This is a genomic window from Finegoldia sp. BIOML-A1 (assembly GCF_009678325.1).
GTDB classification, from domain to species: Bacteria; Bacillota; Clostridia; order Tissierellales; family Peptoniphilaceae; genus Finegoldia; species Finegoldia magna.
This window is the reverse complement of the sequence record NZ_WKZF01000002.1, coordinates 115,344-173,014: the sequence shown is the minus strand read 5'-3', so window position 1 is coordinate 173,014 and position 57,671 is coordinate 115,344. Positions and strand designations below refer to the sequence as shown.

At 28.6% G+C, this 57,671-nt stretch carries 57 protein-coding genes (2 of these 57 cut by a window edge); 32 read left to right on the top strand and 25 right to left on the bottom strand.

Annotated elements, in window-relative coordinates; genetic code table 11:
* The 31 genes from dnaJ to GKG00_RS03015 all read left to right on the top strand — a co-directional run.
* Positions 1–225, top strand: the final stretch of a protein-coding gene (dnaJ, locus tag GKG00_RS03165; RefSeq protein ID WP_094207141.1) for a molecular chaperone DnaJ. The gene continues 894 nt to the left of window position 1, outside the view; 225 of the gene's 1,119 nt are visible here — the last part of the coding sequence; the start codon falls outside the window, past its left edge; the stop codon is at positions 223–225.
* Positions 225–1,148 carry a 50S ribosomal protein L11 methyltransferase gene (gene prmA, locus GKG00_RS03160; protein ID WP_154254228.1) on the top strand — a complete coding sequence of 308 codons (924 nt, stop codon included), beginning with the start codon at positions 225–227 and terminating at the stop codon, positions 1,146–1,148. Before dnaJ ends, prmA begins: the two co-directional genes overlap by 1 nt.
* Complete coding sequence (locus GKG00_RS03155) at positions 1,141–1,866, top strand: RsmE family RNA methyltransferase (RefSeq protein WP_154254227.1); 726 nt, start codon at positions 1,141–1,143, stop codon at positions 1,864–1,866. The genes prmA and GKG00_RS03155 overlap by 8 nt, the downstream gene beginning before the upstream one ends.
* Positions 1,866–3,158 carry a tRNA (N(6)-L-threonylcarbamoyladenosine(37)-C(2))-methylthiotransferase MtaB gene (mtaB, locus tag GKG00_RS03150; protein WP_154254225.1) on the top strand — a complete coding sequence of 431 codons (1,293 nt, stop codon included), beginning with the start codon at positions 1,866–1,868 and terminating at the stop codon, positions 3,156–3,158. The genes GKG00_RS03155 and mtaB overlap by 1 nt, the downstream gene beginning before the upstream one ends.
* A gap of 46 nt (positions 3,159–3,204) precedes the next feature.
* A complete protein-coding gene (locus GKG00_RS03145) occupies positions 3,205–3,540 on the top strand; it encodes a histidine triad nucleotide-binding protein (protein WP_094203655.1) in 336 nt (111 codons plus the stop codon).
* A gap of 94 nt (positions 3,541–3,634) precedes the next feature.
* Complete coding sequence (gene rpsU / locus GKG00_RS03140) at positions 3,635–3,814, top strand: 30S ribosomal protein S21 (protein ID WP_002836438.1); 180 nt, start codon at positions 3,635–3,637, stop codon at positions 3,812–3,814.
* Between the two features lie 105 nt (positions 3,815–3,919).
* Complete coding sequence (locus GKG00_RS03135; RefSeq protein ID WP_154254223.1) at positions 3,920–4,537, top strand: NfeD family protein; 618 nt, start codon at positions 3,920–3,922, stop codon at positions 4,535–4,537.
* 1 nt (position 4,538) lies between these two features.
* Positions 4,539–5,522, top strand: a complete 984-nt coding sequence (floA, locus tag GKG00_RS03130; protein ID WP_094207136.1) for a flotillin-like protein FloA — start codon at positions 4,539–4,541, stop codon at positions 5,520–5,522.
* Positions 5,522–5,935, top strand: a complete 414-nt coding sequence (locus GKG00_RS03125; protein ID WP_154254222.1) for a hypothetical protein — start codon at positions 5,522–5,524, stop codon at positions 5,933–5,935. Before floA ends, GKG00_RS03125 begins: the two co-directional genes overlap by 1 nt.
* Before the next feature lie 106 nt (positions 5,936–6,041).
* Positions 6,042–6,506: a ribosome maturation factor RimP gene (rimP, locus tag GKG00_RS03120; protein ID WP_002836434.1), complete on the top strand. Its 465-nt coding sequence runs from the start codon at positions 6,042–6,044 to the stop codon at positions 6,504–6,506.
* 9 nt (positions 6,507–6,515) lie between these two features.
* Positions 6,516–7,790 carry a transcription termination factor NusA gene (gene nusA, locus GKG00_RS03115; RefSeq protein ID WP_154254220.1) on the top strand — a complete coding sequence of 425 codons (1,275 nt, stop codon included), beginning with the start codon at positions 6,516–6,518 and terminating at the stop codon, positions 7,788–7,790.
* A gap of 25 nt (positions 7,791–7,815) precedes the next feature.
* Positions 7,816–8,079 (top strand): YlxR family protein, encoded by a 264-nt coding sequence (locus GKG00_RS03110; protein WP_154254219.1) that lies wholly within the window; start codon positions 7,816–7,818, stop codon positions 8,077–8,079.
* An 18-nt stretch (positions 8,080–8,097) separates the two neighbouring features.
* Complete coding sequence (gene infB / locus GKG00_RS03105) at positions 8,098–10,389, top strand: translation initiation factor IF-2 (RefSeq protein ID WP_154254217.1); 2,292 nt, start codon at positions 8,098–8,100, stop codon at positions 10,387–10,389.
* A gap of 7 nt (positions 10,390–10,396) precedes the next feature.
* Positions 10,397–10,762, top strand: coding sequence for a 30S ribosome-binding factor RbfA (gene rbfA / locus GKG00_RS03100; protein WP_154254216.1), 366 nt, complete (start codon positions 10,397–10,399; stop codon positions 10,760–10,762).
* Positions 10,752–11,720, top strand: coding sequence for a bifunctional oligoribonuclease/PAP phosphatase NrnA (locus tag GKG00_RS03095; protein WP_154254215.1), 969 nt, complete (start codon positions 10,752–10,754; stop codon positions 11,718–11,720). Before rbfA ends, GKG00_RS03095 begins: the two co-directional genes overlap by 11 nt.
* On the top strand, positions 11,704–12,567 hold the full coding sequence (truB, locus tag GKG00_RS03090; protein WP_094224725.1) for a tRNA pseudouridine(55) synthase TruB: 864 nt from the start codon (positions 11,704–11,706) through the stop codon (positions 12,565–12,567). The genes GKG00_RS03095 and truB overlap by 17 nt, the downstream gene beginning before the upstream one ends.
* Positions 12,558–13,484, top strand: a complete 927-nt coding sequence (locus tag GKG00_RS03085) for a bifunctional riboflavin kinase/FAD synthetase (RefSeq protein WP_094224696.1) — start codon at positions 12,558–12,560, stop codon at positions 13,482–13,484. Before truB ends, GKG00_RS03085 begins: the two co-directional genes overlap by 10 nt.
* A gap of 81 nt (positions 13,485–13,565) precedes the next feature.
* Positions 13,566–13,832, top strand: coding sequence for a 30S ribosomal protein S15 (rpsO, locus tag GKG00_RS03080; RefSeq protein WP_002838220.1), 267 nt, complete (start codon positions 13,566–13,568; stop codon positions 13,830–13,832).
* 46 nt (positions 13,833–13,878) lie between these two features.
* Complete coding sequence (locus GKG00_RS03075; protein ID WP_154254213.1) at positions 13,879–16,023, top strand: polyribonucleotide nucleotidyltransferase; 2,145 nt, start codon at positions 13,879–13,881, stop codon at positions 16,021–16,023.
* A gap of 51 nt (positions 16,024–16,074) precedes the next feature.
* Complete coding sequence (gene dut, locus GKG00_RS03070) at positions 16,075–16,506, top strand: dUTP diphosphatase (RefSeq protein WP_094207129.1); 432 nt, start codon at positions 16,075–16,077, stop codon at positions 16,504–16,506.
* A 2-nt stretch (positions 16,507–16,508) separates the two neighbouring features.
* Positions 16,509–18,731, top strand: coding sequence for a DNA translocase FtsK (locus tag GKG00_RS03065; protein WP_154254212.1), 2,223 nt, complete (start codon positions 16,509–16,511; stop codon positions 18,729–18,731).
* Between the two features lies 1 nt (position 18,732).
* Complete coding sequence (gene pgsA, locus GKG00_RS03060) at positions 18,733–19,269, top strand: CDP-diacylglycerol--glycerol-3-phosphate 3-phosphatidyltransferase (protein ID WP_154254370.1); 537 nt, start codon at positions 18,733–18,735, stop codon at positions 19,267–19,269.
* A 67-nt stretch (positions 19,270–19,336) separates the two neighbouring features.
* Complete coding sequence (gene recA / locus GKG00_RS03055) at positions 19,337–20,428, top strand: recombinase RecA (RefSeq protein WP_154254210.1); 1,092 nt, start codon at positions 19,337–19,339, stop codon at positions 20,426–20,428.
* A gap of 30 nt (positions 20,429–20,458) precedes the next feature.
* The gene (locus GKG00_RS03050) at positions 20,459–21,409 is read left to right on the top strand and encodes a metallophosphoesterase (RefSeq protein ID WP_154254209.1); all 951 of its coding nucleotides are present in this window, start codon (positions 20,459–20,461) and stop codon (positions 21,407–21,409) included.
* The gene (locus GKG00_RS03045) at positions 21,409–22,992 is read left to right on the top strand and encodes an AAA family ATPase (RefSeq protein WP_154254208.1); all 1,584 of its coding nucleotides are present in this window, start codon (positions 21,409–21,411) and stop codon (positions 22,990–22,992) included. Before GKG00_RS03050 ends, GKG00_RS03045 begins: the two co-directional genes overlap by 1 nt.
* Entirely contained in the window at positions 22,992–23,231 is a 240-nt protein-coding gene (locus GKG00_RS03040) for a hypothetical protein (protein ID WP_094224690.1), read from the top strand. Before GKG00_RS03045 ends, GKG00_RS03040 begins: the two co-directional genes overlap by 1 nt.
* Positions 23,218–23,880 carry a chromosome partitioning protein ParA gene (locus GKG00_RS03035; protein WP_094224689.1) on the top strand — a complete coding sequence of 221 codons (663 nt, stop codon included), beginning with the start codon at positions 23,218–23,220 and terminating at the stop codon, positions 23,878–23,880. The genes GKG00_RS03040 and GKG00_RS03035 overlap by 14 nt, the downstream gene beginning before the upstream one ends.
* A 118-nt stretch (positions 23,881–23,998) precedes the next feature.
* Complete coding sequence (rny, locus tag GKG00_RS03030; RefSeq protein WP_154254206.1) at positions 23,999–25,540, top strand: ribonuclease Y; 1,542 nt, start codon at positions 23,999–24,001, stop codon at positions 25,538–25,540.
* 68 nt (positions 25,541–25,608) lie between these two features.
* The gene (locus GKG00_RS03025) at positions 25,609–26,430 is read left to right on the top strand and encodes a PHP domain-containing protein (RefSeq protein WP_154254204.1); all 822 of its coding nucleotides are present in this window, start codon (positions 25,609–25,611) and stop codon (positions 26,428–26,430) included.
* Positions 26,431–26,464: 34 nt separating this feature from the next.
* Complete coding sequence (locus GKG00_RS03020) at positions 26,465–27,583, top strand: pyridoxal phosphate-dependent aminotransferase (RefSeq protein WP_241673644.1); 1,119 nt, start codon at positions 26,465–26,467, stop codon at positions 27,581–27,583.
* Positions 27,584–27,692: 109 nt separating this feature from the next.
* Complete coding sequence (locus GKG00_RS03015) at positions 27,693–28,673, top strand: tyrosine recombinase XerC (RefSeq protein WP_154254202.1); 981 nt, start codon at positions 27,693–27,695, stop codon at positions 28,671–28,673.
* A gap of 75 nt (positions 28,674–28,748) precedes the next feature.
* Here GKG00_RS03015 and GKG00_RS03010 read toward each other — a convergent pair whose 3' ends face one another.
* Entirely contained in the window at positions 28,749–29,060 is a 312-nt protein-coding gene (locus GKG00_RS03010) for a LysM peptidoglycan-binding domain-containing protein (protein WP_154254201.1), read from the bottom strand.
* 174 nt (positions 29,061–29,234) lie between these two features.
* On the opposite strand from GKG00_RS03010, the gene lexA reads away from it, so the two are divergent.
* The gene (gene lexA / locus GKG00_RS03005; protein ID WP_002836400.1) at positions 29,235–29,861 is read left to right on the top strand and encodes a transcriptional repressor LexA; all 627 of its coding nucleotides are present in this window, start codon (positions 29,235–29,237) and stop codon (positions 29,859–29,861) included.
* 50 nt (positions 29,862–29,911) lie between these two features.
* Here the strand turns inward: lexA and GKG00_RS03000 are convergent, their stop codons facing one another.
* From GKG00_RS03000 to pyrF, 24 genes are all read right to left on the bottom strand, one after another.
* Positions 29,912–31,186: a methionine gamma-lyase family protein gene (locus GKG00_RS03000; RefSeq protein WP_154254200.1), complete on the bottom strand. Its 1,275-nt coding sequence runs from the start codon at positions 31,184–31,186 to the stop codon at positions 29,912–29,914.
* On the bottom strand, positions 31,173–32,117 hold the full coding sequence (gene miaA, locus GKG00_RS02995) for a tRNA (adenosine(37)-N6)-dimethylallyltransferase MiaA (RefSeq protein ID WP_154254199.1): 945 nt from the start codon (positions 32,115–32,117) through the stop codon (positions 31,173–31,175). The genes GKG00_RS03000 and miaA overlap by 14 nt, the downstream gene beginning before the upstream one ends.
* Positions 32,114–33,997: a DNA mismatch repair endonuclease MutL gene (gene mutL / locus GKG00_RS02990; RefSeq protein WP_154254198.1), complete on the bottom strand. Its 1,884-nt coding sequence runs from the start codon at positions 33,995–33,997 to the stop codon at positions 32,114–32,116. The genes miaA and mutL overlap by 4 nt, the downstream gene beginning before the upstream one ends.
* Positions 33,990–36,569, bottom strand: a complete 2,580-nt coding sequence (mutS, locus tag GKG00_RS02985; protein WP_154254197.1) for a DNA mismatch repair protein MutS — start codon at positions 36,567–36,569, stop codon at positions 33,990–33,992. Before mutS ends, mutL begins: the two co-directional genes overlap by 8 nt.
* Before the next feature lies 1 nt (position 36,570).
* The gene (gene miaB, locus GKG00_RS02980; protein WP_154254195.1) at positions 36,571–37,956 is read right to left on the bottom strand and encodes a tRNA (N6-isopentenyl adenosine(37)-C2)-methylthiotransferase MiaB; all 1,386 of its coding nucleotides are present in this window, start codon (positions 37,954–37,956) and stop codon (positions 36,571–36,573) included.
* Between the two features lie 56 nt (positions 37,957–38,012).
* Positions 38,013–38,687 carry a protein phosphatase 2C domain-containing protein gene (locus tag GKG00_RS02975; protein WP_154254193.1) on the bottom strand — a complete coding sequence of 225 codons (675 nt, stop codon included), beginning with the start codon at positions 38,685–38,687 and terminating at the stop codon, positions 38,013–38,015.
* Between the two features lies 1 nt (position 38,688).
* Entirely contained in the window at positions 38,689–40,122 is a 1,434-nt protein-coding gene (locus GKG00_RS02970; protein ID WP_316445239.1) for a PASTA domain-containing protein, read from the bottom strand.
* A 90-nt stretch (positions 40,123–40,212) separates the two neighbouring features.
* Positions 40,213–41,004, bottom strand: coding sequence for a pyruvate, water dikinase regulatory protein (locus GKG00_RS02965; protein WP_154254190.1), 792 nt, complete (start codon positions 41,002–41,004; stop codon positions 40,213–40,215).
* 10 nt (positions 41,005–41,014) lie between these two features.
* Positions 41,015–42,703, bottom strand: a complete 1,689-nt coding sequence (locus GKG00_RS02960) for a glycine--tRNA ligase subunit beta (RefSeq protein ID WP_154254189.1) — start codon at positions 42,701–42,703, stop codon at positions 41,015–41,017.
* Between the two features lie 9 nt (positions 42,704–42,712).
* Positions 42,713–43,417 (bottom strand): DNA repair protein RecO, encoded by a 705-nt coding sequence (gene recO / locus GKG00_RS02955; RefSeq protein ID WP_154254187.1) that lies wholly within the window; start codon positions 43,415–43,417, stop codon positions 42,713–42,715.
* The gene (era, locus tag GKG00_RS02950; RefSeq protein WP_154254185.1) at positions 43,417–44,301 is read right to left on the bottom strand and encodes a GTPase Era; all 885 of its coding nucleotides are present in this window, start codon (positions 44,299–44,301) and stop codon (positions 43,417–43,419) included. Before era ends, recO begins: the two co-directional genes overlap by 1 nt.
* Complete coding sequence (gene cdd, locus GKG00_RS02945) at positions 44,294–44,689, bottom strand: cytidine deaminase (RefSeq protein WP_094208578.1); 396 nt, start codon at positions 44,687–44,689, stop codon at positions 44,294–44,296. The genes era and cdd overlap by 8 nt, the downstream gene beginning before the upstream one ends.
* Before the next feature lie 7 nt (positions 44,690–44,696).
* Complete coding sequence (locus GKG00_RS02940; protein WP_154254183.1) at positions 44,697–45,440, bottom strand: diacylglycerol kinase; 744 nt, start codon at positions 45,438–45,440, stop codon at positions 44,697–44,699.
* Complete coding sequence (gene ybeY, locus GKG00_RS02935; RefSeq protein ID WP_094224673.1) at positions 45,424–45,885, bottom strand: rRNA maturation RNase YbeY; 462 nt, start codon at positions 45,883–45,885, stop codon at positions 45,424–45,426. Before ybeY ends, GKG00_RS02940 begins: the two co-directional genes overlap by 17 nt.
* Entirely contained in the window at positions 45,866–46,849 is a 984-nt protein-coding gene (locus GKG00_RS02930) for a PhoH family protein (RefSeq protein WP_154254181.1), read from the bottom strand. Before GKG00_RS02930 ends, ybeY begins: the two co-directional genes overlap by 20 nt.
* Positions 46,850–46,881: 32 nt before the next feature.
* On the bottom strand, positions 46,882–51,147 hold the full coding sequence (locus GKG00_RS02925; protein ID WP_154254179.1) for a PolC-type DNA polymerase III: 4,266 nt from the start codon (positions 51,145–51,147) through the stop codon (positions 46,882–46,884).
* Positions 51,148–52,197: a flavodoxin-dependent (E)-4-hydroxy-3-methylbut-2-enyl-diphosphate synthase gene (gene ispG / locus GKG00_RS02920; protein WP_154254177.1), complete on the bottom strand. Its 1,050-nt coding sequence runs from the start codon at positions 52,195–52,197 to the stop codon at positions 51,148–51,150. It lies immediately after the preceding gene.
* A 50-nt stretch (positions 52,198–52,247) separates the two neighbouring features.
* The gene (rseP, locus tag GKG00_RS02915; RefSeq protein ID WP_316523543.1) at positions 52,248–53,252 is read right to left on the bottom strand and encodes an RIP metalloprotease RseP; all 1,005 of its coding nucleotides are present in this window, start codon (positions 53,250–53,252) and stop codon (positions 52,248–52,250) included.
* A 12-nt stretch (positions 53,253–53,264) separates the two neighbouring features.
* Positions 53,265–54,044, bottom strand: a complete 780-nt coding sequence (locus tag GKG00_RS02910; protein WP_154254175.1) for a phosphatidate cytidylyltransferase — start codon at positions 54,042–54,044, stop codon at positions 53,265–53,267.
* Entirely contained in the window at positions 54,041–54,745 is a 705-nt protein-coding gene (locus GKG00_RS02905) for an isoprenyl transferase (RefSeq protein ID WP_154254173.1), read from the bottom strand. Before GKG00_RS02905 ends, GKG00_RS02910 begins: the two co-directional genes overlap by 4 nt.
* Positions 54,746–54,872: 127 nt before the next feature.
* On the bottom strand, positions 54,873–55,445 hold the full coding sequence (pyrE, locus tag GKG00_RS02900) for an orotate phosphoribosyltransferase (protein WP_154254172.1): 573 nt from the start codon (positions 55,443–55,445) through the stop codon (positions 54,873–54,875).
* Positions 55,446–55,455: 10 nt separating this feature from the next.
* Positions 55,456–56,352 carry a dihydroorotate dehydrogenase gene (locus GKG00_RS02895; protein WP_154254170.1) on the bottom strand — a complete coding sequence of 299 codons (897 nt, stop codon included), beginning with the start codon at positions 56,350–56,352 and terminating at the stop codon, positions 55,456–55,458.
* Positions 56,345–57,061, bottom strand: a complete 717-nt coding sequence (locus GKG00_RS02890; RefSeq protein WP_278735788.1) for a dihydroorotate dehydrogenase electron transfer subunit — start codon at positions 57,059–57,061, stop codon at positions 56,345–56,347. The genes GKG00_RS02895 and GKG00_RS02890 overlap by 8 nt, the downstream gene beginning before the upstream one ends.
* On the bottom strand, positions 57,054–57,671 hold the 3' portion of the coding sequence (pyrF, locus tag GKG00_RS02885; protein WP_094207104.1) for an orotidine-5'-phosphate decarboxylase. 234 nt of this gene lie beyond the right edge of the window; 618 of the gene's 852 nt are visible here — the last part of the coding sequence; its start codon lies beyond the right edge, outside the window; it ends in the stop codon at positions 57,054–57,056. Before pyrF ends, GKG00_RS02890 begins: the two co-directional genes overlap by 8 nt.

The following is a 57,671-nucleotide window of genomic DNA, read 5'->3' as shown; positions in this document are numbered from 1 at the left end:
GGAACTCAACCAAATACAACATTTAAACTTAAATCAAAGGGTGTTCCATATTTAAATTCTAATACAAGAGGAGACATATTATTTACTGTTAAGATCATTGTTCCTAAAAAAATAAATAAAGATCAAAAAGAAAAATTGATTGAATTTTCAGAAAGTATGAATCAAGAATTAAATGTAAATGAAAAGAAATCAATATTTGATAAAATAAAGGATATGTTTGAATAATGGAAAAATGGCTAAGCTTTGATATTAAATGTCCAAAAGGATATGACGAAATCATAAGTTCTATACTATACGATTTAGGAATAGAAAATTTACAAATAGATGATTATCAAGATGTTTTAGATTTTAAGAAAGATCAACCTTACTGGGTGGTAATAGACGACGAAGATTTTACACCACATGATAATGTCATCATTAAAGCTTTTTACGAAGATGATAAAGTAAATTATGAAGAAATTGAAGCAAAAATTAATGAATTCTCTATCAATAACAAGATAGATGTTCAAATTAGTAAAAACAAAGAAATTGAAGATATGGACTGGGCTAATGAATGGAAAAAGTATTACGAACCATTTTATATCGGCAATATTCTTATAAAACCCAGCTGGATTGAAATAGATGAAACAGATTACACCGTGTTAGAAATTAATCCGGGAATGGCATTTGGTACAGGACTCCACGAAACAACAAACTTATGTATTGAACAACTTCAACAGCTACAGCTTGATAATAAGAGTGTTTTAGATATTGGTTGTGGATCAGGAATACTTTCTGTAGCTTCTTCAAAATTAGGTGCTAAAGATGTTTTTGCTACAGATATTGACCCATTAGCTGTAGAAGCAACATTAGATAATGCAGAACTGAATAAAATATCTAATATCAAAGCTGTAGAAGGCTCTCTACTAGATAAAGTTGATAAAAAATACGATGTAGTAATAGCTAATATTTTATTGAACGTATTAGATATTTTAATTCCAGATTTACCAAAAGCATTAGAAAAAGATGGCATTTTCATTTGCTCAGGATTGATCAATTCTCAAAGAGATAACATTGTAAATATTTTAGAAAAAAACAACTTTGAAATTGTAGAAATATCTAAAAAAGGTGAGTGGATTAGCGTAATAAGTAGGTTCAAAAATGTATAGAACTTTTCGAAATCCCAAAGATAAGATAGATGATAAAATTATAATAAAAGATGAAGATTATAATCATATCAAAAATTCTTTAAGACTTTCTAAAGGTGATTTGATTCATCAAGTAATTGGAGATACAACTTTTGTAACTAAAATTGAAGATATTACTCCCGATGAAATAATTTGTAAAATAATAGATGAAGATGACGTTCAATATGAATCTCCTTTGAACATTACTTTATATCAATGTATCCTTAAATCAGATAAAAATGAGTATATCATTCAAAAAGCCACTGAATTGGGTGTAAATAGAATTGTATTTGTAGAAACTGAAAGAACTGTTGTCAAATTAGACGAAAAAAAGTGGATTAAAAAACAGAATAGATTTGAAAAAATTGCACTAGAATCATCGAAACAGTCAAAGAGAACATCTATCCCTGAAATAGAAGGACTACTTAATATCCATGAAATTTCAAATCAAGATAATAGTTTAAGTTTAGTATTCTATGAAAATGAAACAGAAAGCATTCAATCTTTGTTGACTAATTCAAATTATAAAGATATAAATATTTTCATTGGCCCAGAAGGCGGCTTATCTGAAGAAAATTTAAATGTTTTAAAGTCAAAAGGATTTAAATCAGTTTCATTGGGAAACAGAATTTTACGCGCAGATACAGCTCCAATTTGTGCTTTGAGTATTATTCAATATGAATTAGGAGATATAAAATAATGAAAAAAGTAAAATTTTCAACATTAGGTTGTAAAGTTAATCAATACGAAACAGAAGCAATGGCCGAATTATTTGTGAAAAATGGTTATGAAATTACTGAAGATTATAATTGCGATGTTTTTGTGCTTAATACATGTACCGTTACAAATTTGTCCGATAGAAAAAGTCGACAACAAATATCTAAGATTAGATCTGAAAACAGTGATGCAATAATTGCTGTTGTAGGTTGTTACTCTCAAGTTAGTCCTGATGAAATAGAAAACATTGAAGGTGTAAATGTAATTCTCGGAACAAAATATCGAAAAGAAATTGTTGAATTATGCGAACTAGCAAAATCATCTAATAAAATTATAAACAAGGTCGAAAATATAGGTAAGAATAGAGAATTTGAAGAATTAACTATAAATACAGAGCATTCTATGACAAGAGCTTATATTAAAATTCAAGAAGGTTGTAGTCAATTTTGTTCGTACTGTATAATTCCTTATGCGAGAGGACCTATACGTTCTAGAAATATTAGAGATATTGTTTTAGAAGCAAAAAGACTCGCAGATAATGGTTTCAAAGAAATTGTACTGACAGGTATCCATGTAGCATCATACGGAAAAGACTTAGAAAATGAAGATATTGGTTTAATAGATGTAATAGAAGATATCGGACAAATAGATAAAATAAAGAGAATTAGATTGAGTTCATTAGAGCCAAGAATTGTCGACAAGCAATTTTTAGATAGATTAAGTAAAGTGGAACAATTTTGTGATCATTTTCATTTATCTTTGCAAAGCGGTTCTGATTCAATACTTCAATCTATGAATAGAAAATACGATACGGATTTATATGAAAAAACTATCAATTTAATAAGAGAATATTACCCAAATGCTGCAATTACTACAGATATAATAGTTGGTTTTCCTGGAGAAACTGATGAAGACTTTGAAAAAACATTAAACTTTGTTGATAAGATTCAATTTTCAAAAATACATGTTTTTAAATATTCTAACAGAAAAGGCACTGTAGCAAGTAAAATGAAAAATCAAGTATCTGGAGTTGTAAAAAAAGAGAGAAGTAAACTACTAATAGAAAAATCAAAATACTATACAGATAAATTTTTAGATAATATGTTAAATCAACCAATAAAAGTATTGTTCGAATCGAAAAATGATGATGGCTACATTAAAGGATATACAACAAATTATATAAGAGTAAAAAGAGAATATAATCCAAATCTTTCAAATAAAATAATAGACGTCATATGTAATAGAAGAGAAAATGAAGAACTTGTGTGTGAATAATTGAAAATTTAAATATTTTTTGGTATAATATCACCGGAGGCGAGTCATGGACTGTGTATTTTGTAAAATAGTTAATGGAGAAATACCTTCTAAAAAAATATATGAGGATGATTTGGTATACGCTTTTCACGACATCAATCCTGTTACTCCAGTACATTTTTTAGTTATACCTAAAGAACATATTTCTGGTGCTAATGATATTGATGAATCAAATTCACAAATTGTTGCTCATATATTTGAAGTAATTGCAAAACTAGCAAAAGAGTTCGATATTGATAAGTCTGGCTATAGAATAGTAAATAACTGTGGAGAAGATGGTGGACAAACAGTACATCACATGCATTTTCACGTGTTAGGTAAGAAAAAACTTAGCTGGCCATAAAAATATTGTTATTTTATTAGAATTGTGTTATACTATTTTGGTATAAATTCTGCTCTTTTGTGAGCATTCTTGCAATAAAGAGGGGAGGGAAACCATGTCAGAAATTAAAGTAGGAGAAAACGAATCATTAGATAATGCTATAAAAAGATTTAAAAGACAATGTGCTAGATCTGGAGTTTTATCTGAATATAGAAAAAGAGAACATTATGAAAAGCCTAGCGTAAAGAAAAAGAAAAAATCTGAAGCAGCTAAAAGAAAAAAAAGAAATTTCTAATGAAATTGATATTTAATGAAAGATTCCTTATAGGAATCTTTTTTTATTGCTTTTTTTAGTGTATAATTATGTTATAAAGATATTTAGGAGGTGTTATCGTTTTCTATGAATATATTTTCTAATCATATTTTAAGTATGATTTTTCTAGCAGTAACATTTATTTGTATAACACTGCTTATGTTATCAAACAAGAAGATTAAATACGGTGTACTGACTGCTGTTTTTTCTGTTCTATTTATTTTGTCTTATTATAATCACGGTGATATCAACATAGTGGGGATATTAGTATTTTTAATAGGGCTCTTATTCGTTGGATTAGAACTAATAGTTCCAGGTGGTTTTATTGCTGGAATTGTGGGTGTCTTATCAATGATTGTAGGAATAAGCATGATTATTAATAATCTGTACCTAGCATTTTTAACAGTAGTTATTGCTATAACAATTGATGTTTTGTTTATATTAGTATTTTTAAGTAAAGATTTTGACTCAAGTAAATTCAATAAATTTGTTTTAAAGGAAACTAATTCAAAATCATTTACTCAGTCATCAAAAAAATACTTGAACAAAAAGGGAATTACTATAACACCTTTAAGACCGAGCGGGAAAATCGAAATAGATGGCGATTATATTGACGCTATTACTAGGGGAGATTTTATTCCGAAAGGGTGCGAAGTTGTTGTTAGTGAAATAAAAGATTTTAAAATTATAGTAAGGAGAGTGTAAAATGCCATTTGAAATTCCATTTTTATTACCTATATTAATAGTTATATTGCTATTAGTATTCTTTTCGTTAGTTCCTGTAGGTTTATGGGTTACTGCTCAGTTTTCAGGAGTCCACGTTAAAATCTCACAATTAATTGGTATGAGATTACGTAGAGTTATACCTAAAAACATTATAAATCCACTTATAAAAGCAACAAAAGCAGGATTAAATCTAACTACTAATCAACTTGAAGCGCATTATCTAGCAGGTGGTAATGTAAATACTTTAGTAAATGCATTAATCGCTGCACAAAGAGCAGATATTGAGTTAGAATTTGAAAGAGCAGCAGCTATTGATTTAGCTGGTAGAAATGTATTAGAAGCAGTACAAGTTTCTGTTAACCCAAAAGTAATTGAAACTCCGAACATTGCAGCAGTTGCAATGAACGGTATTGAAGTTATAGTTAAGGCCAAAGTTACTGTTAGAGCAAACATTGAAAGATTAATTGGTGGTGCAGGAGAAGAAACTATAATAGCTAGAGTTGGTGAAGGTATTGTAACTACTGTAGGTTCATCAGAATCTCATACATCTGTTCTTGAAAATCCAGATTCAATCTCAAAAACTGTATTGAACAAAGGATTGGATTCAGGAACTGCATTTGAAATACTTTCGATTGATATTGCAGATGTCGATGTAGGAAGAAATATTGGAGCGAAACTACAAACAGATCAAGCAGAGGCGGACAAACGAATTGCTCAAGCAAAAGCAGAAGAAAGAAGAGCTATGGCTGTTGCAAAAGAACAAGAAATGATAGCAGAAGTTCGTTCAATGAGAGCGAAAGTAGTTGAAAGTGAATCAAAGGTTCCACTAGCTATCGCTAAAGCTTTAGAATCTGGTAATTTGGGAGTCTTGGATTATTATAATATGAAAAATATTATAAGTGATACTGAGATGAGGCAAGCTATCTCAGGAAATAGCGAAAAAATTAAAGAGGATGATAAGTAATGTTTTCTTTTCTATCTCTTGTAATTACGATAATAGTTGTAAAGTTTTTTGCTAATTATTTTATTCACATGAATAGTTCAAGACGTTACCAAAAAAACTTTAACCGTAAGAATTATCGCGAGAAAAAGACATTAGAAGATTTAAGAAAAGATAAATCAAATGCCAAATTATCTTATAATAAATCAAACAATTCTCAATACAATCAAAATAATATCAATAATTTTGAGCAAACACATATTAGAAAAGAAAATCAAAAATTAATTGATAAAAATTTTTTCGAAGAAAAAAACGACGAATTAGAATTGATTAGAGTTGAGATTAATGATGAATTTAAACATAAAGATGAATTAAAAAAAGCTATCATTATGAAAGAAATAATTGATAAGCCTTTGTCTTTAAGAAATAGAAGATAGTTTGATTATTATGATTAATTATGATACAATTAGATTAGAATAAATTGTGGCTAAGAGTGGGAAATCCCACTCTTATTTATTTAAATAATTTACGAAAAGGAGATATATGAATAAGAAATATCTTAGAGAACTTATGAATAATGACCTCAGCCCTTTAATTGAAGATACTGGAATCGACTTTTATGATGTAGAATATTCAAATCAAAATGGAAAAAATATTTTGACTTTTTACATTGAAAAGGATGAGGGTCTAATATCAATTGATGATTGTGAGTTAATAAATAATAGAATAACTGACAAACTTGACGAAATAGATCCTATTTCAGATCCCTATTATTTAGAAATTGCATCAGTAGATATAACTACACCATTCACTAGAGATAAAGATTTCAAAAAAAATTTAGGGAATGTTGTAATAGTAAATTTATATCAAAAATTAGATAGTAAGAAAGAGTTCAAAGGTATTTTAAAAGATTTCAATGATCAAGAAATATCTTTGGAATTAGAAAAAAATCAAATTAAAATTGAAAGGAGTAATATATCATCGATTAAGCTTTCTTTATTCGATTGATAGTAATATATGAACAATGATTTTATAAAGGCTCTTGATGAATTAGAAAAATCAAAAAAAATACCAAGAGAAGTTGTTTTCGATGCTTTAGAAAAAGCATTGATTAAAAGCTATGAGAAAAATTTTGATTATCAAGACCATGAAAACGAAGAAAGTTCTGTAGAAGTTAACATAAATAGAGACAACGGTAAGGTGAATTTATATGCAATAAAAACAGTTGTTGAAAATGTTGAAGATAAAAATACTGAAATAAGTTTAGAAGAAGCTAAGACTATTAAACGTAAATACGATTTAGGTGATAAAGTGAAAATTGAAATAACACCTAAAAACTTCGGAAGAATAGCTGCTCAAACTGCTAGAAATATTGTTATCCAAAAACTAAAAGATGCAGAACGTGATAATATTTATAACGAATTTATTGACAGAGAAAAAGAAATAATCACTGGAACAGTTCAACGTGTTGAACGTGGAATTGTCTATATAGATTTGGGTAGAGTAGAAGGTATAATACCAGTTTCAGAACAAATAAAATCTGAAGAATATACTCCTAATAAGAGATTAAAACTTTTCATCAAAGAGGTCAAAAACACTACAAAAGGAGCTCAAATAATACTATCGAGAACAGATAATTCTCTAATAAAAAGATTATTTGAATTAGAAGTTCCAGAAATAAATGATGGAACTGTTGAGATTTTTAGTGTTGCAAGAGAACCTGGCTCAAGAACTAAGATCGCGGTATTCAGTAATGATGAAAATGTTGATCCAGTTGGCTCATGTGTAGGTTTCAGTGGAACCAGAGTTAAGTCTATTGTGGATGAGTTGAATGGAGAAAAACTTGATATTGTTATATGGTCAAAAGATATTAAGACTTTCATATCTAATAGTTTAAGTCCATCTGAAGTAATAGCGACATTCATTGACGAAGCTCAAAAAATATGCCGTGTAATTGTTTCAGAAGATCAATTGTCTCTAGCTATAGGAAAAGAAGGACAAAACGCTAGACTTGCAGCTAAGTTAACGAACTGGAAAATAGACATCAAAGGACTTAACCAATACTTAGAATCTTATGAAGATGGTAGCTTGTCTGTTGAATTCGATGGAGAAGTAGATTTTCTAGAATCTAATGGTATTGAAGTTAGAGATGAAGATAAAGACAAAGTATTTGATAAAATTAAATATCATGAATCAGATGATATAGAAGAAATTGAAGATATTGAGGATACTGAAGAAGATAATTCTTTAGAATCCGAAAACACTGAAATTGCAGAAGATTCTGAAAATTAAATGTATTTAAGTTTTGGAGTATTAAATGAAAACTAAAAAAATTCCTTTAAGAAAATGTGTTGTTTGTGGTGAAAATAAACCAAAGCAAGAACTAATAAGAGTTGTTTTTAATAAAGAAGACGGAGTTTCTGTAGATTTGACAAACAAGAAAAATGGCAGAGGGGCTTATTTATGCAAGGATATAAAATGTATAAACAAGGCAAAGAAAAACAGAAGACTAAATCAGGTTTTAAAAACAGATGTAGACGCACTTATATATGAGGAGTTAATTAACCATGTAGAAGATTAATCAAAAGGAGGTCTTTGTATGGAAAAGATAAGAGTATACGAATTGGCAAAACAATTGAATGTTTCAACAAAAGACTTAATGAACAAATTAAAAGAAAACAAAATAGAAGTTAAAAGTCACATGTCAACATTAGATAAAGACCAAATATCAAAAGTTAAATCTTTTTATGAAAAACCAAAAAAAGTTCAAAATAATCAAAAGAACAGTAATTCAAAAAAAGAAAATAGACAAGATGTAAATAAAATTTCAAAAGAAAACGTGGAAAGTAAATCGCATACTGAAGCTAATAAACAAGATGATAATTCTAAAAAAAGATTTAAACCAAAACATCCAAGAAATAATGATGATGAATCTGTATCTCATTTCGATAAGATAAAACATAAAAACAAATCCGAAATGAATGAAAAGCATGATTCTAAAGATAAGAAAAAGAATAAGAATTTTAAAAATAACAAAAATAAAAATTCTAACAAAAATAAAAATAATACAAATAACAAGAATAATAGAAATAATAAAAATAAAAAAGAAGAAATCATCAAGAATGAGCCAAAAGAACCTAAGAAATTTATTATTCAACCTACAATTACAGTAAAAGATTTATCTGAGAAAATAAGTGTATCTATTAGTGAATTAATAATGAAACTAATGGAATTAGGTATAATGGCAAATCAAAACCAAGAAATTGATTTTGATACTGCTAGTTTAGTAGCTGGTGAATTCAATGTTATCGTTGAACAAGATGAAGTCGAAGATTTTGATGACGATGATGTATTTAACCTAGATTTTGAAGATAAGGATGAGGATTTAAAAGAAAGACCACCTGTCATCACTGTAATGGGACACGTTGACCATGGTAAAACATCTATACTTGACAGAATTAGAAATTCTAGAGTAGCTGGTAGAGAAGCCGGAGGAATTACACAACATATTGGTGCGTATACTATTAGAGTTAACGACAAAAAAATAGTATTTTTAGATACACCAGGTCACGAAGCTTTTACAGCAATGAGAAGTAGAGGAGCACAAGTAACAGATGTTTCAATATTGGTAGTTGCTGCAGATGATGGTGTAATGCCTCAAACGGTGGAAGCTATAAATCACTCAAAAGCTGCAGGCGTTCCAATAATTGTCGCTGTTAATAAAATAGATAAAGAAAATGCTAATATAGAAAGAGTAAAAACTGAATTAGCTGAAAATGGATTGGTACCTGAAGACTGGGGTGGAGATACAGTTTTAGTTCCAGTTTCTGCTAGAACAGGTGAAGGTATTGATGAATTACTTGAAATGATTTTAATGATCGCAGAAATGGAAGAACTAAAAGCTAATCCAAATAGACTTGCTGTAGGTACTGTAATTGAAGCTCAGTTAGACAAGGGAAGAGGTCCAACTGCTACAATTTTGGTGCAAAAAGGTACTCTAAAACATTCAGATATGGTATTTAGTGGACAAGCAAGTGGTCGTATCAGAGCTATGTTTAATGATCAAGGAAAGCAAGTTAAAAAAGCAGGTCCTTCAACACCAGTATTGATTCTAGGTTTAAACGAAGTACCTGAAGCTGGCGATATGATATACGCTGTCAAAGATGAAAAAGAAGCTAGAAATTATGCTCAAAAAATAAAAGACCATAACCGTGAAGAACAAATCAAGTCTTCTTCAAACGTGAACTTAGACGAGTTATTTGGAAAAATTTCAGACGGAGAAACTAAAGATCTTAATATTATAATAAAAACTGATGTTAAAGGTACAATTGACGCTATTAAACAATCATTAATAAAATTAAGCAATGATGAAGTAAAAGTTAATATAATTCACGGTGCTGTCGGTGGTATTACTGAATCTGATGTTAACTTAGCATCTGCATCAAGTGCTATAATCATTGGTTTTAACGTAAGACCAACTCAAGTGGCTTTGGATATGGCAAAAAATGAATCTATAGAAATAAGAACTTATAGAGTTATATATGATGCTATAGAGGATGTAAAAAATGCAATTACTGGTATGTTAAAACCACAATATCAAGAAGAAGTTTTAGGTAGAGCTACAGTTAGAGATACGTTCAAAGTTCCTGGAGTAGGTACTGTTGCGGGCGTATATGTAAACACAGGAAAAGTAACTAGAAATGCTGTTGTTCGTTTGTTGAGAGATGAAATATTAATTTTTGAAGGTCCTATTTCTTCATTGAAGAGATATAAAGACGATGTTAAAGAATTAACTCAAGGCTATGAGGGCGGTATGGGCTTAGAAAATTATAATGACATTAAACCAGGAGATGTACTGGAAGCATATGTACTAAACGAAGTACAAAGATAGGAGAATTATGAATATTAAAAGAGTAAGAAGAATTTCATCAGAAATCAAAAAAGTTATTTCAAGTTCTATAATTAATTCACTAAAAGATCCTAGGATTGACAAACTAAATGTTTCTGTTACAGACGTAAAAGTAACAAATGATTTGAGTTTTGCTACAGTATATATAGCGGTAATAGGCGATGATGAAAAGAAAAAACAAACTCTTGAAGGATTGAATAAAGCAAAAGGATTCTTAAAAAAACAAATTGGTGAAAATGTAGATTTAAGACATGTACCACAACTGATTTTCAAAATTGATGAAACTAGTGAGCAAAGTATGCATATTGAAAATCTAATAAAATCAATTCACGAGGAAAATTATAATGAAGATTAATGATGAAATCTTGAAATTTAAAGAGCAATTGAATGAAGCAAGTTCAATTGCTCTAATTTCTCACTTAGACCCAGATGGTGATAACTTAGGTTCATTAACTGCTTTATCAAAAAGTTTACTCAATTTAGGAAAAAAGGTTTATCCTATTGAGTTTGACAAAATTCCTGAAAATCTAAAATTTCTACCTAATCTAGATTTGCTATCAGATAATACAGATATTAATATTGATATGATAATTTGCCTAGATTGTGCTAATTATAAGAGATTAGGTCAGATTGATGAATTATTTAACAAATCAAAATTCAGAATAAATATAGACCATCATCAAAGTAATGAGTTTTACGGTGACGTCAACATAGTTAAAAAAGGATATAGCTCAACTTGCGAATTAGTATTTGATGTAATAAACGAAGTAAATCTACCAATTGATGAAGAAATTTCGATGTCACTTTTAACAGGAATTTCAACTGATACTGGAAGATTTTTATATTCTGCTACAACTGCAGATACATTAGCTAAAGCTTCTAAATTAGTTGAAAATGGTGCAGACATGATGAAAATCAATGAATTAATTTATCAATCAAAAAAATTTGAAGCACAACTTTTAGAAAATGAAATCTTATCTAAAACTGAAATTTATAATGATTATGTTGCAATTGGTTTTGTAATGACAGATCAATTAAATAAGTATAATGTTGAAATTTCAGATATTGATAGTGTAATTAATACTTTCAGAGATACTGACAAAATCAAAATATCAGTATTAATTAAACAACAAACTGAAAATGAGTACAAGGTAAGTTTCAGAAGCAAGGGAAATATTGATGTAGGATTAATTGCCAAAAATCTTGGTGGAGGTGGTCATAAGAATGCTGCTGCTACAAGAATTACAGGGGATTTTGAGACAGTTTCAAATAAAATAAAAGAAGAAATTGATAGATATGGATTGTGTAATTAATGTTTTTAAGGAAAAGGGATATACATCTCAAGATGTTGTTTCTATATGTAAAGGAATTTTAAAAACTAAGAAGATCGGACACGCTGGTACTCTAGATCCTGACGCTACCGGAGTTTTGTTATTAGGCGTTGGAAAAGGAACTAAAATAACAGAATATCTAATGGAATATGGTAAAACATATATATTTGAAATGTGTTTTGGTACAAGTACAGATACTCTTGATTTATCTGGTAATGTCACAGGTTTTTCTGAGAAAACATACGATAAAGAAAAATTAAAGGAAATTTTAGATGATTTAAATGGTAAAACTATTGAACAAGTACCTCCAATGTATTCCGCAGTTAAGGTAAATGGAAAAAAACTTTACGAATATGCAAGAGAAAACATGGAAATTAAGAGGAAATCCAGAAAAATTACAATTTATAATATTGAACCATTACATCTTCTAGAAAATTCATGTATAATCAAAGTTAGATGCTCTAAGGGAACGTATATTAGAGTTTTAATAGAAGATATTGCCAAAAAATTAGATAGATTAGCATACATGAAATCACTTATTAGAGTAAATTCTGGTGGTTTTGATATAAAAGATTCAATAAAAATAGAATCGCTTAGAAAATGTAATATTGACGATGTATCATTTTCAGTCTACGAAAGTTTGACAGAAATGAAATCTATCGAACTTGATGATAATTTATATAAAAAAATTACCAATGGTGTTAAAGTGAACATCAACCACAAAAACATTGATAATATCAAAGTAGTTTGTAAGAATAAATTTATTGGAATCGGCAGTATTGAAGATAATATTTTAAAAATGAATAAGGTATTTGACATATGCAAATAATTGATTTAGACAAAGATAACGTAAAAATTAATATTGATGCTATTACTTTAGGAAATTTTGACGGATTACATTTAGCACATCAAAAACTTATAAATAAATGTGTTAGCTTAGGTAAATCAGGGGTTATTATATTCAAGTCACATACTTCAGAAGTTTTAGAATATGCTAATTTTAAAAATATATTAACAACGGATGATAAAATAAATATATTAAAAAGAATGAATGTAGATTACTGCTTAATCAAGTCATTTGATAAAGCTTTTTTATCCTTAAAGCCTGTAGAGTTTTTAACTTATGTGAAAGAGCATACTAATTTCAAAAATTTAGTTGTGGGCAAAGATTTCAAATTCGGAATTAATGCATCTGGTAATGTATCTACTTTAGAAGATTTTCAAAAAGTTTTTAATTATAAACTCTACACTATAGATGACCAATTTATTAAAAATGTCCCTATTAGATCGACAACAATTCGCAAATTTTTAATGAGTGGAGACGTTGAGAATGCTAATTCAATGCTCTACAGACCATTTAGTATTAAGGGAGTTGTCGTCGATGGTAAACATAGAGGAAGAAATTTAGGTTACCCTACTGCTAATTTGGAATGTAAACAATATATTATACCAGCAGCTGGCGTTTATTATACTAATGTTATTTATGATAACAAACTATACAAAGGTATAACTTCTGTAGGAGAAAATCTAACCTACGATGAACATGATGTTAAAATTGAAACTCATATATTAGATTTTAAAGGTGATTTGTATGGAAAAAATTTAACGTTAGTATTCATAAAAAAAATAAGAGATAATGTAAAATTTAATTCTGAGATTGAACTTATCAATAAATTAAAAAGCGATTATAATTTTGCAAAAAACCAAGATTTAGATTTACAATTACAAGATTATATGATAATATAAATAAGTACTACTTTTACATTGATATTCGAAACCTCAACGATATCGCTGTAATGGTGAATATTAAATTTTATGGAGGAAATTATGTACAACAAAGAAATCAAAGAAGAAATAATCAAAGAATACCAAACAAAAGAAGGAGACACTGGTTCTCCAGAAGTTCAAGTAGCTTTATTGACTTACAGAATAAACTACTTAACTGAACATTTAAAGTCTCATAAGAATGATCACCATTCAAGAAGAGGTCTTTTCAAAATGATCGGTAAAAGAAGAAATCTTCTTAACTATCTTAGCAATAAAGACATTGAAAGATACCGTGATTTAATTAAAAGATTAAACATTAGAAGATAATTTAAAGAGCGGGTTTTTCCGCTCTTTTTATTTATAAGGAGAATATATGATAAAAAAATACGAATATGATTTATGCGGTAAAAAAATAGAAGTTACGATTGGAAAAGTTGCTGAACAAGCTAATGGAGCATGTTTAATTCAATCTGGAGAAACTGTACTTCTAGTTACTGCTGTAGGATCAAAAGAGCCACGTGAGGGAGTTGATTTCTTCCCATTAACATGCGATTTTGAAGAAAAACTTTATTCTGTCGGAAAAATTCCAGGAGGATTTATAAAACGTGAAGGTAGACCTAGTGAAAAGGCTACATTAACTGCTAGATTAATAGATAGACCACTAAGACCATTATTCCCAGAAGGATATCATAACGATGTGCAAGTTATAGCTACAGCACTTTCTGTGGATCAAGACAATACTCCTGATATTTTAGCTATGATAGGTTCATCTATAGCATTGAGCATTTCAGATATTCCTTTCTTAGGACCTACTGGTTCTGTAGCCGTAGGAATGATCGATGGTGAATTTATTATTAATCCTACACAAGAACAAAGAGATAAATCAGATCTTGAATTAACTGTTGCTGGTACTAAAGATGCTATAATGATGGTTGAAGCTGGATGCAATAATATTACTGAACAACAAGTATTAAAAGCTATACTTAGAGCACATGAAGAAATTAAAAAAATATGTGAATTTATTGAATCAATTCAAAAAGAATGTGGTAAGCCAAAACAAGAATTCATTCAGCCAGAAAAAAATATAGAGTTAGATGAAGAAGTTAAATCATTCTGCATTGAAGATTTGAAGAAAATTACAGTTAATGAAGATAAATTAGATAGAGAAGATCACATTAATACTCTAAAAAGAAGCGTAGTGGATCATTTTGTTGAAAAATATGATGAAAGTATAGCTTCAAAAGTTTCTACTATATACGATGATTTAGAAAAGTCAGAAGTAAGACGTTTAATATTAGAAGATCATATCAGACCCGATAATAGAAAACTTGATCAAATTAGAGAAATAACTTGTGATGTAGATATCTTACCTAGACCACATGGTTCAGGTTTGTTTAAAAGAGGTCAAACTCAAGTTTTATCTGTTACAACTTTGGGAACTCCTTCTGATGCACAAGTACTAGATGGACTAATTGAACAAGAAGATAAAAGATATATGCATCAATACAACTTCCCACCTTACTCTGTTGGGGATGCAAGACCTTTAAGAAGTCCAGGTAGACGTGAAATTGGTCACGGTGCTTTAGCTGAAAGAGCTCTATTACCTGTAATTCCATCAGAAGAAGAATTCCCTTACACAATAAGAGTAGTATCTGAAGTATTAAGTTCAAACGGTTCTAGTTCTCAAGCATCTGTATGCGGTTCAACTCTTAGTTTACTAGATGCAGGTGTTCCAATAAAAGAACCTGTTGCAGGTATTGCCATGGGATTGATTAAGGAAGATGATAATGTTGTAATTCTTTCCGATATTCAAGGTTTGGAAGATCACTTAGGAGATATGGATTTTAAAGTTGCAGGTACAAAAGATGGTATAACTGCATTGCAAATGGATATTAAAATTACAGGAATTTCTGAAGAAATATTAACTGAAGCTCTAGAAAGAGCTAGAGTTGGTAGACTTCATATATTATCGTTAATGAACGAATGTATAAGTGAACCAAATAAAGAAATTTCAAAGTATGCTCCTAGAATTATGGTAATTAATATTGCACCTGAAAAAGTAAGAGAAGTTATTGGACCAGGTGGAAAAGTCATAAACAAAATTATTGATGAAACTGGCGTTAAAATAGATACTGAAGATGATGGTAAAATTACAGTAGCTGGTGAAAACACTGAAAGTGCACAAAGAGCTATAGATATGATTAAAGAAATAGTTAGAGAACCAGAAATTGGTGAAAAATATTTAGGAAGAGTTACTAAGATTATGAATTTTGGTGCTTTTGTTGAAATATTACCTGGAAAAGAAGGTCTTCTTCACATTTCTAATATAGCTCATGAAAGAACTAATAAAGTTGAAGATGTTTTAAAAGAAAACGATGAAATTATGGTAAAACTTATGGATATAGATGACCAAGGTAAGATGACATTATCCAGAAAAGCGCTTTTACCAAAACCAGAAAGAAAAGAAAAAAAGAATTTTGATAAAAAATCTGAAGATCAAAATACAGAAGATAAATAATTAATAGTTGAGTAATTCTATTACTCAACTATATTTTTGAAAGGGGACATTATGAAAGTTAAAATAATTAATAAATCTAATAACCCTCTACCAAAATATTCAACAATTGGGTCTAGTGGTATGGATTTGAGAGCTTATACTGAAAATGATATAACTTTAAAACCACTTGAAAGAACTCTTGTACCTACCGGAATATATATTGCAATTCCAGAAGGTTATGAGGTTCAAATCAGACCAAGAAGTGGTTTGAGTATTAAGCATGGAATAACTCTGATAAATTGCGTTGGCACTATAGACAGTGATTATAGAGGAGAATTAAGAATTCCTGTAGTCAATTTGTCGAATGAAGAATATACAATTTCATCGGGGGATAGAATTTGTCAAATGATACTACAAAAATTCGAAAATATTGAATTCGAAGAAGTTGAAGTATTAGATGCTACAGATAGAAATGATGGCGGATTTGGCCATACAGGCTACTAATTATGGCTAGAAATACTAAATCACGAAACAAAACTCAATCAAAATCTAATAGCAAAAAAAATGCTAAGTCTTCGAAAAAATTAATAATTATATTAGTGTTAATTATTTCACTTATATTCATGGCTAGTAGTAGAGTTGGTGTTTTGGGAATTATTGTAAAAAATATATACTTCAATACTTTCGGCATCTTTTCATACGTTTTTATATCATTAGGTATACTGTATACAATATCGACGATATCTGATATAAACCATGGAAATAAACTAAGAAAAATTACTTATATATTGGCTGTTTCTTCAATTTTCGTAATGAGTTTAATTAATATATCAAACTATCCAAATCTTAATATTAATCAAAGGATTGATTTGAATTTAAATTTAGCAAATGACTACAGTGGTATTGGAGTAATTGGAGCTATTATAGCATCAATATTAAACATTGCTATAGGCTACATAGGTTTATATGTTGCACTCGTTTTTTGTTCTTTATTTTTTATATCTGCAATAATGAATTTAACTTTAAAAGAGTTATTTCAAGAATTTTTTACTTTTGTTAAAAAGACATTTATAGATATAAAAACAAAAAATAAAAAGAACAAAAAAAATAAAAGTATCGAAAAATCACACGAGATTAAGCAAAATAAACCTATAAAAGAAAGAATTTCTAAAACTCCTATTAAAGAAAAGTCTGATTTAAATAAATCTACAGAATATGAACCTCCAAAACCAAAACTCAACGATTATAAATCGAATGAAAAAGAATCCGGAGAACAACTATCTGTTATAGACTTTGGTGAATTCTCTGGACAAAGTAATTATACTTTTCCACCATTAGAACTTTTGAAAAATGCTGAATATGCGGAAGATAATGATGATTCTGTTTTACAGAAAGCAAAAATGATTGAAGAAACTTTAAAAAACTTTTCAATAGATGCGACTGTTGTTCAAATCGATAGAGGTCCTACGGTTACTTGCTATGAATTAGAGCCTAAGGCAGGTGTGAAAGTCTCAAGAATAGTCAATCTAGCAGATGACCTATCACTTTCTTTAGCTACAAGTGGAATTAGAATACAAGCTCCAATTCCCGGTAAATCTGTAGTGGGAATTGAAGTAGAAAATGACGTTAAAAATTCTGTAATGTTAAAAGAGATTTTAATGTCTGATAATTTTGTAAAAGAAAAATCATTGATGCCAATAGCTTTAGGAAAAGATATTTCTGGGAAATGTATTGTAACTTCTGTTGATAAGATGCCACACCTACTTATAGCAGGAGCTACTGGTAGTGGTAAATCTGTTTGCATCAATACCATAATAATGAGTATTTTGTATAAGTCAAATCCAAATGATGTAAAACTTATATTGATTGATCCAAAAGTTGTAGAATTGAGCATATATAACAATATCCCACATCTTGCTATTCCAGTTGTTACGGATCCAAAAAAAGCAAGTGCCGCTTTAAATTGGGCTGTAAGAGAGATGGAAAGAAGATACCAAATATTTTCAGAGAATCACGTTCGAGATATCAAAGCTTACAATAAGAAAAATAAAAATGATGAACTTGAAAAACTACCTTATATTGTTATTATAATAGATGAGTTAAGTGATTTAATGATGGTCTCAGCAAATGATGTTGAAGATGCTATTTGTAGACTAGCTCAAATGGCAAGGGCATGTGGTATCCATTTAATCATTGCAACTCAAAGACCAACAGTGGATGTAATTACTGGTACAATAAAAGCAAATGTACCGTCTAGAATTTCTTTTGCTGTTAGTAGCCAAATAGATTCTAGGACTATTTTAGATCAATCCGGTGCCGAAAAGCTTATAGGAAGAGGAGATATGTTATTTTTCCCATCATCAATGGCAAAACCTAGTAGAGTTCAAGGCGCTTTTATTTCTGATGAAGAAGTAGACAATGTGGTTAAATTTTTAATAAATAAAAATGAAACTAATTATAAAGAAGAAATCATAGAAGACATAGATAAATCAGAAAGTATAGATCTTGAAGATGACGATACAGATATTCTATTTACAGATGCTGTAGAAATTATTTTGAATGAAGATTCTGCATCAATTTCTCTATTGCAAAGAAAATTAAAAATAGGATATGCTAGAGCGGGAAGAATTATAGATCAAATGGAAGAAAAAGGTATTGTTGGTCCTAGTGAGGGAAGCAAACCTAGAAAAATTTTAATACCTAAAGATTATTTAGAAAGACGTGATTGATATGAATATTGCAAATAAGTTTACAACATTAAGAGTTATTTTAATACCATTTTTTGTGGCATCATTACTAGTATTCAAAACAGACAATTATATACCTGCGTTAATATTTATAATCTCTGCAATAACAGATTTTATTGATGGTCAACTCGCTAGAAGGAAAAATTTAGTTACTACATTTGGAAAGTTTATGGATCCATTAGCAGACAAAATGTTGAGTTGCAGTGCATTAATTGTCCTAGTACAACTAGGAAAAGTTCCTGCATGGAGCGTGGTTATAGTTGTATTAAGAGAACTTACTATTAGCGGTTTCAGAATATTAGCTGCATCTAATGGAGTTACATTAGCAGCAAGTTATTGGGGAAAATCAAAAACTATGACACAATTTATCGCTATTGTTTTAATTTTGATTAATACTGGGGATAAATTAGGGTTTGCTTTAGATATGTACCTATATTATATATCGATTGTATTAACTGTAATCAGCTTATGTGATTATATTTTTAAGAATGTTAATGTATTAGATTTAAAAAATATATAATTATTTTTTGGTTTGTGGTATAATAAACACAAGAACTTATGTTCTGTTTAAATTTTAGGAGGTAGTCATGGATTTTTCTAATGGATCTGAAAAAGATCAAGCTTTAAGAGAAGCTTTTGCAAGCATTGAAAAACAATTTGGAAAAGGCTCTATAATGAAACTTGGAGATCATGTTCAAAAAGATATCGAAGCTATTCCTACTGGAGCTATAAATTTGGATGTTGCTTTAGGAATAGGTGGCTTACCAAGAGGTAGAGTTATTGAAATTTATGGACCTGAATCTTCTGGTAAAACAACTTTGGCACTCCATGTAGTTGCTGAAGCACAAAAGATGGGTGGTACTGCAGCTTTTATCGATGCTGAACACGCATTAGACGCAATTTATGCTAAAAACTTAGGTGTAGATACAGACAATCTTATCATTTCACAACCAGATACAGGTGAACAAGCTTTAGGAATATGTGATTCTCTTGTTAGAAGTTCTGCTGTAGATATTATTATCATTGACTCTGTTGCAGCACTAGTTCCAAGAGCTGAAATAGAAGGAAATATGGGAGACAGCCATGTTGGTCTACAAGCAAGACTAATGTCTCAAGCTTTACGTAAATTAACAGGTGTTATTTCCAAGAGCAATTGTACAGTTATTTTCATTAACCAACTTAGAGAAAAAGTTGGAATAATGTTTGGTAATCCAGAAGTTACAACGGGTGGCAGAGCTTTAAAATTCTATTCTTCAGTTAGAATTGAAATTAGAAGAGGAGAAGCTATTAGAAAAGGTGACGATATTGTAGGAAATCGTACTAAAGTTAAAATCGTCAAAAACAAAGTAGCACCTCCATTTAAACAAGTAGAATTCGACATTATGTACGGAGAAGGTATTTCTAAAATAGGTACAATATTAGACTTAGCCACTGACTGCAAAGTTGTAAAAAAAGCAGGTGCTTGGTACAGTTATGAAGATGAAAAATTAGGACAAGGTCGAGAAAACTCTAAAGTATTTTTAGAAGAAAATCCAAAAATACTAGAAGAAATTATCGATAAAACATATGAATTTTATGGATTAAGATCAAAAGAGGATTCAGAGGCTATCAAAACAGAAAATAACGATGATATAAAAGACGAATCGAATAACGAAATAAGTGAGGATGAATTAGACTAGGGCAAGTATTACTTGCCCACTATTTCTATTATGAAGATATTATTTTTTACAGATACACATATAAAATCTAGAAATCCTAGATCTAGAATTGACGATTACGAAGATTCTATTTATAAAAAAATTGAAGAAATAAGAGAAATATCAATAAATGAAAATGTTGACATGATACTTCACGGTGGAGATTTGTTTGATAAAGCAGATGTTGGAATAAAAACAGCATCTAAATTTGGTAAATTGTTTCAAACTTTTCCGAAGAAAATTCACATAATAAGTGGGAATCATGATATATATGGTTATAATCCAAAATCTATAGATAGAGCTATGATGGGACTATACAATTCATTAGATGTATTAGAACTAGTTGAAGAAGATAAGCCTATTATAATGGAAAGGGATGGTTTGAGGGTTCAAATATCTGGCCAACCATATACTCATGATATTGATTCATCTGATAAATCTTACTATTATCCTAAAAGATTAGATAATGTAGACTATCATATACTAATGATACACAGCTTTTTATTGTATAAGAAATTTATTGAACAAATTGAGTATACTTTAATCGATCAAATTATGGATACTGATTGTGATATTGTTTTAAGTGGTCACTATCATACTGGATTTAAAACTGTAAAGGTAAATGAAAAGTTTTTTGCAAATCCAGGAAGTATTGCTAGAATGACTAATACTGAATCAGAAAGAAAAAGAATACCTAAGGTCTTGATAATTGAACTTACAAAAGATGATATCAAAATTGAAGAAATTTTTCTAAAAAGTGCAAAAAATAGTAGTGAAATTTTTTCTAATGATAAATTAAACCCGTATTCTATTAAAAACAAAAGTCTCTTGGATATAAAAGAAAGACTTTCAAAGTTATCAAGCAATCCGATTATAGACATCAATAACAACTTAAAATCCATAGGAAGAGAAATGAAAATAGATGAAGAAATTATTGATGAAGCCATAAGGAGAATAGAATAATGTATATTACCGATATATATTTAACTAATTTTCAGTCATACGAACAAGGTCATTTTGAGCTTTCAGAAAAAGTGAACTTAATTACAGGTGCTTCTGATAGTGGAAAAACTGCCTTAATTAGAGCTCTATCATGGGTCTTATTCAATGATTACACAACTGATTTATTAATCAGAAATGGATACAATAATGTTGAAGTCAAAATTGTATTTAACAATGGTAATTTTATTTTAAGAGGTAGAAAAGGTAATACTAATTATTACTACATTAAAAATAATCCTGATAATGAAGAGATAAAGAAATATGAAAATTTCGGTAGAGAAATACCATCAGAAATTCAAGATGATTTTCTTTTTAAAAAAGTTAATCTCTTGAACGAGAAATACAATATTTTAATCGCTTCACAATTAGAAAATTCATTTTTGCTGTCAGAAACAGATTCTACAAAAGCAAATGCTATCGGGAAACTAGTAAATATTGATATACTAGACAATGCATCCAGAAATGTCTCAAGAGAAATAAAAAGCACAAAAGGAGAATTAAATTTTAAAAAAAGTTTTATCAACGAAAAAGAAGAATCTCTAAATAAATATGATTATTTAAATGAAGAAAAAATAAAAATTGACAACCTAAGAGTTCTATACAATAATTTAGCCAAAAATTCTGAAAAATTAAATATATTGAAAACATTATCCATTAAACTTTCTGAATTAAATGTCAGGATTAAAAATGGTTATAAATACTTAGATAACTACAAAGGACTAGATATTTGTTCAGAAACTTTGCAGAATACAGAAGATAATATGTCTTCCTTTACAAAACTTAATCAACTATATGAGTATTCTCAGGAAATAATAAAAGGTATCGAATCTAGTAATGTAAAATTGAATAATTTAAGATATACGGATTTGATATCAGAAATTATTGATAACATCGATAAAAATCTTACTTTATTGAAGTTTTTGAAACCATTATATGATAGATTAACTTACGTAAAAAGTAGTTATACCAACTATAAAACTATATTAGAGAAATTTAAACAAGTGCCTAAATCCTATAATATCTTATTAAATACTCAAAATGATATCCAAATTTTAAATCAGTTATCTAATTTAAATAAAAATTACTATAGAATTAACCAATCAATAAGCAATAATAGTCAGGTATTAACAAGTATTAATACATCTAAAGTATCTGATTTAATAAATAGAATTGATAAAAACAAAGAAAAATATATACAACTATATAAACTTAACATTTCATATCTAAAAATTAATAAAATCATTTTAGACCAATATGATAAATTAGATAAATTGAATTCTATCAATAATTTACAAATTATATTATTAAATATTAACAAAGCTTTCGAATTGTTAACCAAACTAAAAATAATAAAAAACACCTTAGATGAAAAACAAGAGATTTATCAACAGAATACTAAAGTATTAGCTGAATGTAATTTTTTAATAGATGACTTGATAAATAAATACAAAGAAAATCTTTACAAAGAAAAAATATGTCCATTTTGTCTAAGTGAAATAGATGAAAATCATGTTACTCAAATAGTAAAGGAGTTAAGGAAATAATGAATACTAATGAACGTTTTAACAACATAAAAGAAAGACTTGATAAAGCTAAAGAAGAAAAAAATAGAGCCGAAATTGCGTTAGAGAATTTAGAGAAGCAAAAAGAAGATATACTTAACCAGTTGAAAGAATTAAATATAGATCCTGAAAATCTTGAATCAGAAATTACTAGACTACAAAATCAAATCGAACAAGATTTACAAAAAGCTGAGGAGCTTCTTCCTGATGCAAAAAATTGATTTAACTCAAATTCGATCCAAAATCACTTCTATGGAAATTAAGTATCAAAGTGAATTAGCGGTAAAAAAATCAATAGAAGAAGAAATATTAGCTACAAAAAAAAGTATTGATACTCTTGAAAAGCAAATAGAAAAACTTGAAATCATAAAAATGCTTTATGATAAGACTTCAGAATATTCAAGAGAACAAGCCAAAATTCAAATAGAAAACCTTGTAAGTAGATGTTTAAGTTATATCTTTGAAAAAGAAATGAATTTTAAAATCGAAATAAAAATTAAAAATAACAATCCTTCTGCCAAGTTTTTTATAGAAGAAAGCTTAGATATTGATGGTGAGATTAAAACTTTTACCTACGATATTGTCGATGCTAGAGGTGGTGGAGTAGTAGATATAGTTTCTTTGGCACTAAGAATTTCTTTTATCATGCTATATGAAAATAATCTTGCCAATATTATTGTACTTGATGAACCTTGTAAGCATGTTAGTGAAGACTATATACACAATGTAGCAAATTTTATCAATGAGATCAGTGAGGAATACAATAAACAAATTATAATGATTTCCCATAACGCTCACTTATCAGCTATTGGAGATATTAACTATAGAATTACAAATAGAAATAATACATCTGAAATAGATGTTATATAATTTTCTATTATATATCTAAATATTGACAATCAACGGTATTTGTACTACACTAAAAGAGTAAATTTATCCAAAAGATTTATTTAATGAATATTGAAAATTGAATAAAGGGGGTGTATTTATGAGCACCGCGACATCTTTAATAATTGCTATAATTGCTGCAATTTTAGGTATTGTAATAGGTTTCTTTTTGAGAAAAAGCATGGCCGAGAAAAAAATCAGAAGTGCTGAAGATTATGCTGTTAAAATAATTGAAGATGCAAACAAAGATGCTGAAACTAAGAAGAAAGAACTATTAGTAGAAGCAAAAGATGAAATTTTTAAGATGAAAAGTGATTTGGATCGAGAAAACAAATCTCGATTGAAAGAAATCAGTCGTCAAGAAGATAGACTTAATTCTAAAGAAGAAAATTTAGAACGAAAAAATGCATCATTAGAAAAGAAGCACAAAAAGCTAGATTCAGAATTAAAGAAAGCTGACGATATGCAACAAAAAATTCAATCCATAATAGATGAAAAGGAATTAGAATTGGAAAAAGTTGCAGGATTAACAAGCGATGAAGCCAAGGACATTATTCTTGATAGAGTTAAATCTGAAACAATACGTGAGCAAGCTGCTATTATTAAAGAAATCGAATCCAAAACTAAGGAAGAATCTGAAAAATTTGCAAGAGAAATCATTAGTACATCAATTCAAAGATATGCCGCAGATCAAGTAGCGGAATCTACTGTGTCTGTTGTTAATTTACCAAATGACGATATGAAAGGTAGAATCATTGGTCGTGAAGGTAGAAACATAAGAGCATTTGAAACTTTAACAGGTGTAGATTTAATAATTGATGATACTCCAGAAGCTGTTGTATTATCAGCTTTTGATCCTGTAAGACGTGAAATTGCAAGAATCGCTTTGGAAAAACTTATAGTTGATGGAAGAATTCATCCTACTAGAATTGAAGAAATGGTTGAAAAAGCCAAGAAAGAAGTAGATAATACTATAAGAGAAAAAGGCGAAGAAGCTTGTGATGAAACTAATGTACATGGTTTACATCCAGAATTGATTAAAATTCTTGGTAAACTACATTACAGAACAAGTTATGGACAAAATGTTCTTAAACATTCTATTGAGGTATCTAATATTGCTGGAATGCTTGCAAGTGAATTAGGAGTAAATGTGAAATTAGCTAAAAGAGGTGGATTACTTCACGATTTAGGAAAAGCAATTGACCACGAAATCGAAGGACCACACGTTGAACTAGGCGTTAACGCTGCTAAAAGATTCAAAGAGCCTAAAGATGTTATCAATTGTATTGAGGCTCATCATGGAGATGTTGAACCGACATGTATCGAATCTATATTAGTTCAATCTGCTGATGCAATATCAGCAGCAAGACCTGGAGCTAGACGTGAATCTATGGAAAACTATATCCAAAGATTAGAAAATCTAGAACAAATAGCTAATTCATTTGATGGTATTGAAAGTTCTTATGCTATACAAGCCGGTAGAGAAATCAGAATTATGGTTAAACCAGAAGTTATTGATGAAAGCGCTATGGTTATATTAGCAAAAGATGTAGCTCATAAAATTGAAAGTGAATTAGAATATCCTGGACAAATTAAAGTAAATGTCATAAGAGAAAATAGGGTATCTGATTACGCAAAATAAGAATTAATTTAGAAGGTCAACATTTGTTGACCTTCTTCTAATATGAAAAACTTTAAAAGGATTTAAAAATGATTGATATGCACGTACATTCTACAGAAAGTGATGGAAGATTAAGTATTGAAGAAATTCAAAAAACTGCAAATAAAAATCATATAGATGAAATTGCAATTACTGATCATGATATTTTAATGTCTGCTGATCCAGAACTTTATAATACTAACATCATTAAAGCTGTAGAATTTGGTATAACTTACAAAAACAAAGAAGTACATATTCTTGGGTACTATGTAGATAGTTCCAATGAAAACTTACGAAAAATTTCTGAATTAGCCATAAATGATAGAGCAAATAGAATTGATATTTTTGAGAAAAATTTTGCTAAATTTGGAATCGAAATTGACAAAGAAAAAGTCCTAAATTATAGTAAGGATAAAGTTTTTTCTAGAAGTAATTTAGCTCAATATTTAGTAGATATTAATATATGCAAAAATAAAAACGAAGCGTTTAACGAATATTTATCTCCAAAAGGTAAATGTTATGTCGCAAAAAACTTCACATCACTAAAAAACATTATTGATTCTATAAAATCAGCTAATGGAGTATGTGTTTTAGCACATCCTATAACATTGAATGATGATAATATTGTAGATGAAATAATAGAAATGGGTATTGATGGAATTGAAGTAATTAATTCAAAGCATTCATTTACTGATATCAAAAAATATTTAAATATAGCGATAAAAAACAAACTAATATATACAGCAGGAAGCGACTGTCATGGAAAGCAGTTTGATGGTAACTATTTAATGGGAAATTTTGCATTAAATTATACAACACTTAAATCTATAAAAAAACTACACGAATTAAGGAGCAATTATGTTATCAAATAAAATTAACAGTATAAATCCATCTTTAACACTTGAGTTGAGTGCTAAAATTAATAAATTAAAAAAAGAAGGAATAAAAGTCTATAACTTTACAGTTGGAGAACCAGACTTCAAGACTCCAAGATATATAATTGATAAAACTTTAGAGTACTTGGATAACGGAATTGTTAGATATACTGATACTAGCGGAATACCTGATTTACGAGAAGAAATAAGTTTAAAACTTAACAAATGTAATCATATAAAATGCGATAAAGATTCTATAGTTGTATCCACTGGTGCTAAACAAGCAATAGTTAATAGCTTATTTGCATTAACAAATCCTAATGATGAAGTTCTTATACCATCTCCATATTGGTTAAGTTATCCTGAAATGTGTAAATTAACAGATTGTAAGCCTGTCATTTTACCATATAACGAAAACTTCAAAGTCGATGTCGATATATTAAACCAATATAAAAACTCAAACACTAAATGTCTTATATTAAATAATCCTTCTAATCCTACAGGAGTTATCTATTCAGAAGAAGAATTACTTAGTATTGGTAATTGGGCAGTCGAAAATAATGTATATATTATATCTGATGAAATTTACGAAAGATTATCATATGATAAAGATTTTATAAGTATAGCCTCCTTATCTGATGAAATTAATCAGATAACAATAACAATAAATGGTTTTTCAAAGGCTTATGCAATGACTGGATTCAGGTTGGGTTATTCTTGTAGCTCTAAGGAGGTCTCTAAGCTCATAAAAAGACTTCAAGGACATATTACATCCAATGCTAATACATTGAGCCAAATAGCCGGTTTAACAGCGTTAAAAGACGAATCTGATGAAGTAGAGCAAATGATTGGTGAATTTAAGTCCAGAAGAGACTATATAGTATCCAAACTAGATGAATTTGACATAGAATATATTTATCCAGCAGGAGCCTTCTATATATTCATTAAAATAGATCAATTTTATAATAGTACAATTAATAATTCTTTAGAATTATGTAATGAATTGCTTTCTAAATATAACGTTGCATTCGTACCAGGTATTGTTTTTGGAGATGACAAATATATTAGAATGAGCTATGCAACAAGTATTGAAGACATTAAACAAGGATTAGAAAACTTAAAAAATTTTATAGTAGATCAAAAAATATAGCAATTAAAATTTGCTATATTTTTTTGACAATAGAGGAGGTTTTTGATAAAATTACAATGTCACAAAATAATAATTTTGTGACATTAAGGTTATTGATTTTGGAGGTACTATGAATAGCTATCCTATGATACTTATGGACTTTTTAGACTACTTAGAAACTATTAAAGGACGTTCGTCAAACACAGTTAAAGAATATGCTTACGATATCAATTTAATGATTAAATACATTCTAGCGCGTAAGCAAAATATAAAATTAAAATCATTTGATGATATTGTTAAGATTGATTCTTCTGATGTAGATTTGAATTTTTTCAAAAATATCGATGTTATTGATTTGCACTCTTTCATGGGATTTTTAGACCATAACAGATCCAATGGTTCATCTACACGTAGCCGTAAAACTTCTAGTATAAGAACTTTTTATAAGTATCTTATCAATATAAGAAAATTAGATATAATAAACCCTGCAGAACTTTTAGATTCGCCGAAAAAAAATATTAGACAACCAGTATATCTCACGCTTGATGAATCATTAAATTTACTTAAAGTTATATTACGTGAAAAAGATGAAGAAATAAAAGCTCGTGATTATTGTATTACAGTATTATTCTTAAACTGTGGAATGAGACTATCTGAGCTTAGCAGCATAAATATTGATCATATAAAAACAAATACATTGAGAGTTATCGGTAAAGGAAACAAAGAAAGAACTGTTTATCTAAATGATATGTGTTTAGATGCTTTAGACAATTATCTTAAAATAAGACCAGAAATAGATAATGACGCTCTTTTTATTAGTAAAAAAAGAAATCGAATGAGTAATCGTGCTATACAGTACAGAATTGAACATTATTTAAAAGCTGGTGGATTTGACACAAGTATATACAGTGTTCATAAATTACGTCACACAGCAGCGACATTAATGTATCAATATGGTAATGTCGATATAAAAGTACTGCAAGAGATTTTAGGACATGAATCAGTGTCAACCACACAAATATACACCCATGTAGATAATAACAGTTTAAGAAGTGCAGTAAATAAGAACCCACTTAATACCTTAAACAACGATTTAAAAAACAATAACTAAGAAAAACAAAAAGATCAAGACATGTGCTTGATCTTCATTACTGTTATTAGATAGTATTAGGAGTATAACAGTATCTTATTTATTTATTAAAGGTATGTTCAAATGTTCGCCTACTTTAATTGAGCTACCTTCTATAAATCGATTATATTGTTTTATTATTGATATGAATTGTCTTGTACTCATATTATCTGGTTTGAATTTTGTAGAAATTTTCCATAATGAATCTGATGGTTCTACGATATAATACTCAGTGTTATATTCTTGATTTTCATAATTACCGTAACTAAGATTAGATGTTAATACTAGAGTTATCAAACACAATGCTACAAAACAAATCGATATAAATCTAAAAAATTTGAACTTATTTGTAATTTTATATTTTTTCATATTTCCTCCCGTTCAGAAACTATTTTCTGTACATATGTTCTATGGTTTTATTCTACAACATATGTTCTTATATGTCAACAAAAATTTTTATGTTCTATAAAAAAAGAAAACAAATGTTTCATTTCTTGAAGAAATATGATATAATCAAGAAAAGAATAGAAAAGGAGTATATTAATGTACGATGATTTAACCTCTAAGCAAATAGAAATATTAAAATTTATAAAAAGATATATAGATTACAAAGGATATCCCCCTGCTATTCGTGAAATTGGTGATAGTTTGAATATCAACTCTACATCAACTGTTCATAATAATATTTTGAAATTAGAAATGAAGGGTTATTTAAGAAGAGATCCTTTAAAAAATAGAGCCTTAGAAATTATAGATAGCGTTTATGAAGAACAAGAAAACGAAATAAAAAAAGAGACTATAGATGTTCCTATTGTTGGAAAAGTTCAAGCTGGAATGCCAATTTTGGCCATAGAAAATGTCGAAGATACATTTCCTCTTCCTATAGAATATACATCACAAGGTGTAGTTTTTATTTTGAAAGTCCAAGGAGAATCTATGATTGAAGACGGAATATTAAACGGCGATAAAATAATTGTTCGCAAACAAAATACTGCAAACAATGGTGATATTGTCGTTGCGTTAATGGACGAATCAGCAACAGTTAAAAGATTTTACAGACATTCAGATCATATTGAATTAAGACCTTCAAATTCAACTATGTATCCTATTATTGTAAAAGATGTAGAAATTTTAGGAAAAGTTATTGGTTTATACAGAACAATTTATTAAATAAAACTATGCCCTCTAATTAACACAATAATTAGAGGGCTTTTGTCATTTTAAATTAAATTTTTATTTTTTAAATTCTTAACAACTTTCATACAAGCAAGTAATGCTTGATTATAACTCAGTGATCCTTGAAAATAAGCGACATAAGGTTCTCTTAATGGACCATCAGCTGAAATCTCTATGCTAGAACCATCTATAAAGCTTCCTGATGCCATTATAACTTTATCATCATATCCTGGCATATCCCAAGGATAAGGAACTACGTGTGAATCTACGACAGATGACTCTTGAATTGATCTACAAAATTCTACAACTCTTTCTTCGTTTTTTAGAATAATCGCACAAATTATATCACTTCTTTTATCTTCCACATCAGGTATTGTTTTAAATCCCAATTTTTTAAATACATGAGAAAATAATAATGCTGATTTCATAGCTTCTATTGTAATCTTGGGAGCCATAAATAACCCTTGCAGTGTGTTTCTAGTAGTGCCAAAAGTTATTCCTACTTCCTTCCCTATTCCTGGTGCTGTTAATGTATTCGCTACCCTATCGATGATGGATTTTTTACCAGCAATATATCCACCAGAAAGCGCTATTCCACCACCTGGATTTTTTATCAAAGATCCAGCAATAACATCACATCCAACCTCAATAGGTTCTTTGTATTCAGTGAACTCTCCGTAACAGTTGTCAACCATGATGATAATTTCAGGAAACTTATCTTTGATAAATTTAGCTGCTTTTTCAATTTGTTCAATATTTATAGCATTTCTCAAGCTATATCCTGTTGACCTTTGAATAGCAATCATTTTTACTGAAGAGTCTATTTTAGATTCTACAGATTCTAAATCTATATTATTATCGACCAAATCAACATAGTCAAAGTCAATACCATACTCTTTTAAATTACATGGTGAATTACCTTCAATGCCTATCACTTCTTGTAATGTATCGTAAGGCAAACCCGTAATATATAATAACTTATCTCCAGGTAATAATACGCCCTTCATCAATAAGCTTAAAGCGTGGGTTCCAGAAGCAATTGAAGGTCTAACAAGACAGTCTTCTGCCTTAAAAATATCCCTAAAAATCGCTTCACATTTATCTCTTCCAACGTCTCCATATCCGTATCCAGTTGTTGATGCAAAATCTGTAGCTTGTAACTTATTATCTTGGAAAGCTTTCAAAACCTTAAGTTGATTAACAAACTCCAAATTCTCCAATTCTTTAAATTTATCTGATAGTTGATTATTACTTTTTATTACTGTATCGTAGCTATAATTATCTACATCATACCATTCTTTTATTTTATCTTTTATCATATAACCATTCTTTCACATTTTCCAAACAAATTTGTTCAATATCTTCAAATTTTTTAAAATCTTTCAAATTCATCCAATGAATTCTTTCATCTTGTCTGAACCAAGTTAATTGTCTCTTGGCATATTTTCTGCTATTTTTTTTCATTAAACTAACCATATCTTTAAAAGAGATCTCATTATTCAAATACATAAAAGCTTCTCTGTAACCTATAGCTTGTATTGATTGGGAATTTTCATCTGTCATTTCATAAATGTACTTACATTCGGCCATAAAGCCTTCATCGATCATCTCATCCACTCTTTGATTAATCCTTTCATAAAGGATATGTCTGTCATCATTTAACCCAATTATATAAAAATCATAATCATCATTATAGTGATCAAATTTATCGTTTATTTCACTAAACTTATGTCCAGTAAGCTTATACACTTCAATTGCTCTAATAACACGTCTCACATTATTCATATGAATTTTACTTGCCGACTCAGGGTCTATATCTTCTAAGATTTCGTGAAGTTTTTGATTACCTTGTGATTCTGCAATATTTTCCAATTCATATCTTAATTTTTCATCAGACTTAACAGTGTTAAACTCTAATTTATGTGTTATAGAATTGATATATAATCCTGTTCCTCCAACAATAATTGGAATTTTGTTTTTAGCTGAAATGTCTTCAATTTTTTCTATGCAAAGACTTTGAAATTCCTCTACATTAAAATTCTCATCTGGTTTAACTATATCTATCAAATGATGTTTTATTTCTTTCTGATATTTTGGTTCGACTTTTGCAGTACCAATATCCATATACTTATAGATTTGCATAGAATCTGCAGAAATAATCTGACTGTTTAATCTTTTTGCTAAAAAAATACTTAACCTAGTCTTCCCTACTCCAGTAGGTCCGACGATTACAATACATTTTTTTTTCATTTTATCCTCATAAACATTTTTTCTAAATCTTTTTCATTCATTTCAATAAAAGTTGGCCTTCCATGAGGACAAGTTAATGGATATTCACATTTAAATAAATCTTCTAAAAGTTTAATTATTTCAAAGTTACTTAATGTATCGCCTGATTTTACGCTCATTTTACAAGATCTCTTTATTACTTTAGACTCTATTACATCAAAAGGATCATTTGAATTCTTAGCAATAGTATCCAAAATATCAGTAAATAAAAACTCAGCATTTGAATTTCCAAATAAATAAGGAACAGCACGAATAACAACGGAATCATCTGAAAAAACATCACTTTCATATCCCAATTCTTCAAATATATTCTTGTTATTTGCATATATTTCCATTAATTCATCAGTTAAAGATATATTAATTGGAAAAGCTAAATTTTGAGATATTACTTCTTTATCTTGCATTTGTTTTGTTAATTTTTCATAATTAATTCTTTCATGACATGCGTGTTGGTCAAATAAATAAATTTTACTGTCGAAATTATCCTTAGCCAAAATATAAGTTTTGAATAAAACTGTTAATATATCGAATTTTTCATATTTTTTTAAAGAAGGTTCAACTTTAATTTGTTCGTTAAAGTTAGTAATTAAAGTATTTTGAGTTTCTATTTTATTGTCTACAACAAAATCTTCGGTAGTTTCTGGATTTCTGATAATATCTTCTGACTCATCTTTGTATTTTATATTTCTTAAATTACCTAATTTTGAATTATCATTAAAAAGATTATAAGAATAAGTAGGTTCTGACACCTTATCATACTTATAGTTTATTAAGTTTGAATCAGATTCAAAGTAATTTTTTCTTAAATCTTTGTACTTGTCATCATCAGGAATTGACTGGCTAATATTTGCAATTCGTGAATTATTTTCTAATAAAAATCTAACTTTTTTATTAAGTTCTTCTAATACTTCATCTAAAATAGAAATTTTAACTTTTTGTTTATTTGGATGAACATTAACATCTACAAGCTTTGGATTTATTTCAAAAAACAACCAAAATAATGGAAATCTTCCATTAGGTATTACAGATTTATAATTAGATTCTACAGTATTTCTTATGTCTTCACATTTAACAAATCTTCCATTTAGAAATATATATTGCATTTGTCTATTAGCTCTATACAAATTATTATTTGAAATATAGCCATGGATTTTGTAATCTCGTGAATTTATATCTATATCAATTAAATTATTCGACATCGAAGTACCAAATAAGTTAATAATATTCTCCCTAATTGAGGAATTCTTTTTAGTCTCAAACAGAGTTTTGTTATCCTTAATGTATTTAATTGAAACTTCTGTATTGCAAATAGCAAATTTGTACATTGTAGTTGTTATTAGATTTGCTTCTGTCTGGTCTGACTTCATAAATTTTTTTCTTACAGGCACATTGTAAAATAGATCCTTGATTATTATCTTAGTTCCTACATTCATTGCAACATCAGATTCACTTATAACCTTTGAATTTCTAAACTCAACTTTCTTCCCTATTTTTTCTGATTTTGTTCTCGTACTAACAGAAAGTTTACTCACAGCAAGAATACTAGCTAACGCTTCTCCTCTAAAACCTAATGTACTTATATTATACAAATCATCAAATTTTTCAAGCTTACTAGTTGAGTGTCTTTTAAACGCTAATTCTATTTCATTTTTTTCAATTCCAGAACCATTATCGCTAACAGATATAAAATCTTTCCCACCATTTTTAATTTCTACAACAATGGTATCACTTCCAGCATCTATAGAGTTTTCAACCAACTCTTTTATAACTGAAACAGGTCTTTCAATAACTTCACCTGCTGCGATTTTTTGTATTGTATCTTCTGACAATAACTTAATCATCTTTATCACCTAATTTCGAAGCCTTAATAACAAGCTCATTTAACAGTTGTAGAGACTGAAGAGGAGTAATCTCATTTATATTAATATTTTTAATTTCATCCTTGAAATTTTCCAATTCATTAATATTTTTTTCATCGTCATCATCGTTATTAACTGTAAAATCTGCAATTGGTAAATCAATTTTAGTATCTTCCTTGTCAATTTCTTTTAAAATTGATTTAGCACGTTTTATAAGAGTCTTTGGCATTCCAGCTAATTCAGCTACTTCAATACCATAGCTTTTATCAGTCGAACCTCTAGTAATTTTTCTTAAAAATATAATAGAGTCATTAGTTTCTTTTATATCGACTTTCATATTGATGAGATTATCCAACTTTTTTTCTAATTCTGTAAGTTCATGATAATGAGTTGCAAACAAAGTTTTTGCTTTTATATTCTTTGAAATATACTCAACGATAGCCCAAGCAAGACTTAGTCCATCAAATGTTGATGTGCCACGGCCAATTTCATCTAAAACTAATAAACTATTTGATGTTGCATATTTAATAATGTTGCTCATTTCTTTCATTTCCACCATGAAAGTAGATTCACCTTTAAATAAGTTATCACTTGAACCAATTCTTGTAAAAATCTTGTCCACAATTGAAATATTAGCCTTAGTAGCAGGTACGAATGAACCAATTTGATTCAATATACAAATCAAGGCAACTTGTCTTAGGTACGTAGATTTACCACTCATATTAGGTCCAGTAATTAACTGTATATCATTTTTGCCTGATCCTATTAAAATATCATTTGTTATGAACTCAGATTGGCCCACACTCAACTCCACTATAGGATGTCTGGATTCTAATACATCAATTAATCCATAAGTATTGATATCAGGCTTAATATAATTATTCAAGTAAGCACATTTAGCAAGTGAATTTGATACATCAATGATTGCAATCAAATCAGCTGATTTTTTTATTCTAGATAAACTTTTTAGAATTATTTTTCTAATGTCCTCAAATATTTTATACTCAAGTTCAAATATCTCATCCTCAGAATCTAATATTTTTGATTCTATATCTTCTAATTGTTTAGTTTTAAATCTCGAAGAATTTGTTAATGTTTGTCTTTTTTCGTAATCATCTCCAACTTTATTTAAGTTAGATTTGGTTACATCAATGAAGTAACCAAGTTTTTTATTGAAAACAATTTTTAAGTTTTTAATTCCTAACCTATCTTTTTCAGACATTTCATATTCTACTAATTCATTTTTTCCGTTAACTCTGTTGTATCTCAATTGATCTAATTCATTAGAAAAATTAGATTTTATTAAATTTCCTTCTGTCAAAGTTACTGGAGGATCATCAACTATTGATTTGTCTATCAAATCGTATATGTCTCCTAAATCATCTAATTTTTCTCCTATTAATTGTATGTTTTTCTTGTTGCAATTTAAGAGAGTTTTTAAATACGGAATCTTTTCAATAGAAACTTTTAAAGCGATTAAATCCTTGGCATTGGCACTTTTATATGATAATTTAGCTATCAGTCTATCCAAATCGTATATACCATCAAGACTATATTCTAAATTAACTAATAACTCATAATCTTCAAAAATTTCTTCAACCCTACTTTGTCTAGTTAGAATTTCTTCTTTATCCATCAATGGTCTTTCTAGATAACTATGCAATAGTCTAGATCCCATAGATGTTTTTGTATGATTCAATACTCCGAACAAACTACCATTTTTAGAATTTGTATATAAGTTTTTTTGAATTTCTAGATTAATAACGCTATTAGAATCAATCTCCATAAATTCATTAATATAATATTTACTGGAGCTATTGATATGAACTAAATCCTCTTGATATCTGAACACATATTTTAATAAATTCGCAACACAAATATTAGTTGTTTCACTGTTGCTATTATCGTATTCTATCTTACTATTAATGAAATCTAAAGAATTAGTGCTATTATTAACAGTTGTTAATACAATAGAAAACTTAGTTGCTATCGTTTCTAATGATTTGGCTGAAAACTCATGATCATTAAATATAACTTCCTTCGGAGTAATTTTTGAAATCTCATTTTCAATTATTTTATAAATATCATCAGATGTAGTATTAGTATATGAAACATCACCCGTTGAGATGTCTATATACGAAATAGCTACTTCATTTGATTTTTTTGAAATACTCATCAAATAATTAAAATTTCCAGTATCAGAATTTTCATTTTCTATAACTGTGGCAGGGGTATAGATTTTAATAATTCCTCTTTTCACTAAACCTTTTACTAATTTTGGATCTTCTAGTTGCTCACATATAGCAACTTTATATCCTTTTGATACCAATTTATTAATATAAACATCACTAACATGGTAAGGAATACCACACATTGGACATTTTTGATTTTCTCCACAGTCTCTTTGTGTCAAAACAATTTCAAGTTCTTTGGAAGCTAGTAAAGCATCTTCAAAGAACATTTCATAAAAATCTCCTAATCTAAAAAATAATATACAATCTTTGTTTTGTTCTTTTATTTCTTTGTATTGTTTGATCATAGGAGTATAACTCATATTATTCCACCATTTCCCCTGTTAATGCAAAAGAATTAAAATCTACAATTTTCGTATTTACTAATTTCCCTATATAAGATTTATCGCATTTAACATTTACTAATTTAAATGTCCTAGTTCTTCCTGTCATTACTTCAGGATTATTCTTACTTTCTCCTTCAATTAATACTTCTTGTATGGTTCCAAGATAAGATTTGTTTTTCTCGTAAAAAATCGGATAAGCAACATCCAAAAGTCTTTCTAATCTATCTTGTTTTACATCTTCATCAACTTGATCTTCGAATAAATCAGCTTTTGTTCCCGGTCTTCTGTTGTATTTAAATGTAAAAGCTTGTTCGTATCCAACTTTTCTAACCACATCTAAAGTGTCTTGAAAATCCTCTTCTGTTTCTCCTGGAAATCCTACTATAATATCAGTTGAAAAAGTAATTCCTTTTACGCTTTTCTTTAATTTTTCTACCTTCTCTAAATAAGATTCCTTAGTATATCTCCTATGCATTCTTTCTAGAACCGAATTTGATCCTGCTTGAAATGGTAGATGAATGTTTTCGCAAACTTTATCTAATTTACCCATAGCATCGATTAGTTCATCAGAAATATCTTTAGGATGACTTGTCAAAAATCTTAATCTTTCAAGTCCTTCAACGTCATTAACCTTAGTTAACAATTCCGTAAACGTAACCGGTTTTTCAAGAGTTTTTCCGTAAGAATTTACATTTTGCCCAAGTAAAGTTATATCTTTATAGCCTTGATCTACCATTCTTTTCACTTCAGATAAAATACTTTCAACAGATCTACTTTGTTCTCTTCCTCTTGCATAAGGAACTATACAATAAGTGCAAAAATTATTGCATCCTGTCATTATATTTACATATCCAACATATTCATTGTCCCTTTTGATAGCAATATCTTCGTCAATATCATCTTTTCTTTCAATATCTACAACTAATTTTCCACTGCTTAGGTGTCTATCTATAAGATATGGTAATGAATTAATGTTATTCACTCCAAATACTATATCTACTTGTGGATATTTTTCTCTAATTATATCTCTCGCTGGACCAGTTTGCATCATACATCCACAAATTGCAATAAGCATATCGGGATTGTCTCTTTTTAAGTTTTTCAATGCTCCCAATTGCCCATAGACTTTCATTTCTGCATTTTCTCTTACCAAACAGGTATTAAAAATAATAAAGTCTGCATCTAATTTTTCATCAGATTGTTCAAATCCCATGTTTTCTAGTAATGTTTTGATTTTTTCGGAATCATGTTCGTTCATTTGACAACCATGTGTAATTATCGAATAAGTCGGAGCATGTCCGTGTCTATTTATAAATAAATTAACATAAGAATTTGAAGCTAATTTATTATTGTTTTCTTCCATTTAAATCTCCTTTATAAAATATAAGCCATCGATATTCGATAGCTTATAAATAATTTTTATATTTTAATTAATGTAATTGTTATATTATCATCGGATTTATTAATTACATTTTCTAATAATGTATTGCATTTTTCGTTTACGGTTAAGTTTGATTTCAAAATATATTCAATACTACTATTATCAATGAATTTGTAAAAACCATCGGTAGCCATGAGTATCTGATCATCAGAGTTTAATTCCTTAATAATATAATCAGGTTTATCCATACTCAAAAAGCCAAGTCCTCTTGTTATAGCATTTTTAAGATTTTCATTATTTTTTACAACATGGTCTTTTGATATTTGATAAAAACCATATTCATTTTGCAAATAAGCTCTGCTATCTCCAACATTGAATAAATACATTGTATTTTCTTTAATAATAGTAGCTAAGAATGTTGTTCCTATATTATTTAGGCAATTATTTGATTTTGAGAAATCCAAAATTTTATAACCTGCATGATGAATTGATCCATAAATCAAATCTTTCATGCTAAGTTTTTCATCGTAATGATTTTTAAAACAAATCAAAAACTCTTCAACAGCAATTTCAGAAGCTTTTTCCCCGTATTTGCATCCTCCCATACCATCTGCTATTAAAAAAATTTGGGAATCTTTGAAAGTTTCATTTTTATAGTAGTCTTCATTTTTTTCTCTGATATCACCCTTATATGAAATCGAAAAATACTCCATATTATTCCCCACTGTTATTATCGTTTTTCCTAGTATTTTCATTATCAGATTCTTGATTATTATCTGAATTAGAATCATTATTATCTACACTAGAATTATCAGTTTCATCTTCATTAGGTCTTTCATTTTCTTCAGGTGGAGTATATTCATCTTCAACCGTTTCTGTTTTTCTTGCTTTACCAGAACTTACAGTTATAGTAATGAAATCTCCATTTTTAATATTTCTACCAGCTTCAATGCTTTGGTCAATTACTACACCTTCATCATATACTGAACTTTTTTTGTATCTAACTTTCTTAACATTTAAACCAAGATTAGATAGCTCTTTTTTAGCTTTTTTCAAATTTAAACCTATTAAATTAATCATAGTATCTTCTTTTTCTAATCCAAGTTCTACCTTAATTTTTTTCTTAAATAAAAGCTTATCGCCAACTTTTGGGCTCTGGCCAATAACTACATATTTATTAAAATCTGACTTATCCACGCTTACTGATTTGTCCACAACTAATTCAATGTCATTCGCTGTAGCTTGATCAACAGCAAGTCTTAGGTTTTTTCCAACATAGTCAGGTGCTTTTGGCCTCAAATTATAGTAAAAAATTATTGCTGCAGCAGCAATAAAAGCTAATAATACAGATGTAAAATACACTAAGAAAGATTTAAGATAATTATGAGATTTCTTTTTGTTCTTAATTTCTTCTTCAAATAAATTTTCATCTATTTTATAGGACATATTTTTCTCATGCTCATTTTTTAAATCTAATTTAATTGTATTATCTATAGATTCATTATTTGAACCTGTCATTTTATAATTATCGATTTTATTTAAATCTTTCATAATACCTTGTGTATCATCATATGAGTTATTTCTTAAATTTTGATAAAAACTATTTAAATTACTATTTTCAATATCTATATTAGAATTTTCTAAAATTTCTAATAATAGGTTAATATTATGATTTAACTGAGCTTCACTATTACCAAAGTTTTCTCCATCAAAGTTTTTGAAAATATCAATCTTAAAATTATTATTTTCATCTACTAACATATTATAAATTCGTAAATTCCCAAAAAATATCCCATTATTTTCTGAATAAATTAATGAAAGTAAAATTTTTCTCAAAATATCAAATAAAAAAGATTCTGAAACATTCTTTCTTTTAAACAAATTATCCAATGATATTCCATCAAAAAACTCATAAGTTAAAAAACACTTATTATTAGAACTAATCATTAAGTCATACATTTCAAGAATATTAGGATGATGTAAGTTTGATAAAGATTTTAAATTATTTGCTAATGTATCAAAATATCTCTTGTCGTTATATTCCTTGAAACTAAGGTATCTATTTAATTTTTTATCATATGCTTTAAATGTCGTAGAAAATTTGTCTTCATTTATTTTTCTTTGAATTTCGTATCTACTATTTTCCACATTTACCTCCAGTATTCTCTTAATATTTTATCATAATTCAATAGCTAAAACAAAAAAAGCTCTCAAAAAATGAGAACTTAAATTTTACTGTTATTTATCAATATATGAAATTATTTCATTAGAGGTTTCGTCAATTGTTTTATCCGTAACATTAATTATTTTACAGCCTATCTTGTTCATAATTTCTTTTGCATAATCAAGCTCTTTTTCTATCCTTGAATCATCCGAGTAGCCTAATTGCAAACCAATTTTAGCCATTCGATTTTCTCTGATATTATTAAGTTTATCAGAGTCAATAATCAAACCAATAATTTTTTTCTTATCAACTTTGAATAATTCAAATGGGACTTCGACTTCTGGTAAAATTGGAATATTACATACTTTATAATTTTTGAATGCTAAATTTAAACTCAATGGCGTTTTTGAAGTTCTTGAAACTCCTATTAATATAATATCAGCTTTTAAAATACCAAACTTATCCTTACAATCATCATATTTTACTGCAAATTCTAAAGCTTCCATCTTTTCAATATATTCTTGGTCAACTTTTCTATTTAATCCAATATCGAATTTAGGTTGTTGCTTAAAAAACTTACTTGAAACTAAGATAGGATATGATAGAACATCTACTAAATAAATCGATTCATTCATTTCTGTTTTCTCAATCAAATAATTCAGCAAATCACGATCTACGATTGTTGAAAATATTAGGATTTCTCCATTAATTTTGTTTAATATTTCATCAATCTGTTCTCTTCTAATAATTTTTGAGAATTTTTTTATTCTAACATTTTTAATATCAAAATGAACTTTAACAGCATCCAAAACTTGATTCGCTGTTTCACCCGTGGAATCAGAAATAACTACCATGGTTTTATTCATAACATTCTCCTTAATTTATTTTCTTAAATACACCTTTGAAAATTAATTTATAGTAAGATAAATCTTCATCAGAACAGTTTGCTAATTTTTCTAATAAATTGCACAAATTATTGTTATCTAATTCCATCGGAGTATACTTGCACTCACTAGAGTTTACCTCCAACATCTTTAGAATTTGAATCATTAACTTGCCATTGTTTTTTGTGTTTATGTCATGAAGATTAGTCAATAAACGATTTAACTTAAAAATATTTAAATTGTTATAATTTATCACATCAACTTCATCAAAATCATACCCTAATTTTACACACTCATCTCTGTAAACATCAAGAATAATTTCTTTTATACTTTTTTCAAAATACTCATAATCTACTATTCCCTTGTCTTGGAGAAATACATATAAAATTTTAGTAATAAAATCACTTAAATTAAAATCTAATTCTGATCTAAGTATTATATAAATCACAGATGTTATAGTTTTTCTTAACTTATAATTATATTTAAAATTATCATCACTACTAGATATTATGTAGGACATAACATATTCCATTTTATCAGAAATTGCAACAATTCTAGCAGCAGTTGAATTTGGAATGTTTTCGGATATGAATCTCGGTTTAATGTGTTCATATACTCCTTCATAAACAATCTTATCTTCTCCATCAGACTTAGCATACAATCTTCCAATTAGGCCGTGTAAATAAGAACATTTTTGCACGATTTCAGTAGCTTTATCCGCTTTACATAAAAATGCTATCCTTCTAACAGAATCAATAGTTTCCTGACTAACTGAAAGCATTTTACATAATTCAATTGATATCTTTATTAGTCTTTGAGTTTTGTCATAAAAGTTACCATAATTATTGATATAATTAACTGTTTTCAAATCCTCAACAAAGTCTTCAAGTTTTCTATCTGATTTTTGGTTTATCAAATTATCTATTTCTTCTAATTTGTTATTAATTTCTTGAATCAAAGCTTGGGAATCTTCAGAATTCTTGTTTTTCGCGTAAACAAAAAAGTTTGAACTATTTCCGTTATCAAATTCCATCGGTAATACTGTAAAATTTTCCATCAAAACTGTATAAAGTATTGATTTATCGATACATAAATATTTTTCGTCAAATGATCCTTCAACGCTAACAGGATAATCAAATTTATTCGCGTATTCGTTGAGTATGCTTTTGTTATTAATGATTGAACAACCATTTGCTCTAGCAAGTTTATTAGCGCTTTTTTCAAATGATTGTAATCTTTCTTCTTTTTTTAATATTATTTGGTTTTTTAGTAACTCTGAAGAAAAATTGTTAAAAGTAGAAGAATTAACTAAGCTGTCATCTTTATCTTCTTTTAAGCCTTTGAATTCTATTGTTTTATTTTCTTTTTCATTAAAAATTTTAATGTACAAGATAGACTCTCTAAATGATAAACTTTCTGAATCATATTTGTACTTGAAATTTATAGAATCAATAGCTTTATTTATTACATTTTCATAATCTTCTAGTGTATATCCTGGATTTTCTATATTAGTAATGTAAATAAAAAAATGATCTTTTATTGTATCCAAATCTATATTTGAATATACTAATTGCAGTTTTTTTAATTCTTTTCTTATTTTTTCGTCAAGCGATCTATTTATAAATCCTATAAAATTCTCAGGAATATTATTAGTCACTATATCTATTAATAAGTTATACATTATTTCTCCTTATAAATATTCAAGGTAGCCTAATGACCCCAAATATTCAATTCCAAAATTGTTCATGGTGTATTTTAACAAAATTTTTAAAATTTCGTTTTCATTTATAGATTCATACTTTTTATTAACTATATCATCATACCTATTTTTCATTAAGTATATCATATACTTTGCGTGCAAGTTATCTATTTGGTAGTATTCTCCATCGGAATCTATAAATCCGCCATCTAAATAAAACTTGTTATGACTATTTTCATAAAACATACTTGGTTGATACCCAAGATATGATACTAACTTCAAAATAAACGCATTAATTAAAGCATACTGACTATCCGAATATTTTGATAAGAATATTACTGTTTTCAATATTAAAGAGTATACTTTTGCATTACATACTTCATTGTAAAAAATTGACTTTATTAAATCAACTATAACCAAACTAAATAATTCTGATTTATAGTTAGTTCTTATATTAAAATTAGAGTTAATTAAATCATAATCCACCAAATAATAGAATTGATTTCCTTTTCTTAAGGTAAAATCGTTCACTGATAGAACATTAAATTCTATAATTGATTTCATGGAGTTGATATTATTGATGAAAATCCCAATAATACCTTCTTCTTTACTGAAAACATTCAAAATTATAGAATTTTCTCCATAAATTATATGCTCCAACACAATAGCTTGTGTCTTGATGTAATCTTGTTCCATTAGTTGTAACCCAAATACCTTAATCTAGAATCTTTATTTCTCCATTCTTCATCTATTTTAACCCATAGTTTCAGATTTACTTTAGCATCTAATAATTGTTCAATATCAATTCTGGCATCAGTTCCAATTTTTTTAATCATTGATCCTTTTTTCCCAATTACCATGCCTTTATGACTTTTTTTCTCAACAATAATAGTAGCATCTATATCAATTAAATTCCTGCCTTGTCTTTCTTTGAATTTTTCAATAGTTATAGCTATTCCATGTGGTAATTCATCGGATAAATTCATTAGGGCCTTTTCCCTAATTAGTTCTTGTACAATTTGTCTAATAGGTTGATCTGTTACGCTATCTTTATCATAATACATTGGCCCTTCAGGCAAATTATTTTTTAAAGAAGTTAAATATCCTTCTAAATTATCTCCTGTCAATGCACTTATTGGAATTATTTCTTCAAATATTCCTACTTTACTGTACATTTCTACTAATTCATTGACTTTATCACTTGATATTTTATCTATTTTATTGATTAATAAAATTATTTTTGTATTAACTAATTTTAATTTTTCAATAATTTCAGAGTCTAGTTTTCCTATTTCTTCAGTAGTATCTACTATATATGTTATAACATCAACTTCGTTCAAAGTTGACATTGATACTTTAAGCATATAATCTCCAAGTTTATTTTTTGGTGTTTGTATTCCTGGAGTATCTAAAAATATTGCTTGCATATTTTCGTCAGTATATATCAATTGTATTTTATTTCTAGTAGTTTGAGGTTTGTCAGAAATAATTGTTAGTTTTTCTCCTAAAATTCTATTTAAAAGAGTTGATTTCCCTACATTACTTCTCCCTATAACTGAAACAAATCCAGATTTAAACATTTACATCATCTCCACTAAAACCATGAGGTAACAAATCTTTAATATTATAAATTTTATACTCTTTTTCATTTTTAGCTATTATTATTTTCGTATCTTCGTTAGAAAATTCTTTAATTACTTGTCTACAAACACCACAAGGATACGTAAAATCAGAATCTCCAATTATTAAAATAGTATCTATTAATTTAAATCCTTCAGAAACCATCTTCGAAATTGCTGTTCTTTCAGCACAAATAGTAGGACTGAATGAAGCATTTTCAATATTACAACCTCCATAATAGTTTCCTTCTATATCTTTGACACAACATCCCACTTTATAATGAGAATATGGCGTGTATGCGTTTTGTTTATATTGCAATGCAATTTTATACATTTTATTAATTTCCATAATACTCCTAAATAATTACTTTAAATAATAATATTGCCACTAATGTCCCAATTATGCCACCAACTATAACTTGACTTAGTGTATGGATTTTTCCTTCTACTCTACTTTCTGCAACCAGAAAAGCAATAAAATATGATAGTATTGTCACTAATGTATTATTAGCAAGAAGAGCAATTATTGTAGCGCTGCAAAAAGAAACCGATGCGTGACCACTCACGCTTCCACCTTGCAAATAAGTCCATTTATTCTGATATATAAAACTTTTTAAAACTAAAGTTATAACAACTACCAAAATCAAAGCTATAAATGTCAAATGAATTGGTGAGTTCTGTAATTTTATAACTGCTGTATGACTAAGTGGTACAATCCTATCATAAAACATAAAATAACCTACAAAAATAGAATTAAAAGCAGCTAGTAGTACAGCCCCTGCACCTACATCTTTTGCTATTTTTGCTTTATCATCATATTTGTCATAAATCAAATCAACAATCGTTTCAATGGCGGTGTTAATCATTTCTGCCATTAATATAAATGTTATAGTTATGCACAAACAAGCCATTTCTACCCTTGATAAGTCAAACATTAATGACGCAATCATAACCAGAACTGTCATCAAAATGTCAGTTCTAAAATTTCTTTCATTTTTCAAACAATGAATAATTCCATCCATTGCATATTGAAAACTAGTAATAAAAGAAGTATTTTTAGAAATATTTTTATCCTTTGACTTCCTAATTAAATTCTTCATCTTTATAGATACCTATTTCTTTCAAGGCTGATTTTTCTTTATTTCTCATAATAATTTTATCACTTTCATCAATATGATCATAACCCAACAAATGAAACATAGAATGAACAACCAAGTACACAATTTCTCTTTTAATAGAATGATTGTATTCTTTAGCTTGCTCTAAAGCTCTTTTGCAGCATATAATAATATCACCCAAAAGATTTGTTTGAACTTGAAAATCATCTTCTAAAGGAAAGCTCAACACATCTGTTACACTATCTTTATTTCGATAATCTCTATTAAGTTCTTTAATTTCTTCTTCACTAACAAATGACAAAGATATCTCATAATTATCATCATTTAATTCTTGAAGCAAACATATTTTTATTGAATTTTCAATATTCGATCTTAATTCATCATCAATTTGAAAATCATCTTGTCTATTACTTATCTGTATTATCATAATTTGACCTATTGTTATCTAATTTTTCATAAGCTCCAATAATTTTTTGTACTAGTGGATGTCTTACAACATCTGTTTTTTCAAATTCTAAAAAGCTTATTCCTTTTATGTCCCTAAGAATATTAGTCGCAACTAGTAATCCTGATTTTTTACCTCTTGGTAAGTCAACTTGTGTAATATCTCCCGTTACTATAGCTTTTGAACCGTATCCTATTCTAGTTAAAAACATCTTCATTTGTTCATTGGTAGTATTTTGTGCTTCGTCTAATATAATGTATGCATTATCTAAAGTTCTACCTCTCATATATGCCAATGGTGCTACTTCTATCAATCCTCTATCTTTAAACTTTTCAAAATTTTCATAACCTAATATATCAAACATAGCATCATATATTGGTCTTAGATAAGGATCAATTTTTTCTTGAAGATCTCCCGGCAAAAATCCTAAACTTTCTCCAGCTTCTACAGCAGGCCTAGTTAAAATTATCCTATCCACTTCATTATTTCTAAATGCATTTATTGCCATCGCCATTGCCAAATAAGTTTTTCCTGTACCGGCAGGACCTATTCCAAAAACAATATCATTTTTTTTAATCATTTCAACATAATTTCTTTGATTTACTGTTTTAGGCTTTAAAGGTTTACCTTTTGAATTGTAACAAATTACATAGTCCTTAATTTTTGAAATATTTTCTTGTTTTATTTTTTCTAAGTTAGAAAGCAAATAATCCAAATCCTGATCTGTTATTTCATTCCCAGATAAAGTATGTGTATTTAATGATTCTAAAAGATTACTTGCACTTTCAATATTCAAATCAGAACCACTAATTAGAATACCTTCTTCAGAAATCTTTAATATAACATCACAAGCTTCTTCAATTTTTTTTGCATTTTTTTCTAATTGACCAAAAATAAATGTTATTAATTTTTCATTATTAGTTTTGTAAATTAAATGTTTATCCATAATCACTCCATTTATCTAATTATAACATATCACTAAAAATCAAATAAACTTATTTGGTTTTCGTTTTGTAAACCATCTAAAACACCGTGGTTTTCTAGTATTTCTAAAGCTGTTTTATTAACTTTCGTTCTCATAGTAAAATCTTGTTTTGAAATAAAATCACCCTTTTGTATTTCTTCAAAAATAGCAATAGAGTTTGCATCGCTAACCCCTTCTAGTGCATTAAATGGAGGTTGAATGAATCCTTTTTCTAATACTTTGAACCTAGCCTTGTCAGATTTATGCAAGTCAACTCTTGATTGTTTTATTCCTCTGCAATACATTTCTTCTGCTACTTCTAATACAGAGTATTTGTTACTATCCTTTGCTGTCATCTTAGAATTTGATTCTTTGTATTTATCCTTCAAAGATTGCATTTCTTCTCTAATTGCACTTAATCCTCTCACAATAACATCACCTGGATAATCTTGTAATTTTATTGTAAAAAATGTTGAATAAAAAGCTTCCGGATAGTGTACTTTAAAATAAGCTATTCTATAACTCATCATTACATACGCTACCGCGTGGGCCTTAGGGAAAAGATACTCAATAGTTTTACAAGATTCAATATACCAATCTGGAACACCATTTTCTGTCATATAATTTAGTGTATCCTCATCAAGAAGTCTATTTTTTCTTACTGTTTCCATTATTTTAAATGATCTTTTCTTTTCAAGACCTTTATTTATTAGATAAATCATAATATCATCTCTTGTACAAATAGTATCTTTTAATTCAACAACACCATCTCTTATTAGATCTTGTGCATTATTTAACCATACATTTGTACCATGTGATAATCCAGAAATTCTGACTAACTCAGAAAAAGTTTTTGGAGTTGTATCTCTTAACATTCCTCTTACAAAGTTTGTACCAAATTCAGGTATTCCTAACGTTCCTATATCTAACCCATCGATTAATTCTTCAAAGTGTAAAGCATCTATCGATGAAAAAATACTCATAGTCTCTTTATCATCCATAGGGATAGTTAATGGATCCACTCCTGTCATATCCGACAACATTTTTATAATAGTTGGCACATCGTGTCCAAGCAAGTCAAGCTTTAAAATTCTACCACTTATAGACTTATAATTGAAGTGAGTAGTAATAATATCACTATTAACATCATCAGCGGGATGTTGAACTGGACAAAAATCTTCGATATCCTTATCTCTTGGAACTATCATTACTCCACCCGGATGTTGACCCGATGTTCTTTTAACTCCCAAGATTCCTCTTTGTAAATATTTTATCTCTGAATTATTAACATATACGTTTTTATCTTCAAAATATTTTTTTATATACCCATAAGCTGTTTTGTCGGAAATAGTACCAATAGTTCCAGCTCTGAACACCTTTCCTTCCCCAAACAATTCTTCAGTATATTTGTGAACAGTAGGTTGATATTCTCCAGCAAAGTTCAAGTCAATATCTGGCTCTTTATCACCATCAAATCCTAAGAAAACTTCGAATGGTATATTATGACCTTCCTTTTTTAATGGTTGTCCACATACAGGACAGGTTTTATCTTCAAGGTCCACTCCTGAGCCAATATTTTCATCATGTATAAACTCAGAATGTTTGCAGTTTTCACAAATATAATGCGGAATTAAAGGATTAACTTCGGTTATATCAGCCATTGTTGCAACAAAGCTTGAGCCTACAGATCCTCTTGATCCAACTAGATATCCATCTTCGTTGCTTTTCTTTACTAATTTTTGGGCGATAATATATAATACGGCATATCCATTTGAAATTATAGATGACAATTCACGTTCTAACCTACTTTCAACAATTTCAGGTAAATCATCTCCATATATACTTCTAGCTTTTTTATAAGTCATTTCTCTTAATTCTGTATCAGAGCCTTCAATAACCGGTGGAAAAGTTCCATCTGGTATTGGCTTTATATCATCTAACATTTCTGAAATTTTTATGGTATTATCTATTACAATTTCCTCAGCCACATCTTTTTCTAAAAAACTAAATTCATTCATCATTTCATCAGTTGTTCTGAAAAACAACGTAGGGAATTTTTCGCCATAAATTTTTCTAGGTTGACCCTCTAATATTATATTTCTAAAAATATAGTCCGTTTTTTCGAAGTATTTTGCATAAGAATCAGCCACAAGAGGTTTATTGTGTTTTTTTGATAAATCATATAGTTTTCTAGTTAATTCTTCACAACTCTTTAAGTTAAAGCTCATTCTTTTTGACTTTACTCCATCATAATAAAGTGGTGGTTGAACCTCCAAAAAATCATACCTTGAAATAATCTCATCTAATTTTTCATCTGATTCGAATCCAAGTATTGCTTTTATTAATTCTCCATCTTCGTTTCCAGATCCAATTACAAGACCTTCTCTTCTTTTATTCAATTCAGATTTTGGTATTCCACCTTCTCTGTAAAAATATTTTAAATTAGAAGCAGTCACAAGTTTATACAAGTTTTTCAAACCTACTAAGTTTTTAGCGTATATTGTTGCAGTATGAGATTCTCTTTTAGATATGCTCCAATCAGAATCCATTTTATTTATATTGATATCAAATTTAACTCCTCTTTTTTCAAGATCTTTGACCATACAAATGAATACTTCTCCTGTTGCTCTTGCATCATCACAAGCTCTGTGATGGTTAAATAAATTAACGTTGTATTTTTTTGTCAAAGTATCAAGTTTATGATTTTTGAGATGAGGTTCCAATGCCCTCGCAAAAGCTAATGTGTCTACATATGTTCTTACGGGATTAATTCTCAAATCAAGACAATTTTTCTTGATAAATCCCATATCGAAATCTGCATTATGTGCTATTAAAGTACAGTCACCAACAAATTTTAAAAAATCAGGTAATACTTCGTCTATTTTAGGCATATCTTTTACCATTTCATTTGTTATAGACGTTAATTCTGTTATTTTTTCTGGTATTGGTATTTCAGGATTTATTAATTGATTAAATTCATCTACAATTTGATTATCTACTATCTTTACAGCACCAATTTCCGTAATTTTTTCTGTCGCATTTGATAATCCTGTAGTTTCTATATCAAAAACTACAAATTCTTGCAAATTCATAGAATCATAAGGATTTGTGATTATCCTAAAATCATCTTCTATTATTTTAGCTTCCATTCCAAAAAGTGGTTTTATTCCATTTTTGCTACAAGCATCATACAATTGTGGATAACCTTGTACTACAGATTTATCTGTTAAGCCTAGAGCTGTATGTCCCCATTTTTTTAGAGTTTTACAGCATTCATCCAAGTCAATAAATCCATCTAGTTGGCTCATTTGGGAATACATGTGTAATTCTACACGTTTTTTCTCGTATTCATCTTTTCTAGATTCCGGCTTTTCAACTTCTTGCATTTGTCTTATTGAAAAGGTCTTTCCAGAAGTAAATCTATCAAATTCCAACCTTCCTGTTAATAAAAGATAAACTCCCGATTTCAATTTATCACCAAATGCTTCAAATTCTTTTTTCTTCAAAAATTTCTTTGCAAAAACAGCTCCACTTTCATCCCTTAGATCCAAAGAGATAATAAAACTTTCTCCATCTTTTATGCTTCTTATATCTACATCAATAATCTCAGCTCTTATACAAGTATCATCTTCATTTTCTATAATTTCTTTAATTTTTATTGGAGACTTGGTTATGTCTTTACCACATTTTATTCCCGTTTTTTTAACTTCTTCTTTTTCTTGCTTTGGAGTATCTTTTATGGATTCAGCTATTTTTTTTCGAATTGAATTATCATACTCGATTAAATTTTGTCTATAATCATCGTTATCCTTTAACTCAACAATTTCAGATTTGACAGAATAACTTAAATTATATGTCTTATTTATTAATTCTGTTAACTCATTATCCTTTTGATCTGAAATAAACTTATCCCTTATTTGCTCAAAATTAAAAATAAGTGAAATTTCTGATTCGTCTATGTTTGAACTTTCAAAATCAATACAAGAAGAATATTCACAAAAATCACTTGTTTTTAAAATTTTAATCAAAGCATCTTTTGAAAAATTGATTTTTGAATCTTCATATTCTGTAAAATTAATATTAATTTTTGCTATAAAGTTTAATAAGTCTTTTTTTATAAATTCTGCTAAGTTGTCTTTATTCTCATCTTTTTGAACATTCATCAAACAATCTAACTCATCATTATCTTTATTGTAAGTTAATTTATCAATGTAAATTGGATATTTTGAATCATATTTTAGGCCAATTTTTTTTAATACATCGTTGAGTAATAAATGCATTTATAACCTCTCTATCTCTTCAATTAATACATCTAATAATTCTTCTTCCTTAACTTTTCGTACAATTTCTCCTTTTTTAAATATTAAGCCTACTCCATTTCCACCTGCTATACCAATATCAGCTTCTTTTGCTTCTCCTGGTCCATTTACAACGCAACCCATAATAGCAACTTTAATGTGTTTATCGATTTTATCCAATTTCTTTTCAGCTTCATTCACTATACTTATCAAATCAATCTTGGTTCTAGCACATGTTGGACATGAAATTATTTCAATTCCTTCATTTAATAAACCTAAACTCATTAAAATTTGTCTTCCTACAATAATTTCTTCTTTAGGATCACCAGTTAAAGAAACTCTGATAGTATCTCCAATTCCTTTTGACAAAATACTTCCTATTCCTACACTGGATTTGATAATTCCTTTAGTAGAAGGACCTGCTTCTGTTATACCGACATGTAGAGGATAATTACATAACTCTGACATTTTTTCATAAGCTTTTATTGACATATTAACATTAGAAGATTTTAATGATAATTTGATATCATCGAATCCCATATCTTCAATCATTCTTATTTGATCAAGGCAACTATAACATATTGAATCCACATTTACTCCATGATATTTGTCAATGAATTTTTGATTAATAGATCCACTGTTTACACCAATTCTCATGGAAATTTTATGATGTTTGCAACAATCTACAATATCTTTGACTCTATCTATTCCACCAATATTGCCAGGATTAATTCTAATACAATCACACCCGTTTTCAATTGCAGCTATTGCTAATTTGTGATGAAATTGAATGTCAGCAATAAATGGTATATTCGTCATACTTTTTATAATTGGTATCGCCTTAGCATCTCCCAAATCATTAATTGCACTTCTAGAAATATCACATCCTACAGATTCAAATTCTTTAATTTGTTTAACAGTTCTTTCAACATCTTTTGTATCGGTGTTAGTCATAGATTGAACTGTAACTCTTGCTCCATTTCCCACAGCAACATTTCCTACGTAAATTCTTTTTGTATCTTCTCTTTTCATTACTTCACCTTTCAAATTTAAAAAGGCCCATAAAGGCCTAATCAAAACATTTAAAATAATTTAATAACATCTTTAATTGTAACTATGGCGATTAATGCTAAAAGCAAAATTAATCCTACCATGTGTATATAGCCTTCTTTTTCTTGAGATATTTTTTTACCAAATATCATCTCAATTAGTATGAATATCGCTCTTCCTCCATCTAAAGCTGGAATAGGCAATAAATTAAATACACCTAAATTAATGTTAATATACGCCAATAGGAAAATTAAATTAGCAACACCTGTCTTTGCAGCATTCCCGATCTCTTTAACCACACCAACGGGTCCACTAACTCCTCCTAAACCTAATTGGCCAGTTATAAGCATCCCTAGGAATTTATATAACATGCCTGTCAAATTAAGAAAAGTTATGACGCCTTTTTTAAAGCCTTTTATTAAGCTAAAATTTTTAATATCATATTCTTCTTGAAAGTTTACTCCAATTTTTCTAACATTATTTTCTAATCTTGGAGTGACTTTTATGTTCTTTGATTGAGAATCTCTTATTACTCCAATATCCAAATCACCTTGTGATTCTTTGATACCTTGTAATAATTTCTCTCCATCACTTACATTCTCCCCATTTATAGATACAATTTGATCTCCAGTTTGTATACCCGAAGAGTATGCAGGTGAATTTTTTATCACATCAGATACTTCTGTACTAACTCTACTTACAGACATTAATAAAATTAACAAAATAAAAGCTAATATAAAATTCATAATGGCACCAGCTAAAATTACTTTAAGCCTTACAAGCGGAGATTGATTATTCAAAGAATTCGGGCTGTCGTTTTCTTCGTCTTCCCCTTCTAGCTGACAATAACCTCCCACAGGTAACACTCTCAAAGAATAAAGAGTTCCATTTGATTCTCTTTGGAAAAGTTTTGGTCCCATACCTATGGAAAATTCCAAAACGGATACCCCATTCATTTTTGCTACTATAAAATGTCCAAATTCATGTATTAAAATTACAAGTAAAAATATTATAATTGATGAAATTATTGTAATCACATTTCCTCCTAATTAAAACCCTAAACAATATAATATTAAAAGATAAGGCAAAACAAAAATAAAACTATCAAATCGATCCATTACTCCACCATGTCCAATAAAAATATTACCAAAATCCTTCACATTGGCTTTTCTTTTAATTTTAGAAGCGCTTATATCCCCAATTTGAGATATAATCGAACCGAATAAAGCTATGATAACTATCTTAACAACATTTAAATTACCGTAAAATATAGAAAAAATAGCTCCAATTATCATGCTTCCTATAATTCCACCAATAGCTCCTTCAACAGTTTTTTTAGGACTAATCTTAGTCAATTTGTGTTTTCCAAATAACATTCCTGTACAATATGCTGCTGTATCTGTCCCCCATGAACATATATATATAAGCCAAATAAATTCAGTTCCAGAAATAAAATACATTAACGAAAAAGTAATCGTAATATATATGTGTAAGAAATAGTTATTTAATACTTCTTTTATAGGTTTGTCAAAAATGGTATATAAAGTCAATTCTATCAAACTAAAACTACACAATAAAACAATTGCAAATAATTCTTTTTTAAGATAAATACTTAAATTAAAACTAACATTGAACAATATATTAATAATCAAATTATTAATGTTAATGCTATTGGAATACTCCTTGTTAATTACATTTTCTAGTTCGTAAATTGCAACAGTACTTAGGAATAAATTCATTATTAAAAGATAAATTCCACCTTTAGAAACACAAAAAATAGATAACAATAAAATTATTATTCCTGTTAATGTCCTTTTTAAAAATTTCATTTCAATCCACCAAATCTTCTATTTCTATTTTGATACCAATAAATTGCATCTATAAGTGATTCTAATTTGAAATCAGGCCAATATATATCCGAAAAATAAAGTTCTGCATAAGACATTTGATAAAGTAAGAAATTGCTTAGCCTTTTTTCTCCGCCTGGTCTTATTAGCAAATCAACGTCTGGTTGATTTCTCGTGTATAAAAGTTTTGAGAACTCATCATCAGTCAGGATTTCTCCATATACTATCGCAGTATTCACAGCTCTTAATATCTCTTGTCTTGAACCATAATTAATAGCTATATTTAGAATAAGTTTATCATTATCTTTTGTTGAATCCAATGCGTATTCAATCTTTTGAATTACTTTTTTGGGCAATACACTAATGTCTCCCAAAATATTAATCTTGACTCCTTGAGTTACTAGTTTATTTAATTGGTCATCTATATATTTTATGAGTATTTGCATCAAAAAATCTATTTCTTTTTGTGGTCTTTTCCAATTTTCTGTCGAAAAAGCATACAGGGATAAATATTTTATTCCAATATTTAATGAGTTTTCGACAACATCAACAACTCTTTTCATCCCTTCATTATGTCCAAATACTCTGGGTTTATTTCTTTTTGTAGCCCATCTTCCATTTCCATCCATTATTATGGCAATATGTTTAGGCAGTCTATCTTGATCTAAATTTGATAAATCCATTTTCAATTCCTTTTAGTTTATTCTTAATTATTGTATCATATTTTGATTTTTTCTTACACAAAAAATAAGCCTTAATATTTGAAGATCTCATTAGGAAATCTTCAAATTAGGCTTATTTTATAATATATTATTTGCCTTTAATTTCTCTTGAACCAGGTTTTACCACTTCTATACCTTTTTTACATAAAGGACATTCTTCCGGTTTAAAAATTTCAATATCAATTTTTGTTGCACTGTACAAAGGCAAATCAATATCCAGATTAACACTTCTATCTACTAAGCAACAAATTCCTACTACTTCAGCTCCCAAATCTTCCAAAACTTTTTTAGTCTCATATGAAGATTTAGCAGTGGTTACAACATCTTCTGAAATAATAACTTTCTCGCCTTTTTTTACTTCAAAACCTCTTCTAAGACACATTTCGCCATCTTTTCTTTCAGTAAATATAGCTGGTTTATGTAGTTGTCTTCCTAGTTCATAAGCTACTATTATTCCTCCCATTGCAGGTCCAACAACAGTATCAAATTCAACACCTTTAAGCTTTTCAGCAATAACTTTTATTACTTCTTCAGCTTTGTCTGGATATTGTAATAATTTTGCACATTGACAATACTTATCACTGTGATTTCCAGATGACAATAAGAAATGACCTTCTAACAATGCATTACTTTCTTTTAATAATTCAACAACTCTATCCATCATTTTCCTCCTAAATAATATTCCTGATATCTTCTATTGATTTAAAATTATTTTCTTTTAGGTAGTTTTCCATACCATTTGCTATTTCAACCATAACATTTGGATTCACAAAATTTGCTGTACCAACTTGAACTAAGTGACAACCTACCATAATAAATTCTAGTGCATCCTTGTAATTTTGAATTCCACCCATACCACAAACAGGAATTTTAACATTTTTGCACACATCTCTACACATTCTTAAAGCTATCGGTTTTATACAAGGCCCTGAAAGACCAGCAGTTATATTGTCAAATACTGGTTTTCTTTTATTAATATCTATCGCTAACGCATTAAAAGTATTAACAAGACTAATCGCATCCGCTCCCGAATCCTCACACGTTTTAGCCATTTCAACTATATCATTAGCGTTTGGAGATAATTTTACCATTAAAATTTTATCCGTATGCTTTCTTACTTCTGATACAACTTTTTCTGCTATATCGCATTTTATTCCAAAAGCCATTCCTCCCTCTTTAACGTTGGGGCATGAAATATTTAACTCAATTATTTTTATGTCAGTGCTTGATATAAGTTCAACTGCTTCAATATAACTTTTTATATCAGAACCACCAATATTTGCAATAGTAACAGTATCCAAAGATAGCATATAGTCCAGATCCCTGTTAATGAACTCTTGAACAGATGGATTTTGTAATCCTATACTATTCATAATTCCAGAAGGTGTTTCATAGATTCTCAAACCAGTATTTCCATTTTTAGGTTGAATAGTTAATCCTTTTGTAGAAATTCCTCCTAGCTTATTTAGATCTGTAAAATTTTCATATTCTCTTCCAAATCCAAAGGTGCCTGAAGCTGCGACAACAGGATTTTTGAATTCTACACCGCAAAAATTTGTTTTAAGCATCAAATATCACCTCATTTTTTTCAAAAATAGGACCATCTTTGCAAACTCTTTTAAGTCCATTAGTTGTATGAACAGTACATCCTAAACACGCCCCTATTCCACAAGCCATGTGGGCTTCTAATGAATAAAATTCTGTCGCATCCAGCTTTCTTTTCTTTAAAGAATTCATCATTGGATTTGGACCGCAAGCATAAATATAGTCATAATCGTTTTTTACGTATTCCGTAATATATCCTTTAAATCCAATTGATCCATCTTCGGTAGAAATAATTGTTTTGTTTTTATTCAAAATCTCATCTTCCATATATGTTGTGTTTCTATATCCAACATACAAATCCACGTTTTTTAATTTTCTGGACAAATATTTCATTGGAGCAATCCCAATACCACCAGCAACTATAGCACATTTAGCTTCTGGATGTAATTCGAATCCGTTTCCTAGAGGCCCAAGAATTTTTATACTTTCTCCCACTCTCATCGACGAGATTATAGATGTTCCTTTGCCTACGACAGCATATAAAAATGTTATACTTTCTTCATCCAAATCACAAATACTTAGAGGCCTAGGAAGAAGTGGTGATTCATCCCAAGCTCTCAACATATAAAATTGTCCAGGATCACCTTGGAATTTTCCTTTTAAAACCAATTTAAAAATTCCATCACTAATTTCTTCATTAAGTATTATTTCAGAATCGATATATTTATTCACCGTAAATATCCTTTCTCATATCTTCTACAGCTTTTCTAGCATATTTACCGATATTTTCTTCTCCATCATCAAAATTTCTGTAATTTAATATGATGCCTCTTGATGAATTAACAATTCCTTTTTTAAAATTGTCAAGGTAAACTCTGATATCTTCTGGTTTTGCTCCTTGTGCGCCGTAACCTGGAATTAAAAACATTATATTTGGATATCTCTCTCTAATCTTGTTTGCATTTTCACTTTGAGTTCCACCTACTACAAATCCTAAAGAACTTAAAGTGCATTCTCCTAGATAATCCTTTGCGATATTATTCAAATTATCACCTATTTCGTAATATAGTGGTTGACCTTTATAATCCTTATATTGGATATCTTTTGAACCTGGATTTGATGTTCTCATTAATACGAATATTCCTTTTTCTTCGGATTCAAGGTAAGGTAAGTAATGTTCTAAAGTATCATATCCCATAAATGGATTTACGGTTATAAAGTCAGCTTCAAAATCACCTTCAAAATGTGCTTTTGCATATTCTTTTGCTGTATTTGCGATGTCTCCTCTTTTTACATCGGCAATTGATATTAAATTATTATCTTTAAGATATTTGAGAGTGTT

What these genes read in the sequence shown, in the direction of transcription:
- GKG00_RS03065 (WP_154254212.1), top strand. Translation starts at nt 16,509, where the DNA reads ATGGCTAGAAATACTAAATCACGAAACAAAACTCAATCAAAATCTAAT.
- GKG00_RS02895 (WP_154254170.1), bottom strand. Translation starts at nt 56,352, where the DNA reads ATGCTTAAAACAAATTTTTGCGGTGTAGAATTCAAAAATCCTGTTGTC.
- GKG00_RS03025 (WP_154254204.1), top strand. Translation starts at nt 25,609, where the DNA reads ATGATTGATATGCACGTACATTCTACAGAAAGTGATGGAAGATTAAGT.
- GKG00_RS03040 (WP_094224690.1), top strand. Translation starts at nt 22,992, where the DNA reads ATGAATACTAATGAACGTTTTAACAACATAAAAGAAAGACTTGATAAA.
- nusA (WP_154254220.1), top strand. Translation starts at nt 6,516, where the DNA reads ATGAACAATGATTTTATAAAGGCTCTTGATGAATTAGAAAAATCAAAA.
- GKG00_RS03145 (WP_094203655.1), top strand. Translation starts at nt 3,205, where the DNA reads ATGGACTGTGTATTTTGTAAAATAGTTAATGGAGAAATACCTTCTAAA.
- cdd (WP_094208578.1), bottom strand. Translation starts at nt 44,689, where the DNA reads ATGGAAATTAATAAAATGTATAAAATTGCATTGCAATATAAACAAAAC.
- GKG00_RS02905 (WP_154254173.1), bottom strand. Translation starts at nt 54,745, where the DNA reads ATGGATTTATCAAATTTAGATCAAGATAGACTGCCTAAACATATTGCC.
- era (WP_154254185.1), bottom strand. Translation starts at nt 44,301, where the DNA reads ATGTTTAAATCTGGATTTGTTTCAGTTATAGGGAGAAGTAATGTAGGG.
- GKG00_RS02910 (WP_154254175.1), bottom strand. Translation starts at nt 54,044, where the DNA reads ATGAAATTTTTAAAAAGGACATTAACAGGAATAATAATTTTATTGTTA.
- GKG00_RS02940 (WP_154254183.1), bottom strand. Translation starts at nt 45,440, where the DNA reads ATGAAGAATTTAATTAGGAAGTCAAAGGATAAAAATATTTCTAAAAAT.
- GKG00_RS03085 (WP_094224696.1), top strand. Translation starts at nt 12,558, where the DNA reads ATGCAAATAATTGATTTAGACAAAGATAACGTAAAAATTAATATTGAT.
- GKG00_RS02930 (WP_154254181.1), bottom strand. Translation starts at nt 46,849, where the DNA reads ATGGATAAACATTTAATTTACAAAACTAATAATGAAAAATTAATAACA.
- GKG00_RS03000 (WP_154254200.1), bottom strand. Translation starts at nt 31,186, where the DNA reads ATGATAAAAGATAAAATAAAAGAATGGTATGATGTAGATAATTATAGC.
- ispG (WP_154254177.1), bottom strand. Translation starts at nt 52,197, where the DNA reads ATGAAAAGAGAAGATACAAAAAGAATTTACGTAGGAAATGTTGCTGTG.
- dut (WP_094207129.1), top strand. Translation starts at nt 16,075, where the DNA reads ATGAAAGTTAAAATAATTAATAAATCTAATAACCCTCTACCAAAATAT.
- GKG00_RS03035 (WP_094224689.1), top strand. Translation starts at nt 23,218, where the DNA reads ATGCAAAAAATTGATTTAACTCAAATTCGATCCAAAATCACTTCTATG.
- mutL (WP_154254198.1), bottom strand. Translation starts at nt 33,997, where the DNA reads ATGATTAAGTTATTGTCAGAAGATACAATACAAAAAATCGCAGCAGGT.
- GKG00_RS03010 (WP_154254201.1), bottom strand. Translation starts at nt 29,060, where the DNA reads ATGAAAAAATATAAAATTACAAATAAGTTCAAATTTTTTAGATTTATA.
- mtaB (WP_154254225.1), top strand. Translation starts at nt 1,866, where the DNA reads ATGAAAAAAGTAAAATTTTCAACATTAGGTTGTAAAGTTAATCAATAC.
- ybeY (WP_094224673.1), bottom strand. Translation starts at nt 45,885, where the DNA reads ATGATAATACAGATAAGTAATAGACAAGATGATTTTCAAATTGATGAT.
- miaA (WP_154254199.1), bottom strand. Translation starts at nt 32,117, where the DNA reads ATGAAAAAAAAATGTATTGTAATCGTCGGACCTACTGGAGTAGGGAAG.
- rpsO (WP_002838220.1), top strand. Translation starts at nt 13,566, where the DNA reads ATGTACAACAAAGAAATCAAAGAAGAAATAATCAAAGAATACCAAACA.
- rny (WP_154254206.1), top strand. Translation starts at nt 23,999, where the DNA reads ATGAGCACCGCGACATCTTTAATAATTGCTATAATTGCTGCAATTTTA.
- GKG00_RS02975 (WP_154254193.1), bottom strand. Translation starts at nt 38,687, where the DNA reads ATGGAGTATTTTTCGATTTCATATAAGGGTGATATCAGAGAAAAAAAT.
- truB (WP_094224725.1), top strand. Translation starts at nt 11,704, where the DNA reads ATGGATTGTGTAATTAATGTTTTTAAGGAAAAGGGATATACATCTCAA.
- miaB (WP_154254195.1), bottom strand. Translation starts at nt 37,956, where the DNA reads ATGGAAGAAAACAATAATAAATTAGCTTCAAATTCTTATGTTAATTTA.
- lexA (WP_002836400.1), top strand. Translation starts at nt 29,235, where the DNA reads ATGTACGATGATTTAACCTCTAAGCAAATAGAAATATTAAAATTTATA.
- GKG00_RS03125 (WP_154254222.1), top strand. Translation starts at nt 5,522, where the DNA reads ATGTTTTCTTTTCTATCTCTTGTAATTACGATAATAGTTGTAAAGTTT.
- floA (WP_094207136.1), top strand. Translation starts at nt 4,539, where the DNA reads ATGCCATTTGAAATTCCATTTTTATTACCTATATTAATAGTTATATTG.
- GKG00_RS03045 (WP_154254208.1), top strand. Translation starts at nt 21,409, where the DNA reads ATGTATATTACCGATATATATTTAACTAATTTTCAGTCATACGAACAA.
- mutS (WP_154254197.1), bottom strand. Translation starts at nt 36,569, where the DNA reads ATGAGTTATACTCCTATGATCAAACAATACAAAGAAATAAAAGAACAA.
- GKG00_RS02925 (WP_154254179.1), bottom strand. Translation starts at nt 51,147, where the DNA reads ATGCATTTATTACTCAACGATGTATTAAAAAAAATTGGCCTAAAATAT.
- GKG00_RS03110 (WP_154254219.1), top strand. Translation starts at nt 7,816, where the DNA reads ATGAAAACTAAAAAAATTCCTTTAAGAAAATGTGTTGTTTGTGGTGAA.
- GKG00_RS03075 (WP_154254213.1), top strand. Translation starts at nt 13,879, where the DNA reads ATGATAAAAAAATACGAATATGATTTATGCGGTAAAAAAATAGAAGTT.
- infB (WP_154254217.1), top strand. Translation starts at nt 8,098, where the DNA reads ATGGAAAAGATAAGAGTATACGAATTGGCAAAACAATTGAATGTTTCA.
- pgsA (WP_154254370.1), top strand. Translation starts at nt 18,733, where the DNA reads ATGAATATTGCAAATAAGTTTACAACATTAAGAGTTATTTTAATACCA.
- rbfA (WP_154254216.1), top strand. Translation starts at nt 10,397, where the DNA reads ATGAATATTAAAAGAGTAAGAAGAATTTCATCAGAAATCAAAAAAGTT.
- GKG00_RS03015 (WP_154254202.1), top strand. Translation starts at nt 27,693, where the DNA reads ATGAATAGCTATCCTATGATACTTATGGACTTTTTAGACTACTTAGAA.
- GKG00_RS03135 (WP_154254223.1), top strand. Translation starts at nt 3,920, where the DNA reads ATGAATATATTTTCTAATCATATTTTAAGTATGATTTTTCTAGCAGTA.
- GKG00_RS02965 (WP_154254190.1), bottom strand. Translation starts at nt 41,004, where the DNA reads ATGAATAAAACCATGGTAGTTATTTCTGATTCCACGGGTGAAACAGCG.
- rpsU (WP_002836438.1), top strand. Translation starts at nt 3,635, where the DNA reads ATGTCAGAAATTAAAGTAGGAGAAAACGAATCATTAGATAATGCTATA.
- prmA (WP_154254228.1), top strand. Translation starts at nt 225, where the DNA reads ATGGAAAAATGGCTAAGCTTTGATATTAAATGTCCAAAAGGATATGAC.
- GKG00_RS03095 (WP_154254215.1), top strand. Translation starts at nt 10,752, where the DNA reads ATGAAGATTAATGATGAAATCTTGAAATTTAAAGAGCAATTGAATGAA.
- recA (WP_154254210.1), top strand. Translation starts at nt 19,337, where the DNA reads ATGGATTTTTCTAATGGATCTGAAAAAGATCAAGCTTTAAGAGAAGCT.
- GKG00_RS03155 (WP_154254227.1), top strand. Translation starts at nt 1,141, where the DNA reads ATGTATAGAACTTTTCGAAATCCCAAAGATAAGATAGATGATAAAATT.
- recO (WP_154254187.1), bottom strand. Translation starts at nt 43,417, where the DNA reads ATGGAACAAGATTACATCAAGACACAAGCTATTGTGTTGGAGCATATA.
- GKG00_RS02960 (WP_154254189.1), bottom strand. Translation starts at nt 42,703, where the DNA reads ATGTATAACTTATTAATAGATATAGTGACTAATAATATTCCTGAGAAT.
- pyrE (WP_154254172.1), bottom strand. Translation starts at nt 55,445, where the DNA reads ATGGATAGAGTTGTTGAATTATTAAAAGAAAGTAATGCATTGTTAGAA.
- GKG00_RS03050 (WP_154254209.1), top strand. Translation starts at nt 20,459, where the DNA reads ATGAAGATATTATTTTTTACAGATACACATATAAAATCTAGAAATCCT.
- rimP (WP_002836434.1), top strand. Translation starts at nt 6,042, where the DNA reads ATGAATAAGAAATATCTTAGAGAACTTATGAATAATGACCTCAGCCCT.